This window comes from uncultured Clostridium sp. (assembly GCF_910588715.1).
Taxonomy (GTDB): Bacteria; Bacillota; Clostridia; order Clostridiales; family Clostridiaceae; genus Clostridium.
Genome location: NZ_CAJURG010000002.1, coordinates 289954 through 347624 on the forward strand (window position 1 = coordinate 289954; position 57671 = coordinate 347624).

At 26.5% G+C, this 57671-nt stretch carries 47 protein-coding genes (2 of these 47 only partly in view); 14 read left to right on the forward strand and 33 right to left on the reverse strand.

Annotated features, from left to right (window positions below; translation table 11 throughout):
• From QZ321_RS06135 to QZ321_RS06170, 8 genes are all read right to left on the reverse strand, one after another.
• Positions 1-1296 carry the 5' portion of a DNA topoisomerase IV subunit B gene (locus QZ321_RS06135; RefSeq protein WP_291746962.1) on the reverse strand. 654 nt of this gene lie to the left of the window's left edge, so the window shows 1296 of its 1950 coding nt (coding positions 1-1296); its start codon is at positions 1294-1296; its stop codon lies beyond the left edge, outside the window.
• A 400-nt stretch (positions 1297-1696) separates the two neighbouring features.
• Positions 1697-3043, reverse strand: a complete 1347-nt coding sequence (gene gdhA / locus QZ321_RS06140; RefSeq protein ID WP_291746965.1) for an NADP-specific glutamate dehydrogenase — start codon at positions 3041-3043, stop codon at positions 1697-1699.
• A gap of 233 nt (positions 3044-3276) precedes the next feature.
• A complete protein-coding gene (locus QZ321_RS06145) occupies positions 3277-4410 on the reverse strand; it encodes a glycosyltransferase (RefSeq protein ID WP_291746968.1) in 1134 nt (377 codons plus the stop codon).
• Positions 4411-4475: 65 nt separating this feature from the next.
• Positions 4476-5003: a phosphatase PAP2 family protein gene (locus QZ321_RS06150; RefSeq protein ID WP_291746971.1), complete on the reverse strand. Its 528-nt coding sequence runs from the start codon at positions 5001-5003 to the stop codon at positions 4476-4478.
• Positions 5004-5186: 183 nt separating this feature from the next.
• Positions 5187-5810, reverse strand: a complete 624-nt coding sequence (locus tag QZ321_RS06155; RefSeq protein ID WP_291746974.1) for a hypothetical protein — start codon at positions 5808-5810, stop codon at positions 5187-5189.
• Positions 5811-5828: 18 nt separating this feature from the next.
• A complete protein-coding gene (locus QZ321_RS06160) occupies positions 5829-6803 on the reverse strand; it encodes a rhomboid family intramembrane serine protease (protein WP_291746977.1) in 975 nt (324 codons plus the stop codon).
• Between the two features lie 3 nt (positions 6804-6806).
• Positions 6807-8603, reverse strand: coding sequence for an oligoendopeptidase F (gene pepF / locus QZ321_RS06165; RefSeq protein WP_291746980.1), 1797 nt, complete (start codon positions 8601-8603; stop codon positions 6807-6809).
• A gap of 42 nt (positions 8604-8645) precedes the next feature.
• Positions 8646-9044, reverse strand: a complete 399-nt coding sequence (locus tag QZ321_RS06170) for a DUF6762 family protein (RefSeq protein ID WP_291746983.1) — start codon at positions 9042-9044, stop codon at positions 8646-8648.
• Positions 9045-9269: 225 nt separating this feature from the next.
• On the opposite strand from QZ321_RS06170, the gene QZ321_RS06175 reads away from it, so the two are divergent.
• Positions 9270-9704 (forward strand): hypothetical protein, encoded by a 435-nt coding sequence (locus QZ321_RS06175; RefSeq protein WP_291746986.1) that lies wholly within the window; start codon positions 9270-9272, stop codon positions 9702-9704.
• 42 nt (positions 9705-9746) lie between these two features.
• Here QZ321_RS06175 and QZ321_RS06180 read toward each other — a convergent pair whose 3' ends face one another.
• Together QZ321_RS06180 and asnB are read right to left on the reverse strand one after the other, a co-directional pair.
• Positions 9747-10016, reverse strand: coding sequence for a hypothetical protein (locus QZ321_RS06180; protein WP_291746990.1), 270 nt, complete (start codon positions 10014-10016; stop codon positions 9747-9749).
• A gap of 90 nt (positions 10017-10106) precedes the next feature.
• Entirely contained in the window at positions 10107-11987 is a 1881-nt protein-coding gene (asnB, locus tag QZ321_RS06185) for an asparagine synthase (glutamine-hydrolyzing) (protein ID WP_291746993.1), read from the reverse strand.
• A gap of 468 nt (positions 11988-12455) precedes the next feature.
• Here asnB and QZ321_RS06190 point away from each other — a divergent pair, with 468 nt between their 5' ends.
• Entirely contained in the window at positions 12456-13049 is a 594-nt protein-coding gene (locus QZ321_RS06190) for an ATP-dependent Clp protease proteolytic subunit (RefSeq protein ID WP_291746995.1), read from the forward strand.
• 150 nt (positions 13050-13199) lie between these two features.
• On the opposite strand, the gene QZ321_RS06195 is transcribed toward QZ321_RS06190, so the two are convergent.
• Positions 13200-13757: a manganese efflux pump gene (locus QZ321_RS06195; RefSeq protein WP_291746997.1), complete on the reverse strand. Its 558-nt coding sequence runs from the start codon at positions 13755-13757 to the stop codon at positions 13200-13202.
• Positions 13758-13987: 230 nt separating this feature from the next.
• On the opposite strand from QZ321_RS06195, the gene QZ321_RS06200 reads away from it, so the two are divergent.
• Entirely contained in the window at positions 13988-15205 is a 1218-nt protein-coding gene (locus QZ321_RS06200; RefSeq protein ID WP_291747001.1) for a 6-phosphofructokinase, read from the forward strand.
• 48 nt (positions 15206-15253) lie between these two features.
• Here the strand turns inward: QZ321_RS06200 and QZ321_RS06205 are convergent, their stop codons facing one another.
• On the reverse strand, positions 15254-16549 hold the full coding sequence (locus QZ321_RS06205; RefSeq protein ID WP_291747005.1) for an aminotransferase class V-fold PLP-dependent enzyme: 1296 nt from the start codon (positions 16547-16549) through the stop codon (positions 15254-15256).
• Between the two features lie 234 nt (positions 16550-16783).
• On the opposite strand from QZ321_RS06205, the gene QZ321_RS06210 reads away from it, so the two are divergent.
• The 3 genes from QZ321_RS06210 (at position 16784) to QZ321_RS06220 (ending at position 20075) form a co-directional block, all read left to right on the forward strand.
• Positions 16784-17431 (forward strand): hypothetical protein, encoded by a 648-nt coding sequence (locus QZ321_RS06210; protein ID WP_291747007.1) that lies wholly within the window; start codon positions 16784-16786, stop codon positions 17429-17431.
• A gap of 9 nt (positions 17432-17440) precedes the next feature.
• The gene (locus QZ321_RS06215; protein WP_291747010.1) at positions 17441-18058 is read left to right on the forward strand and encodes a DUF4397 domain-containing protein; all 618 of its coding nucleotides are present in this window, start codon (positions 17441-17443) and stop codon (positions 18056-18058) included.
• 100 nt (positions 18059-18158) lie between these two features.
• A complete protein-coding gene (locus QZ321_RS06220; protein ID WP_291747013.1) occupies positions 18159-20075 on the forward strand; it encodes an ABC-F family ATP-binding cassette domain-containing protein in 1917 nt (638 codons plus the stop codon).
• 35 nt (positions 20076-20110) lie between these two features.
• Here the strand turns inward: QZ321_RS06220 and QZ321_RS06225 are convergent, their stop codons facing one another.
• The 6 genes from QZ321_RS06225 to QZ321_RS06250 all read right to left on the reverse strand — a co-directional run bounded on the left by QZ321_RS06225 (position 20111) and on the right by QZ321_RS06250 (position 27742).
• Positions 20111-22762, reverse strand: coding sequence for a calcium-translocating P-type ATPase, PMCA-type (locus QZ321_RS06225; protein WP_366512917.1), 2652 nt, complete (start codon positions 22760-22762; stop codon positions 20111-20113).
• Positions 22763-22917: 155 nt separating this feature from the next.
• Positions 22918-23550, reverse strand: a complete 633-nt coding sequence (locus QZ321_RS06230) for a TerD family protein (RefSeq protein WP_291740706.1) — start codon at positions 23548-23550, stop codon at positions 22918-22920.
• Positions 23551-23563: 13 nt separating this feature from the next.
• Positions 23564-24142, reverse strand: a complete 579-nt coding sequence (locus tag QZ321_RS06235) for a TerD family protein (protein WP_291740704.1) — start codon at positions 24140-24142, stop codon at positions 23564-23566.
• A 28-nt stretch (positions 24143-24170) separates the two neighbouring features.
• Positions 24171-24797 carry a TerD family protein gene (locus tag QZ321_RS06240; protein ID WP_291740701.1) on the reverse strand — a complete coding sequence of 209 codons (627 nt, stop codon included), beginning with the start codon at positions 24795-24797 and terminating at the stop codon, positions 24171-24173.
• A gap of 164 nt (positions 24798-24961) precedes the next feature.
• A complete protein-coding gene (locus QZ321_RS06245; RefSeq protein ID WP_291740700.1) occupies positions 24962-26179 on the reverse strand; it encodes a toxic anion resistance protein in 1218 nt (405 codons plus the stop codon).
• A gap of 18 nt (positions 26180-26197) precedes the next feature.
• Positions 26198-27742: a YceG family protein gene (locus tag QZ321_RS06250; protein ID WP_291740699.1), complete on the reverse strand. Its 1545-nt coding sequence runs from the start codon at positions 27740-27742 to the stop codon at positions 26198-26200.
• 353 nt (positions 27743-28095) lie between these two features.
• Here QZ321_RS06250 and QZ321_RS06255 point away from each other — a divergent pair, with 353 nt between their 5' ends.
• Positions 28096-30030, forward strand: a complete 1935-nt coding sequence (locus QZ321_RS06255) for a glycosyltransferase (protein WP_291740697.1) — start codon at positions 28096-28098, stop codon at positions 30028-30030.
• A 171-nt stretch (positions 30031-30201) separates the two neighbouring features.
• Here the strand turns inward: QZ321_RS06255 and QZ321_RS06260 are convergent, their stop codons facing one another.
• From QZ321_RS06260 to QZ321_RS06270, 3 genes are all read right to left on the reverse strand, one after another.
• Complete coding sequence (locus tag QZ321_RS06260) at positions 30202-31959, reverse strand: DEAD/DEAH box helicase (protein WP_291747017.1); 1758 nt, start codon at positions 31957-31959, stop codon at positions 30202-30204.
• Between the two features lie 225 nt (positions 31960-32184).
• Complete coding sequence (gene hcp, locus QZ321_RS06265) at positions 32185-33831, reverse strand: hydroxylamine reductase (RefSeq protein WP_291740694.1); 1647 nt, start codon at positions 33829-33831, stop codon at positions 32185-32187.
• Between the two features lie 89 nt (positions 33832-33920).
• Positions 33921-34601 carry a Crp/Fnr family transcriptional regulator gene (locus QZ321_RS06270; RefSeq protein ID WP_291740692.1) on the reverse strand — a complete coding sequence of 227 codons (681 nt, stop codon included), beginning with the start codon at positions 34599-34601 and terminating at the stop codon, positions 33921-33923.
• Positions 34602-34762: 161 nt separating this feature from the next.
• On the opposite strand from QZ321_RS06270, the gene QZ321_RS06275 reads away from it, so the two are divergent.
• Positions 34763-36112, forward strand: a complete 1350-nt coding sequence (locus QZ321_RS06275) for a [Fe-Fe] hydrogenase large subunit C-terminal domain-containing protein (protein WP_291747020.1) — start codon at positions 34763-34765, stop codon at positions 36110-36112.
• Between the two features lie 182 nt (positions 36113-36294).
• Here the strand turns inward: QZ321_RS06275 and QZ321_RS06280 are convergent, their stop codons facing one another.
• On the reverse strand, positions 36295-36618 hold the full coding sequence (locus QZ321_RS06280; RefSeq protein WP_291740688.1) for a hypothetical protein: 324 nt from the start codon (positions 36616-36618) through the stop codon (positions 36295-36297).
• Between the two features lie 384 nt (positions 36619-37002).
• On the opposite strand from QZ321_RS06280, the gene QZ321_RS06285 reads away from it, so the two are divergent.
• On the forward strand, positions 37003-38244 hold the full coding sequence (locus tag QZ321_RS06285; protein WP_291740686.1) for a LysM peptidoglycan-binding domain-containing protein: 1242 nt from the start codon (positions 37003-37005) through the stop codon (positions 38242-38244).
• Positions 38245-38283: 39 nt separating this feature from the next.
• Here QZ321_RS06285 and QZ321_RS06290 read toward each other — a convergent pair whose 3' ends face one another.
• Positions 38284-40134, reverse strand: a complete 1851-nt coding sequence (locus tag QZ321_RS06290; RefSeq protein ID WP_291747023.1) for an ABC transporter ATP-binding protein — start codon at positions 40132-40134, stop codon at positions 38284-38286.
• Positions 40127-42370 (reverse strand): ABC transporter ATP-binding protein, encoded by a 2244-nt coding sequence (locus QZ321_RS06295; protein WP_291747026.1) that lies wholly within the window; start codon positions 42368-42370, stop codon positions 40127-40129. Before QZ321_RS06295 ends, QZ321_RS06290 begins: the two co-directional genes overlap by 8 nt.
• 184 nt (positions 42371-42554) lie before the next feature.
• On the opposite strand from QZ321_RS06295, the gene QZ321_RS06300 reads away from it, so the two are divergent.
• Positions 42555-42995: a MarR family transcriptional regulator gene (locus tag QZ321_RS06300; RefSeq protein WP_291747029.1), complete on the forward strand. Its 441-nt coding sequence runs from the start codon at positions 42555-42557 to the stop codon at positions 42993-42995.
• A gap of 59 nt (positions 42996-43054) precedes the next feature.
• On the opposite strand, the gene QZ321_RS06305 is transcribed toward QZ321_RS06300, so the two are convergent.
• A complete protein-coding gene (locus tag QZ321_RS06305) occupies positions 43055-44362 on the reverse strand; it encodes an NCS2 family permease (RefSeq protein WP_291739824.1) in 1308 nt (435 codons plus the stop codon).
• A 295-nt stretch (positions 44363-44657) separates the two neighbouring features.
• Between QZ321_RS06305 and QZ321_RS06310 the strand changes: the two genes are divergently transcribed.
• Genes QZ321_RS06310 through QZ321_RS06325 form a run of 4 tightly spaced genes read left to right on the forward strand, consistent with a single transcriptional unit; the run spans position 44658 to position 47723 of the window.
• A complete protein-coding gene (locus QZ321_RS06310; protein WP_291747032.1) occupies positions 44658-45629 on the forward strand; it encodes a metal ABC transporter substrate-binding protein in 972 nt (323 codons plus the stop codon).
• The gene (locus QZ321_RS06315; RefSeq protein WP_291739827.1) at positions 45626-46420 is read left to right on the forward strand and encodes a metal ABC transporter ATP-binding protein; all 795 of its coding nucleotides are present in this window, start codon (positions 45626-45628) and stop codon (positions 46418-46420) included. Before QZ321_RS06310 ends, QZ321_RS06315 begins: the two co-directional genes overlap by 4 nt.
• A gap of 3 nt (positions 46421-46423) precedes the next feature.
• Positions 46424-47266, forward strand: coding sequence for a metal ABC transporter permease (locus tag QZ321_RS06320; RefSeq protein WP_291747034.1), 843 nt, complete (start codon positions 46424-46426; stop codon positions 47264-47266).
• A 25-nt stretch (positions 47267-47291) separates the two neighbouring features.
• The gene (locus tag QZ321_RS06325) at positions 47292-47723 is read left to right on the forward strand and encodes a Fur family transcriptional regulator (RefSeq protein WP_291747037.1); all 432 of its coding nucleotides are present in this window, start codon (positions 47292-47294) and stop codon (positions 47721-47723) included.
• 34 nt (positions 47724-47757) lie between these two features.
• On the opposite strand, the gene QZ321_RS06330 is transcribed toward QZ321_RS06325, so the two are convergent.
• From QZ321_RS06330 to QZ321_RS06365, 8 genes are all read right to left on the reverse strand, one after another.
• A complete protein-coding gene (locus tag QZ321_RS06330) occupies positions 47758-48819 on the reverse strand; it encodes an aldose epimerase family protein (protein WP_291747039.1) in 1062 nt (353 codons plus the stop codon).
• Positions 48820-48964: 145 nt separating this feature from the next.
• Positions 48965-49777 carry a nucleotidyltransferase domain-containing protein gene (locus QZ321_RS06335; protein ID WP_291747041.1) on the reverse strand — a complete coding sequence of 271 codons (813 nt, stop codon included), beginning with the start codon at positions 49775-49777 and terminating at the stop codon, positions 48965-48967.
• Between the two features lie 100 nt (positions 49778-49877).
• The gene (gene pulA, locus QZ321_RS06340) at positions 49878-51866 is read right to left on the reverse strand and encodes a type I pullulanase (protein WP_291747043.1); all 1989 of its coding nucleotides are present in this window, start codon (positions 51864-51866) and stop codon (positions 49878-49880) included.
• 283 nt (positions 51867-52149) lie between these two features.
• On the reverse strand, positions 52150-53304 hold the full coding sequence (locus QZ321_RS06345; RefSeq protein WP_291747046.1) for an LCP family protein: 1155 nt from the start codon (positions 53302-53304) through the stop codon (positions 52150-52152).
• A 202-nt stretch (positions 53305-53506) separates the two neighbouring features.
• A complete protein-coding gene (locus QZ321_RS06350) occupies positions 53507-53665 on the reverse strand; it encodes a zinc-ribbon domain-containing protein (RefSeq protein WP_133015639.1) in 159 nt (52 codons plus the stop codon).
• Positions 53666-53987: 322 nt separating this feature from the next.
• Positions 53988-54956 carry a polysaccharide deacetylase family protein gene (locus QZ321_RS06355; RefSeq protein WP_291747048.1) on the reverse strand — a complete coding sequence of 323 codons (969 nt, stop codon included), beginning with the start codon at positions 54954-54956 and terminating at the stop codon, positions 53988-53990.
• A gap of 306 nt (positions 54957-55262) precedes the next feature.
• Entirely contained in the window at positions 55263-56090 is an 828-nt protein-coding gene (locus QZ321_RS06360) for an energy-coupling factor transporter transmembrane protein EcfT (protein ID WP_291739837.1), read from the reverse strand.
• Positions 56087-57671: the 3' portion of an ABC transporter ATP-binding protein gene (locus tag QZ321_RS06365; protein WP_291739839.1), read on the reverse strand. 122 nt of this gene lie beyond the right edge of the window; the window shows 1585 of its 1707 coding nt (coding positions 123-1707); its start codon lies off the right edge, out of view; its stop codon occupies positions 56087-56089. The genes QZ321_RS06360 and QZ321_RS06365 overlap by 4 nt, the downstream gene beginning before the upstream one ends.

Here is a 57671-nt window from a genome sequence, read left to right on the forward strand (position 1 = left end):
TTTTAATGTACATACTGCAACCTTACCAGCAAGTGGTGCAGTTCCTTTACCTATTTTTTTCTTTTCAGCTTCATTTATCTTTTTAATTTTTTCTCTTCTTTGAGCAGCAGCAAGAGCATTATTTATTAAACTTGTTGCAACTTCCTTATTATCTTCTATCCATTCACAAAGCTTAGTATATGCTAAATCATTCATCATAGTATAAGCTTCTGTACTTCCTAATTTTGTTTTCGTTTGACCTTCAAAAACAGCATTAGTAATTTTAATTCTAACTATTGCTGTCATACCTTCTCTTAAATCATCACCTTCAAATTCCTTATCCTTTTCCTTTACAAGTCCTAGCTTTTTAGCCCACTCTTTAAAAGCTCTAGTCATTCCAGTTTTAAATCCAGACTCATGTGTTCCAGCTTCTGTTGTAGGAATATTATTAACATAACTTGCAATATACTCTGTAGTAGAGTCTGTAAACTGCATACAAACTTCTCCATACATAGAAATATTATTTATTGTTTTTTCACCTTCAAAAAGGATTGGCATTTGATGAATAGTTGTTTTACTTTCATTTAAATAATCTATAAAATCAAGAAGTCCTCTTTCAGAATAATATTCTTTTTTAATTTCTTCATCTTTTCTTTTATCTATAAGTTCAAGATGTATTCCTTTATTTTGAAAGGCAAGTTCTTGTAATCTTTCATCTATAATATCAAATTTAAAATCAGTTGTTGAAAAAATTTCTCCATCTGGTTTAAACGTAACTCTTGTTCCTGTGTCCTTAGTTTTTCCTACAATTTCTAAAGCTGTAACTGCTGTTCCTGGCATATCCTTTTTAAGTTCTTTATCAAAAGCATATTCAAATTTTTGCTTATATATATTTCCATTTTGATGAACTTCAACTTCTAACCACTTTGATAACGCATTAACTACAGCTGCACCAACTCCATGAAGTCCTCCAGATGTTTTATAATTTTTATTATTAAACTTACCACCAGTATGTAATTCAGTAAATACCATTTCCACTCCTGATTTTTTCTTAATTGGGTGGATTCCTGTTGGTATTCCTCTACCATTATCTATAACTGTTATGCTTTTATCTTTATTTATAATAATACTTGCTTTATCCCCAAAGCCATTAGAAATTTCGTCTATTGAATTATCTAGTATTTCCCATATACAATGATGTAATCCCTTAGTTCCTGTAGATCCTATGTACATTCCAGGTCTAACTCTAACGGGTTCAAGTTTTTCTAAGGATGTTAAGTCTGTTACATCATATTTATTATTAACTTCACTACTCATATAAACCTCCAAAATTATAACCTATTCACATTTAAATAATAATTTAGATATAATTTTATAATATCTAGATCAAACTAATGTTCTCTATTAACTTTTCTAATTCTATCATAATTCTATGCGTATTTAAAAGTATGTTTAAAAACTACCTTAAAGTTACAATTACTATATATTAATAAGATAGCTTATTTATATCTTATCCTCATTACTTAAATTTACAATTTATTTTATTTACAACTCTTCACCTTATTGGATATTTTAATTTCGTAATTTTGAAATTACATTCATAAATTTTATAATACAATTAAAATAAAAAATCAAATTACTTTATAATTACTTAAACTATAAAGCAATTTGATTTTTATAATAAAATCTAATTTTTTAAAATCTTTTCTTTAAATAATTATACGATTCCTTGTGCCATCATAGCATCAGCAACCTTTTTAAATCCTGCTATATTAGCTCCCATTAAGATATTTCCTTCATGGCCATATTCCTTTGCAGCAGCTGCTGAATTGTTATAAATATTAATCATAATATTTTTAAGCTTAGAATCTACTTCTTCAAAGCTCCAAGACATTCTCATACTATTTTGAGACATTTCTAATGCTGAACAAGCAACTCCACCTGCATTTGCAGCCTTAGCTGGACCAAATAATACTCCATTACCTTGGAATACTTCAATAGCTTCTAATGTACTTGGCATATTTGCACCTTCTGCAACTACCTTAGTTCCATTTTCAACTAAAATCTTAGCTGACTTTTCATCTATTTCACCTTGAGTTGCACAAGGAAGTGCCACATCACATTTTATAGTCCAAATATCTCTGCAACCTTCAAAATATTTAGCTGAAGGAACATAATCTAAATATTCTTTGATTCTTCCTCTCTTAACTTCCTTAATCTCTTTTACAACTTCAAGATTAACTCCATTTTCATCATATATATAACCATTTGAATCACTTAACGCAACAACCTTTGCTCCTAATTCTGTTGCCTTTTGTGTTGCATATATAGCAACATTTCCTGAACCTGAAATTACAACTGTCTTTCCAGATAAAGAAAGATTATTTGCTTTCATCATTTCTTCAGTAAAGTAAACTAATCCATATCCTGTTGCTTCAGTTCTTGTTAAACTTCCACCATAAGATAATCCCTTTCCTGTTAAAACACCTTGGTCATTAGCATTTCTTAATTTTTTATAATATCCATACATATATCCTATTTCTCTACCACCAACACCAATATCTCCTGCTGGTACGTCTGTATCTAATCCTATATGTTTGCATAACTCTGCCATAAAACTTTGGCAAAATCTCATTATTTCTCTATCTGATTTTCCCTTAGGATCAAAGTCTGAACCACCTTTTCCCCCACCAATAGGTAATCCTGTTAATGAATTTTTAAATATTTGCTCAAATCCTAAAAACTTAACTATACTTGCATTTACAGTTGGATGGAATCTTAATCCTCCCTTGTATGGACCTATAGCACTATTAAATTGAATTCTATATCCTCTATTAACTTGAACTCTTCCTTTATCATCTACCCAAGGAACCCTAAACATAATTTGTCTCTCAGGTTCTACAATTCTTTCTAATAATCCTTCTTCAACATATTCTGGATGTTTATCAAAGACTGGAATTAAGGAAATAGCTACTTCTTTTACAGCATCTAAAAATTCCTTTTCATTTTGATTTCTTTTTTCTACTTGTTCTAAAACACTTAAAACATATTCTTTTCCTGTCATAAGTTTTCCCCCTTAATTTTTATTATTTTTAGGATGTTTTAAAAATTTATCACTTTTATATTTTTTATCTTAAATAAATTTTTATTAAGTTATTTTTTAACATCCTAACCCTACTTACTATATTAATACTATTTTGGTAATTTTAAAAGCTAATTTTAAAAAACCAAAAAAATTATGTTAATTTTTAACTACTTTTTAGTAATTTAAAACTAACATAATCCTTATAAAACTTACTATTTATTTATAATATTATTATTTTCTATTAACTCATTTATTAGTAAAAATATATTTTTAGTAGAATCATTTTTATCAAAAGATTTACAAGCTTCCTTCATATCCTCTAATTTTTCACTATCTCTTAATAATTCTACTATGGCTTCTCTACAACTATTTCCATCACTAATTCTTACTGCCATATTATGCTTTAATAAAAAATCTGCATTTTCTTCCTCTTGTCCTGGAATTGCATCAAAAACAGCCATTGGAATATTACACGCTAATGCTTCTGTAACAGTTAATCCTCCTGGCTTAGTAATTATAATATCTGATGCTTGCATTAATTTATTAATTTCATTTGTAAAATAAATAAGCTTTGTTTTCTTACTACTCTCTTCTACTACCTTTTCAAAATGATTATATAGCTTTTGATTTTTTCCTGTTACTAATATTATTTGAAAATCTAAATCTATATCTATTATATTTTCATAAACATCAAAAACATTTGATACCCCAAAGCTTCCTGCCATCATTAATATAGTTGGTAAATTTTTATCAAGACCTAATTCATCAATTACTAATTGCTTTTCTTTTTCTTCAAAGAATACTTCATCTACGGGTATTCCATATGGATAAATACTTTTTGAATCTACTCCCTCAGTAATCATTTTAGTAACCATATCATCATTAGCAACTATATATGCATCAACATTATCACTTATCCATGCTTTATGTGGAGCATAATCAGTCATTATACAAATTAATGGTATATTTATTTCATTTTTTGATTTTAACCTTGATACCATTTCAGTTGGAAATGGATGAGTTGTTATAATTACATCTGGTTTAAAATCATCAATTAAAGGCAACAACTTGTTTGCAAATATATTATTAAGCCTAGTTACAAAATTAGCTAATTTATGCTCTTTATTAGTTAAATCATATAACTTTCCATATAGCTTTGGTGTTTTTGTAGCTAAATAAACATATCCGCTAGTTACTGTTTTGTTTAATATTGGACTTATATACAATAAACTATCTACAATTTTAACATTTATATCTTTATTATGTTGAGTCATGTAATTTTCTATTGCTTGAGATGCCCTCATATGACCACCACCTGTTGATGCCGATAAAATAAGAACTTTCATTTGATACCCCCTAACAGTATAATTTATATCAATAATTAATTTATTATATCATATAGCCTTAAATCTTAAAAAGCCATTCTTCCTAGAAAAGAAACCACACTTATTCCACAAGTAATTCCAAGAATCATTCCACATATAACATCTGTTGGATAATGTACTTTTAAATAAATTCTTGAAAATGCAATTAATGTTGCAATTGGGCTCATTATTAATCCTAACTTTCCATTCATTTGTAAAAATACTACTAAAGCTGCAAATGAAGATGCTGTATGCCCAGATGGAAATGAATATGTTATAGGTTTATTTACTAATAACTTTTCTTCATTATGTTGAAATGGTCTACTTCTTTTAACTATGTGTTTTATTATACCTTCACCAATTATTGTAGTTAATATCAATGATAAAATAACTGCAATTCCAATAATTCTATCTTCAACCTTTAATAACATTAAAATTGATATAACTATCCATACTACTCCTAAGTTTCCCATAACCGTAATGATAGGCATTATTTTATCAAATGTTCTATTTTTACACTTTTCACTTATGTATTTTAAACCTTTATTATCAATTGCTTTAAAAAACCTAATCATTTGTGCCCTCCTAACCTTTATATTACATCTTTAGTAGGTAAAATTATTTTATATTTTTCTTTTCATATATTATTATATAACAATTTTATTATATAAAGTTAATTATTTATTAACATTTATATATTATTTTTCTTAATATTTTCTAAAATAAATAGAGAGAAATAATAAAAATATTATTCCTCTCTATTTATTCTCATTCACTTGTTTATTTATATTTTCAATAAATCTTATTTTTCTTCCTTTTATATAATATAAATAAATTGGAATATTAGATATAATACCCATAACACTACCACATATTATATCCCACATTGTATCATGCAAACTATTATTTTGAGATGTAAATCCAAATAATTGGTCTGTTGAAAATTCCCATATTTCCCATACCGCTGCCCCAGCAATAGAAAATATTATAGAAAATAATATTGGCATATATCTTTTAAATGAATTATCTATATTACCATTACTTATATGTAAAAATAATATATAACCTATTAAACCCATAATAAGCCCTGATAATAAATGTAATATTTTATCATACATAGGAATTATTAAATAAAAATCAAACACATTTCCTAAATACATTGCTCCAATAATAAAAGAGTAAATTAAATAAAAACTTATTCTTGTTTTTCTTAAAAAAGTTTTTTTATAAACAAAATACATTATCCATAACGTAACTGCCATTAATCCTATTCTAAAAAGCTTTTCTCCACCTCTAAAAATAAAATCATATATTGCTGTAATAATTAATATTAACATTGATATCAAATTTAATCTTAATGCCTTATCTTTTAATAAATTCATCAAAAACTCCTTTATAATTTAATATATTTTTTTATTATTTATTAATGAAGCTGAAATACCTCCAAATATTAAACCACCCATATGAGCTCCATTATCTATATTACTTATTGTAACTCCTATAAATATATTTATAAGTAAAACTTTAAATAAGTTTAGTATATATGCTTTTCCTATTTTATTTTTATTTCTTATTCCAAAAATAATCATAGCTCCTAAAAGTCCAAATATTGCTCCTGATGCTCCCACACTTATTGAATTTGCATTAAATAAATAACTAAATATACTTCCCCCTAAAGCTGAAATTAAATATATAGCTAAATATTTAATTTTTCCATATACATATTCTACTTCTGAACCAATAATTTTAAGCGCATACATGTTAAATGCTATATGTGCTAATCCTCCATGTAAAAATGCACAGGTTATTAATCTCCAAGGCTGTCCATTATTAATTAAAACATTTACTTTAGCTCCAAAATTTATAAGAGTATATGAATCAATATTATATATATTTTTAGATGAAAATACTGTAATTATAAAAATTAGAATATTTACACATATCAATATATACGTAACAAAACATTCTTTATACTTTACTTTAAAATCATTTGATTTTTCTTTTTCTAAACTATGATTTAATATAGAAACAAGTGGTTTACAGCTGTTATCGCTGTAAACTACTTGTTTTTCTTTTTCTGAATAAATTAATTTATTATAAGGTTGTTGAATTAATTCTTCATAGTTTTCTTCTCCATATACAACAATATTAAGAGATACTTTCTTTAAATATAAATTTTCTAAAAAGTGAATTACCTCGCTATATATAAAGTTACTTTCACTACTTTTGCATACTACAACTGCATAAATAAAATCTTTATTTTCCATTATAGCTATCCATTTATTATCATTTAAAAATTTACTATGATAATCCTTTATATAAAATTCAGATTGATTTGTTAATTCACTAAATAAAAATTTTTCTAATTTATTCATATTTTAAATTTCTTTCTCTAACATATCTAATAACTCATTAAATCTATCAATAGTTGCTTCTAATGGCTTAGATGTAGTCATATCTACTCCTGCCTTCTTTAAAATTTCTATTGGATAATCACTTCCACCACTCTTTAAGAAACCAATATATTTTTCAACTGCATTAGGTTCTTTATTTAATATGCTCTTAGCAAAAGCTGATGCTGCTGCATATCCTGTTGCATATTGATATACATAAAAATCACTATAAAAATGTGGTATTCTTGACCATTCAACATCAATTTCAGAATCAACAACCATTTCTGGCCCAAAATATTTAACATTTAATTCATGCCATTTTAAGTTATAATCTTCTGCTGTTAATGGAATACCTTTTTCAAAACTTTCATGTGTATAAAGTTCAAACTCTGCAAACATTAATTGTCTAAATACAGTAGTTCTTATTTGCTCTAGCTCTTGATTAATTAAATATAGCTTTTTCTTTTTATCTGTTTCTTTATTTATTAAGTGATGAATTAATAATGCTTCATTAGTAGTTGAAGCAACTTCTGCACAAAATAGTGTATATCCTGCATAATAATAACTTTGTTCTTTTCTTGAATAGTAAGAGTGAATTGAATGACCCATCTCATGAACCAAAGTTGATACATCATTAAGTTCATAATTATAATTTAATAAAACATAAGGCTTTGTATCATATCCACCCCATGAATATGCTCCACCACGTTTTCCCTTATTAATATATTTATCTATCCAACCACCATTAATTCCTTCTTTAAATATATCTAAATATTCTTCTCCTAAAGGATTTAACCCTTCAAGTGACATTTTAATGGCATCATCAAATTCTACTCTCTCCTTAGTAATTTCAATTACAGGAACATATAAATCATACATGTGCATTTCATCAAGTCCTAATAATTTTTTCTTTAAACCTACATATCTATGAAGTGATGAAAGATTATCATCTATAGTTTTTATAGCATTAGTATATACTTCTAAAGGAATATCATTTGGTTTTAATGACGCTTCTAATGCACTTTTATAATTTCTTACTTTAGCACTAAAATTAAATACCTTTATTGAACTTGAAAGAGTTGTTGCTAATGTATTTTCAAAAGCTTTATATTCTTTAAATAATCCTTTGAATGCTTCTTTTCTAACTTCTCTATCCTTTGATTTAATAAATGAAGAATAATTTCCTTCGGTTAACTCTACTTCTTCTCCGTCTTCATCTTTAATATTTCCAAACTTCATATCTGCATTTGTCATAATATTATGAATAGATGATGGTGCATCTAAACAATCTGAAGCTGCTGCAAGAAGCTCCTCTTCTTTTTTATCTAATACATGAGGCTTTTCTTTCAAAATATTTTCTAATAAGAATTTATATGGCTCAAGTCCCTTCAACTCTTTCATTTCTTTTTCTACTTTTCCATCAGGAAGAGATAAAATTTCTGGTACAACATAAGCTGTATAAGTAGCATATTCAGCCATATAAGCATCAATTTTATTCATCATTGCTTGATACTTTGTATTGCCTGTATCTTCATCACATCTTAAATGTGCATAAACATAAATTTTTTCTGCTTTTCTTGATACTTTTTCATTTACCTCAAAATATTTTATCAAGCTTTCGCCATCACCAAGTTTTCCTTCAAATTCTTTAAGCTTTGGTGCCTCTTCTTGCAATTCCTTATATTCCTTTTCCCAAACTTCATCATTAGGGTATATTTCATTAATGCTCCATTTATCTTGATCTTGTATTTCCTCTCTTTTCTTTAAAACCTTACTTTCCATAGCCCACCTTCAGCCTAACCTTTTAGGCATCTCCTTTCTTTTTTATTGATATTCCTCTTCTTTTCCTTTAATGTCATTAAAGGCTTTTTCCATAGCTTCTTCTATTAACTCTATAGAAAGAGATAACTTTTCTTCAATGTATTCATGGTCATCTTTATATTTAAAGTTAATTAAAAATGTTGGATTATATTCGTCATCAACTTCTTCAATTTGAAATCCCTCATTTTCAAATAACTCCATATCAAATACATCATATATTGCTGAGTATTCCCATTCTTCAACATCTTTATTTGTATCAAACTTTATATAAACATTATCTCCTTTAACATAAAACCCTTTTATATGTTCTGCACCTTCTGAAACCTTATAACTTCCAAGTTCCTTTGACACAAACCCTGTTTCATTGTCTCTTTCCATTAATATTAAGCTTGAGTAATCCATTAATAATCTTCTCCTTTTTATCTTGTCTTTAATATGTATTTTTCTTTATCCATTAAATTAAAATCTTAAATTTAACTTATGGATTTAATTTAAAATAATGTTTTATTTTAATTATATTGTTAGTATTTCAAATATACAATATTTTCTTTACTTATTTACATATTATGGTAATATATAATTATAATTAAACTTATATGCTTATTATTTTGTATGGAGGTTAAAATTATGAATACTATTTCTTCTGTAAAAAAACAAAATTTAATTAAAATAAATAATAAAAAAAAGAAAATTCAAAGAAATAGAAAAATCATTACAATGTGTATTCTATTGTTAACATTATTTATTATAGGAACCTCCATAAAAAATATGTATATATCATCTAAATCTTCTAATCTCATTTATTCAGTTGATTATTATTTTACTCACTGGAAAGATAAATCCCTAAGATTAATAGAAGTTGAATCTATGTCTGTAATATCACATATTGATAATAAAATAGAAATTGAAGCATTTGGATTATCTTATGAAAAGCCATATAAGAAAACATATTTAATAGGAACATTTAGCCAAGACAATAAAGGCCGTTGGAAAATGGAATCGGTTAAATTAAAAAAAGAAAATTCCGATATTAAAAATGAAGATACCGTTATATCACCATAATAAAAAATATTCGCATCACTTTAATAGATGCGAATATTTTTATTAAGATTCTAATAAGTTATCAAAACTTCTACTAATACTCCAAGTATGATAATTATTTCCTTCCTTTGAGTGATTTTCTATAAAGTCTTCTAACTCAACTTCCACTTCATTAAATTCATCTAATTCTAAATTTACAGTATCATCTTCATTAAATTGAATTTTAGTAATTTCACCTTGTTCTATTTCTTGACTACCATAATAAAAAATTACACCTAGTTCTATTAATGTATCAAAGCTTTCCTTTAATTCCTCAACCTTATCCTTTGTCATTTTTCTACTCCTATAATTATTATTTTTAATAATATTATACTAAAATATAACAAAAGTGAAGTAGATTTATTTTTCTACTTCACCCTTATTTTATGCTAATTTAGATTTGTTATCATTTTTATTAGTACCACTATATTCCTCTAATTCTACAAGAGATTTTCTTTCAATATTTATTTGATACCATAAACAGAACATAAATACTGTCCAAACCTTTCTAGAATTATCTTTTTTACCTTGAATATGTTCATCTAATAAGTGGATTACATATTCTTTATTTATTAATTTATCAACATTTGCATCATTTATAACTTTTCTAACATATCTACCTAAATCATTTTTTAACCATACTCTTATAGGAGTTGGAAAACCTAACTTTTTCTTTTCCTTCATATAAGGTGGTACTATATCCTTAAATGCTTCTCTTAATAAAACTTTTGTATTATCCTTACTTACTTTTTGAGATAACGTTAAACCTTCAGCACACTTTAAAACTTCCTTATCTAAAAATGGTACTCTAAGTTCTAAAGAATGTGCCATAGACATTTTATCAGCCTTTAACAAAATATCTCCTTCAAGCCAAGTATTTATATCTATATACTGCATTTTTGTAACATCATCATAATTATTTTTATCACATTCTTTATATAAATCAGATAAAATATTGCTACATGTATTACCTTCATCATAATTATATACTATATTCTTTACTTCTTCATTCGTAAATATCTTAGCATTACCTATATATCTATCTTTTAACTTAGTAGTTCCTCTTAATAAGTAGCTTTTCCCCTTTATATCTGGAAGAGCTTTAGCTATCTTATTAACCCCTTTTTTAATTCCTTCTGGCAAAGATGAGAGTGGTTTAAGACTATAGTATTCTTTATAGATATTATATCCACCAAAAAGTTCATCAGAACCTTCTCCAGATAAAACTACCTTAACATGCTTTCTAGCTTCTTCTGATAATAAATAAATCCCAACACAAGACGGGTCTGCTAATGGATCATCCATATAATAAGCAACCTTTGGAAGTGCCTTTATATAATCTTGTTCAGATACATTTACAGCTATATTTTCTACACCTAAATATTCCGCTGTTTTCTTTGCAACACTTAATTCATTATATCCATCTACATCAAATCCAATAGAAAATGATTTTATTTTAGGATTAATTTTTGCTGCTAATGCAGTAACTATAGTAGAATCTATTCCCCCTGAAAGGAAAGTTCCAACTTCAACATTAGCTATCATATGATGCTTTACAGAATCATTTATAACATCATAAACATTTTGTTCTGTTACATTTTTACTATCAAACTTAACATTATGATATTTTTTAAATTCTATTTCACCATTTTTTATTACGAAATATGTTCCATTTGGAACTTCTCTAATTTCATTAATAATTGTATTGTAATTAGGTGTATATTGAAATGATAAATAATTTTGTAACGCATCTTCAGATAAGTTTACTTTATTCATTAATGGTATTAATGCCTTATATTCAGATGAAAAGGCTATAAATTCATCATTATTTATGTAATATAAAGGTTTTATTCCAAAATGGTCTCTAGCCCCAAACACTATATTTTTTACTTCATCATATATAATAAATGCAAACATCCCTCTTAACTTATCTAAACATTTTTCCCCATAATTAATATATGATGTTAAAAGAACTTCTGTATCAGAATGAGTAGAAAACTCATTATTTTTCTTTAGCTCATCTCTTAATTCTTTATGATTGTATATCTCACCATTAAATATAATAGTTCTATCTTCTTTTTGAAATGGTTGATTACCACATTCTAAATCTATTATGCTTAATCTATTAAATCCAAATGCAACATTATCCCTTACAAAATATCCCGTATCATCTGGACCTCTATGAATTATCTTTTCTGTTAATTGACGTATAAGTAGTTCATCAGCTTCTTTATTTTTATAATATATAGATATATGACCACACATTTTATATTCCCCACTTTTTATAAAATTTTTAAATATTAAATTTAATTTATTTTTTACAATATTTAAATTATTGTTACAATATTTTTACATTTTTATTATACACAAAAAATTTTTTATGTATATAATATAAATTTAAATTTAAGTATTTTTAATTTAATATTAAGAATATATTAAGAAAATTATAACATAAATTTATTCTTGTATATAACTCATTAAATAACAACCAATTATTACAATTATTGTATATTATATTATATATTTATATAAAAATAAAGATAATTTTAAACATTTTTCCCTAAATTAACAATAAAACTTTTATGAAAACATTTTAACAAACTTATAAATAAAAAATATTAAATCTTAACAATTTTTTATATGGTTTTATTTCTTCTTAAACTTGTTAAAACATTAATTTACATGTTATTATATTTATAGTAAAATTATCCATATTTTAAGGAGGAAAATTAAATGTTTATTTATAATAATCAGAAAGAAAAAAATGAAAATGCAAAAGAATTACCAGATTTAGCTTTAGAAAAATTATTAAAAACAAGAACAATAATTATCTCTGGTGAAATTAATCAAGCCTTAGCTGAAAGAGTTTCTGCTCAACTTTTAATTCTTGAAGAAATAAGCAATGAACCAATTAAAATCTTTTTAAATAGCCAAGGTGGTCATGTAGAAGCTGGAGATACAATTCATGATATGATTAAATTTGTTAAACCTAGAGTCATAATGATAGGAACAGGATGGGTTGCAAGTGCTGGAATAACTATATATCTAGCTGCTGATAAAGAAAATAGATATTCATTGCCTAATACTAGATACATGATTCATCAACCTTTAGGTGGATTTAATGGTCAAGCTACAGATATAGGCATTGAAGCTAAAGAAATATTAAGAGTTCGTAAAAGAATAAATACAATTATAAGTGAAGCTACAGGACAACCTATAGAAAAAGTTAATAAAGATACAGATAGAAATTATTGGTTAAATTCAAATGAAGCCTTAGAATATGGAATAGTTAATAAAATAATATCAAGCCATTCAGAACTAGAATAGTCATAATAAAAAATAAGAAGCTATATCATCTTAATTATCTTAAAAATGTTTTATTCAATATGATATAGCTTCCTTTATTATTTATAATTATTATGGATAATATATTAAATATTATTTTTATATTGTATCTTATTTTACATATATTAATCTTTAAAAGAAAATCATTTTTATTGAAAAAATAATTAATGTTATTCCCCCTAAAAAATCAGCGTACTTAGATATAAATTCTATCTTTTTTATATATTTGCATAAATAAAATGCACATATACATAATATAAAAGTTATGAAACCAACTATAGAACAATCTCTTATCATCATAAAAAAGTTGCTTATGTAATTAAACCCTGTAAATCCTACAACAAAGGCATCTATACTAACCGATATTCCTAATATTAATACCATGCTTTTTTTTAATAATAATGTTTGTTTTTCTTCCTTTTCTTCTAATCCTTCCTTTATCATAAGTATTCCTACAATAGCAATGGCCAATCCTCCAACAATATTAGGGATTGTTGTTATATATTTTTCAAATAAATGCCCACCTATTCCACCTAATAAAAAAAACAAAAACTGAAATATTGAAAAAGACATAATAAAAGCTACTTTATTATATCTTTTAACTTTTGGATTAACGCCAATACTAATAGCAACTCCAACAGCATCCATAGCTAAAGCAATTCCAACTATAATTATATCTCTTATATTCATACTCCACTCCATATTAAATTATTTGTATAATTTTATTATTAATTTCATAAACCTATGATTCATATTGTAAATTTTATTTTTATATCTTTTATTTAGTACCATTTTGTTGTATAGTATATATTGTATTTAATTGTAATAGAAATAGTATATCACATTATTATGTGTTTTTAGTAATTAATGTATATTTTTTATTTTATAAATTTTAGTTAATTTTAAAGGAGAGTATTTTAATGGCAAATTGTATCATAGCACAATCTGGAGGTCCAACAGCAGTTATAAATTCAAGTGTTGTTGGATTAGTTGAAGCAAATAATAATCTAAAAGTTTTTGATAAAGTCTTTGCAGGTCTAAATGGAATTGAAGGAATTTTAAATGGCAATATAATAGAACTTTCATCATTTTCCAAAGAAGATATAAATAACTTCAGATACACACCTTCATCTGGCTTAGGTTCTTGTAGATATAAAATGAAAAAACTTGAAGAGTCAACTGAAGAATATGATAAACTACTTGAAATATTAAAGGCTAATGATATAAAAGCTTTCTTTTATGTTGGTGGTAATGATTCTATGGATACTACTGCTAAGTTAAGTGCTTATGCAAAAGAAACTGGAATAGATGTTAAGTTTATAGGTATCCCGAAAACTATAGATAATGATTTAATGTATACTGACCATACACCTGGTTTTGGTAGTGCAGCTAAATTTATTGCAACAAGTGTACTTGAAACTTATCTTGACTCATCTGTGTACATAAACAATGGAATATTTATTTTAGAAACTATGGGACGTGATACTGGTTGGTTAGCAGCTTCTGCTTCACTTGCTAAATTAAACGGAAAACAAGTTGCAGATTTTATTTATTTACCTGAAACTGCTTTTGATATAGATAAATTCTTATTTGATGTTAAAAATAAATTTGAAGAGCAAAATCAAGTTTATATAGTGGTGTCTGAAGGAATAAGAAGTGCTGATGGAAAGTTTGTTGCTGAAGCCAATGCCCAAGCCCATGATAAATTTGGCCATGCTCAATTAGGTGGTGTTGGTGTTTATTTAAAGAATTTAATAATAGCTTCTGGCATAACAAATAGAGTTAAGTCTTTAGAACTTGGAGTTCTTCAAAGATGTGCTATGCACTGTGCTTCTAATATAGACTTAGAAGAAGCTTATGAGGTTGGATATGAAGCGTTAAAACAAGCTAGCCTTGGTAATTGTGGATATATGATAGGTATAAAAAGAGAAAATAACTCTCCTTACAAATCTTCTTACTTCTTAATAGAAGCTAATAAGGTTGCAAATAATGTTAAATACTTTCCAACTGAATGGATAAATGAATCTGGAAATAATGTAAATGAACATGCTTTAGAATATTTATCTCCACTTGTTTCAGAAATTCCATCGATAATTTCAACTTCACCAATGCCAAGCTTTAAAGTATTTAATAAATAATTAAAATAATTGCGTACTAAATTATAAAATATCTAGTACGCAATTTATTTATTTACTATATCTTCTACAAATATACTCTATTGTATCTAAAAATATATTCGCTTCCTTTTTGCTATTATAAACCCCCAAACTTACTCTAACTAATCCTGGAGTTCCACACTCACTCATATATTTTTGAAGGTCATCATCCTTTATACCAAGCACTCTTCTTGTATATGGATGTGAACAAAATCCTCCTTGTCTAACCCCTATTGCCCTTATATTAGAAAGATACTCTCCAACTTTTTCATAACTCATACCTTCAATATTAAATACTAAAATCCCTAATCTATCACTTATATTTTCATTATCTCCATATAAAATTACTTTTTCAAAACTCTTTAACTCTTTAATTAAATATGCAATTAATTCTCTTTCATTATTTTCAATTGTTTCAAATCCTATTTTGTCCATCTGTTTAAGTGATTCAGCTATTGATATAGCTCCAAAAAGGTTTGGAGTTCCTGCCTCATTTCTCTCTGGGGTATCTAGCAATAATTGACGATCATCAAGTACTATTTGAACTGTTCCACCACCTAATGAGGATGGCTCCTTTTCATTAAATACTTCTCTTAAACCAATAATTACTCCACTTCCAAATGGAGCATATACCTTATGACCAGAAAAAACTAAAAAATCTATATTTTCATTAACATCTTCTTGAGTCATAGAAATTTTTTTATGTGGTATTAATTGGGCACCATCAACAATTATTTTAGCTCCATATTTATGAGCTACCTTTGCTACTCTTTTTATATCATTTACATAACCAGTAACATTAGATGCACCTGTTATAGTAACATATTTAACTCTTTCCTTATATTTATCTAATAAACATTCTATTTCTTCTATTTTAACTCTACCATTTTTATCTACTTCAGCATACTTTAAGTCGCACTTATTCCTCCATGGTAAATCATTTGAATGATGCTCCATTCTAGTTGTAATTACTATATCATCTTTATTATCAATTAAAATATTAGATAACTTATTTAATCCATCAGTAGTATTTCCAACAAATATTGCTGTATATATATCTTCTGGTGCATTAAAATATTCTAATATATATTCTCTAGACTCTTCATATAAATCACTGCATAATTGAGATTTTTGTCCATCACCCCTTGCAATTGATCCATAATATTCACTAGTTTCTAATACCTTTTTCATAACTCTTTTAAAAGGTGGAGTGGTAGCTGCATTATCGAAATTTATAGGAACTAGTCTTCCTTTTCCATCTACATTAACCTTTTTATCCAACCCTATTAATAGTTTTCTTAAATCATCTATATTTTCTTTATGCATAATAATAACCATTGCAAAAAATCTATTACTATAAGATTTTACTATACTTTATAGATTTATCGCAAAACTTCACCCCCTCCACTATAATATATTCCCTTGATTTATCTATTGTGATTATCTAAACGATTATATTATCTAAGTGTAATATACATATAATTATCCTCATATTCTTTAAAGTAACATATGTATTTAAAATACATATATTATTAATAAATTATTATTTGGAGGTTAACAATGAATTCCAAAAAAGATAATACTGAAAACCATAATAATGATGATTTAAATTTTATACCTTTAGATATTGATTCATCTTTAGCACCTAATAGTACAAAATTTCCATTGCAATTTGATATAGAAGGAATTTCTATAACTAAAACTCTAGGAACTATATCATTAGGTTTTCCAAATTTAAATATTAATCCAACTCCAATGCCTTTAAATGAAAATCCAATAGTTGAATTAGCTCCACTTACACCTTACCCTAAAAATATACCAACTATTGATTCAGCTACATCTTTAAATCAAAGCAATGAAGCTACTAATATAAATGTTAAATCTAATACATCAGTAGAATATCAATCTGAAGTAGATGATAGTATTCTTTATTCATATAATGAACCAAAAGTTAATGAAAGATATATAGATGATTCTGTTAATATCATAGATATTTTAAGAAATTTCGATATTTCACTAGACTTTTCACCATCTGAATCTAGAAAAAATAATTGTACAGAAGATGAGGTTAATAAAATACTTTCTTTAATAGAAAAAGATAACCCAGGAATATTAGCTACAATGAAAGCATACAGGATTCCTTATCCCATTACTAAGTTATTAATAAAAAAAATAATAAAAATATCCCTTGATAATTGCAAAAGGTAGGTGAATTAAGTGGAACAATTTTCAAAATCACTTCCTCGAATTGAAACTAGTGTAAGAATTCTTCATGCAGTACCTAATGCCCCAAATGTTGATATTTACTTAAATGGCTCACTTATAGCAAGTAATTTAGCCTTTGGAAAGATATCCGAATACATGCAAATATCACCTGGAGAATATGAATTTCAATTATATCCAACTGGTACTTATGATAAACCATTATTAAGTCAAAATATTCAACTTATATCTAACTCTAACTATACAGTTTCAATAGTTACACTAGCTAATAATCTATTTTTATTTAGATTAAAAGATGATAATGTTCCTTCAAGTAAATCCCAATCACTTTTGAGATTTATTAATTTATCTTCAAATGCCCCTTTACTTAGCTTAGCGCTACCTAATGGAGTTACTTTATTTAATGAAGCTGAATATTTAGAAACTACAGGATATTATCAATTATCTCCAGGAATATATAATTTTGAAATACTTTTAGGTTCTTCTCAAATAACTACAAAATACATTAATAACATTACTTTAGATGGTGGTAAATTCTATACTATATATATTATTGGATTATTTAAAGATAAACCACCACTTGGCTATCTATTTGTAGATGATGCCATATAGAAAAAGGAGCTGTTGAAAAACATCTCCTTTTTTTAATTTGATATAGATTTCCTATAATAGTATAATTATAAAGAAAACTTCGTCTAAATGGAGGAAAATTATGATTATATTAAGTTGTAAAGATATATGTAAAAGTTATGGTATACGTGATGTACTTAAAGATATTACTTTTTCAATAAACGAAGGTGATAAAGTTGGAATTATTGGTGCTAATGGTGAAGGAAAATCAACCCTTTTTAAAATAATAGCTAAAGAAATATCACAAGATTCTGGTGAAATATTTATAGATAAAAATAAAACTTTAGGTTATCTATCACAAAACTTATCACTAGATTCGGACAAGAATATATATGAAGAAACTCTTTCAGTATTTGAAGAAATTTTAAATATCGAAGAAAGACTTTCTTCTTTAGAAATAAAAATGAATGAACCTTATGATGAAAATAATGCTTCATATCATGATAAGCTAATAAAAGATTATACTACTCTTCAAGATTTATATTCTCATAAAGGTGGTTATGTTTATAAAGGTGAAATATCTAGAGTACTAAAAGGGCTTGGATTTACAGAAGAAGATTTTTATAAACCTATCTCTACCTTAAGTGGTGGACAAAAAACAAGAGTTTCACTATGTAAATTATTATTAAGAAAGCCTGATATTATTCTTTTAGATGAGCCTACTAACCATTTAGATTTAGAAGCAATAAGTTGGCTTGAAGATTACATGAAAAGCTATAAAGGAACTGTTTTAATTATATCTCATGATAGATTCTTCTTAGACTCTGTAACTAATAATACTTTTGAAGTTATAAATGGTAAAATTGAATGTTATAATGTTCCTTATTCTAAATTTATAGACCTTAGAAAAAAGAATTATGAAGCTAAACTTAAAGCTTATAACCTTCAACAAGCAGAAATCAAAAGACAAGAAGCAATTATTGAAAAGTTTCGTTCTTTTAATCGTGAAAAAAGTATTCGTGCTGCTGAAAGTAGAGAAAAAGCCTTAGATAAAATGAAAAAAATCGAAGCTCCTACACATGAAAAAGAAGGCTCTAAAATTAAATTTGAAGCTTCTATAAAAAGTGGATATGACGTTTTACATATAGAAAATATGGCAAAATCTTATGGTGAAAAAACACTATTTATTAACTTAAATATAGATTTAAAACGTGGTGAAAAAGTTGCCTTAATTGGTGAAAATGGTAGAGGTAAAACTACTCTTTTTAAAATAATAATGGATAAGGTTTCAGCTGATAAAGGCATTAAAGTTTTAGGAACTAATGTTAATGTTGGATATTATGATCAAGAGCAATCCGATTTAAATTTAGATAAAACTATATTAGACGAAGTATGGGACGTGTTCCCTGATTTACCAACATCAAAACTTAGAAGCTATCTTGCTTCTTTCCTATTTACTGGCGATGATGTATTTAAAATTATAAATACATTAAGCGGTGGGGAAAAGTGTAGAATTAATTTATTAAAACTTATGCTTTCAAAATCTAATTTACTTTTATTAGACGAACCTACTAATCACCTTGATATTATATCTAGAGAAGCACTTGAAGATGCTATCTTAGAATATGATGGAACATTAATGGTTATATCTCATGATAGATACTTCTTAAATAAAGTAATTGGTCGTATACTTGAACTTAAGGAAGATGGTGTTTCTGAATATCTTGGAAATTATAGTTATTATAAAGAAAAAAAGCTAAACCCAACACGCTTTGAAAGCTATGAAGAATTAGCTAATGGTAAAACTAAAACTCAAATTAAAGATGAAAAAAAGAAAAAAAGAGAAGCAGAAAAAGAAGCAAAAGCTATGCAGCTTAAAATTAAAACTATTGAAAAAACAATTTCAGAAAAAGAAGATGAACTTACTTCCCTTCAAGAACAACTTTGTTTAGAGTCTGTATACTCTAATCCAAGTGAAAGTCAAAGAGTTAACAACGAAATAAAAAATATAGAAAATGAAATTGCTAATCTATATGATGAGTGGGAAAACTTGGTTTAAAAAAATAAAAAGTCGGAAATCCGACTTTTTATTTTTTATGCAGCTTCTACTATATTTTGATTAACTGTTTCCTTATTTAAAGCATTAACTATTAATTTTCTTATCATATCAACTGGAATAATTGTAATTGCCATAAGAATTATAACACCCCAATGATTTATTGAAATTGGAGTACAACTAAATACTTCTCCTCCAATTATAGTTAATACAACTTGAACTACAACTATAATCCCCATAACTTTTATAAAGCTCATATTTTCTCTTATATGTTCAAGTACATTAGTATTTGTACTTCTTACATTAAATCCATTAAATACTGCACAAAGTACAAACATTGAAAAATATGCTGTCATGTGCTCTTCAGAACTACTGAACATATTTACAAAGAATGGAGCTTTTAAAAATACAAAACTTAATATAGTTACCCAAACACCTGAAAAAATAATTTGATTCATCATATTTTTAGAAACTATACTTTGAGTTCTTGATTTAGGTTTTTCAAGCATATATTTTTTAAGAGCAGGTTCTGAACCTAATGCTAATGCACCAAGACCATCCATAACTAAGTTAATCCAAAGAATATGAGTAATTTTAAGAGGTTCCTCAATTCCAAAGAAAGGTGAAATAGCACAAACTGCAACTGCTGCAACATTTATAGTTAACTGGAATTTTATAAACTTTAATATATTATTATAAATTGTTCTACCATATAAAATAGCACTTTCAATTGATTTAAAGTTATCATCTAAAATTACTATTGCTCCAGCTTCCTTAGCTACATCTGTACCGCTACCCATGGCAAACCCTACGTCTGCTCTCTTTAATGCAGGAGCATCATTAACACCATCACCAGTCATACCACATACAAGATTTAATTCTTGTGCAAGTCTTACCATTCTAGATTTATCAGTTGGTAACGCCCTAGCAATAACCCTTAAATTCTTCATAATTGCTTTAACTTCTTCATCAGACATTTTATTTAACTCTTCTGAAGTTAAAGCTATATCTGAATCACTTCTTAATAGACCTGCTTCTTTTGCAATAGCAACTGCTGTTTCTTTTCTATCACCCGTTATCATTACAACTTGAACACCTGCATTTTGAACTTCTTCAATAGCTTGTTTCGCTTCAGGTCTTACATCATCACGTATTCCAACAAATCCAACAATAACTAAGTCATCTGGAAGACTATCTTCAACTAACTCACTTTCACTATATGCAAATGATAAAACCCTCATTGCTCTTATAGCCAATTCATCTATCTTAGAATTAATTTTATTTTTATTTATATCAACTACATTTCCATTTTCATCTAACATCTTTGTAGCCTTAGCAAGTAACCTTTCAGGAGCTCCCTTATAGACTGTTTTTCCATTTAACTGACTTGCGGAATATTTATTAGATGAATTAAATCCTTGTGATTTTTCAACTTCAATATGTGTTAATTTGTCCATTTCTTCTTGTGTTAAGAAGTTAAGTAAAGCCTTATCTGTAGCATTTCCCCCTACTACCTTACCATTTGCATCAAACATTGCTCCTGTATTTTTACCAATACAGATCTTCATCATTTCCTTTACTTTAGAACCTTGTTTATAAGTATCTTTTAAATTTCCATCAAAAAATTCAACAACTTCTAATTGCCCCTTAGTTATTGTTCCTGTTTTATCTGAAAATAAAATATTTAATGAACCAGCTGTCTCAATACCTATAGGTTTTCTAACAAGTACATTATTTTGTAACATCTTAGAAGTATTTCTCATAAGAACAATTGCAATCATAAGTGGTAAGCCTTCTGGAACTGCCATAACAACAATAACAACCGCAAGCATTATAGCTTCTAATACATCTTTAAATATTAATACTCCACCAATTGAAAAATACTCAGCAAATCCACCAGCTACTATTACTTTATGTCCAAGCAATGCTAATGCAATAACAACTGAACCAATATATCCAAACATAGAAATTTGTTCTGCAAGTTTAGTAAGCTTAACTTTTAATGGGCTTTCTACTTCATCATCAGCCATATCATTAGCCATTGCACCCATCATAGTTTTCATACCAACCTTAGTAACTTCCATAACTCCTTCGCCGTTAAAAACTACTGCGCCTCTAAACAAAGAATATAAATCTACAAAAGTATCACCAGTAACATCAGCTGTCATAGCAACTTCCTTATAAGTTTTAGAATCTTCTACAGCAACCTTTTTACATTCTTCTGCTTCACCATTAAGAGCTGAATTGTCCACTCTTAACTCTCCTTGATAAAGGTAACCATCAGCTGGAATTTTATCTCCACTTTGAAGAATTACCATATCACCTACAACAAGTTCCGTTATTTCAATTTCAACAACCTTACTATCCCTATATACCTTACACACATCTTTTTTAGTTGAGTCTTTTAATTTTCTATATTCATTATCACTTGCAATTTCTGTTTTTGCAGAAATTCCAGTTACTAATAATACAGATACAGCTATACCTATCAATTCTCCAAATTCAGCATATCCCAAAAACGCCATTACTGCCATAATCGCTGCAATTGCTAATAATAATTTAATCATTGGGTCATCAAATGCACCCTTAAATTTGTCCCAAAATGTTTCTGGCTTTGCTTCATGGATTATATTATCTCCATGGAGGTTTCTACTTTCATCTACTTGCTTTTTATTAAGCCCTTTAATCATTATTTTTTCTCCTTCAATAAAATTTACATATTATAAAAATAATGTATAAATAATATATTATCATTTATTTAAATAATTTTAAAATAATACAGTATTAATTTTTTTAAAAAATATAAATGCAAAATAAATTTATCTTTTGCATGTATACTTTAAAATTATTGATATAAAGCTAATACTCCATTTAAGTCAGCAATTTTACCTTCTCCAACAGCTTTAAATTGCCATTCTGCTCCTGTTCTAATAAGCTCTGCAAAGATTATAGACGTTGCTGTAGATCCATTTTCTTTTAAATTAAATCTACAAATTTCTTTTCCATTTTGCTCTAAATCAACTAATCTAACATAGGAATTATTTATCATTCCAAATGTTTGTCTCTTTGCCATAGCTTCATGAATTGTAACAACAAAAACTATTTTTGCTATGTTTAAATCAATTTTATCTAACTCAATATTTATTGTTTCATCATCACCATCTCCAGCTCCAGTTCTATTGTCACCAGATAAAGCAATTCCTTGACCTTGTTTGTTATTAAAAAATATTACATTTGAAACTGTATTAAATTTATTATTAGCATCTAATAAAAAAGCTGCTATATCTAAATCAAAATCAGAGCCATTATTAGAAATATCCCACCCTGCACCAAGCATTACTCTCTTCAATCCTGGATTTTTCTTTGTTAAATCTAATATATCATTTTTATTTAAATTTAAAATTCCACCATTTTGAGCATTATTATTTGTACTTCCCATAGAGTTTCCAAAAAAACCTGAACCTAAATTAATTCCCATAATACTTCCTCCTTTATTTATACATGTCCGCTAAAGATTTAACTGTAGCTTGTAATAATTCACCCTTAGCTTTAAATTGCCAACTTCCGTTTACTCTTTGTAATTCTGCAAAAAGTAATGCTGTATTATTTCCACCATCTTCTGATAGATTATATCTACAAATTTCTTTATTTCCATTATCCTCATTTAATATTCTAATATAAGCATTTTTTACTTTAGAAAAGTTTTGCTTTCTTGATACTGCATCATAAATATTTAAAGCAAATATAACTTTCTCACATCTTGATGGTAATTTATCTAAGTCTACTGATATTTTTTCATCATCACCATCTCCAGCACCTGTTCTATTATCTCCATGTAAGTATATTCCTTCACCCCTTAAGTTTCCAAAATATATTACTCCTCTATTTATTAGCCTATCATTACTATCTAATAATAATGCTATCAAGTCCAAATCATAATCTGCACCTAAATTAAAAAATCCCTTTTTTGCAACATCCCAACCAGCACCTAACATAACATGTTTTAGTCCTGGTTCTGCTTTTCTTAAATCTAAAATATCATTTTTTTGTAAGTTTAAAACCCCTGCCATATTACTTCTCCTTCAAATTAAATATTCTTTACATGTATAATCCTAAAATTCCATTTAAATCAGCAATCTTACCTTCTCCAATTGCCTTAAACTGCCACTCTCCATTTATCTTATATAACTCTGCAAAAATTACTGAAGTAACTGTTGATCCATTTTCTTTTAAATTAAATTTACAAATTTCTCTTTCATTACGTTCTTCATCTAAAATTCTAACATATGAATTTTCTACCATTCCAAATGTTTGTCTTTTTGCTTGTGCTTCATGAATTGTAACAACAAAAACTATTTTTTGAACATGAGGTGAAATTGCTTCTAAGTCTAATCTTATTCTTTCATCGTCACCCTCTCCAGCTCCAGTTCTATTGTCACCTTCTAAATAAATTCCTTGACCTTGCATGTTATTAAAGAATATTACATCATCTGGTATATTTTGAACTTTATTATTAGAATTTAATAAAAATGCTGCTATATCTAAATCAAAATCTTGACCTATACTAGCCACATCCCAACCAGCTCCTAATATTACTTTTTTAAGTCCTGGGTTTTTCTTAGTTAAATTTAAAACATCATTCTTTTTTAAATTTAAAGCATTTACTTCATTGTTACTCACATTAGATTTCATATTTCCAATCATTGATCCTAAATTAATTCCCAATCCTGTACCCCCTAATTATTAAATATTATTTTTAATTATTTTATGTGATAAATTATACCACTTAACAAATTAAATTTCAACTCTTTTTAAGGTATTTATTTTTTATTTATATCTTAATTATGTCCACTTTTAGATTTTTATTCATATATTTTCATATATTTTTTTTAAGATTGCGCTATATTTTTCTTCATAGTATGTTTTATTTGTTCAAGTTTAGCTGTATTTTCCACTCTTTGTACTCTATTAGCTTCTTGAATTGCTTTAGTATCTTCTATTCCTTTCATTATTGTTTCAAAAGATTTTTCTAATGTAGAAATAGCCACAGAACTTCCTGATGCCATTTTTGCAATTTCAACTGACTGTCTAGCTGTATTTTGAGCATTTCTCATAATAAGTTCATTAGTTTTATCATCTAATTGTTTAATTGATTTAGCTTGAATTTCTTGTCTTTTTAATATAACAGCTTGTGCTAAACATTGTTTAAATATTGGTAGTGTAACTATAAATGAAGAATTTATTTTTCTCATTAAATTAAAGTTAGACATTTGAATTGTTTGAATCATTGGAGCTGCTTGTATTGCAACATTTTCTGCAACTTGAAGGTCGTAAACACGTTGAGATAACATTTCTTTACTTATCTCAAGCTTTTGCATTAACATATGTTTTTCCTCTTCATTCATTGCAGGATACATAGGTATTTGATTAATATATAAATCTATTTCTTCTAATGCTAATTCCCCAGCAACAATATACTTTTCTAATAATTGATAATAATGAAGGTTTGCATCATATAATTTTTTTAAATTTGCATTTGATTCTTTAATATCATTTTCATATTTCTTTAGCAATACATAAATTTTCTCTACTTCATATCCCATAGTATCGTATTTTTGAAATAATTTAGCTACACTATTTCCAACACCCTTTATAAGCTTAGAAAACATAGATGGCTTTTGTACATCTTCAAGTTCTTTAACATCAAATTTGTCCATTATTTTAGTTAAATTAACCAGCATTTCACTAGCTTCTTCTGATTTTACAGCTTTCATTGATTTTAATAACTCATCTGAAACCTTAGATATATTTTCACTTGCCTTTTGTCCAAACATAACTATAGAATTAGGATTTTGTATTTCTACTTCACCAGTAAGATCTTGAACTTCCTTTAGCCCTCTTAATCTTTGCTTGTATTCTGATATAGTTGATGTATCAAAACTATTATTTGAAATTTGCATATTATCATTTTGATACATTCCCATTTCTCCTTGATAACCCATTTGATTATTTAAAAAATCACTTTGATTACCTTGATACATCGGTTGATTTCCATAGGTATCATTATTTAAAGATTGTCCAAACATATTGTTATAATTATTATTCATTTTAAAACTTCTCCTTTTTTATCTTTTTAAAAATCTTGAAAAAACACCTTGCTTTAAATTCATAAGATTTTTATATTTTGAATTATACTTCATTACATCTAATCTAAAATCATTTAAAGCAGAAGCTTTTATAACATTATTAATATTAAATAACCCTGATGGATTAAATATAACTATATCAATTCCTACAATATGAAGATATCCTAAAAGCATTTGCATAGATTCTGGCATTGTATTTTCATCTTCAAGATAAATTACTAATTTAGGTATATTAGATGTAAAATCAAAATTATCTATAAGCCTCACAATACTTTCATTTAATCCTAAAACTAATATTAATAATTTTAATATTTCTTCTTTAGTAAATACTTTATTGAATAACTCCTTACTTTTTATAGTTTCATTAAATTTATTTAGTAAAAAATTTTGAACATCTTCACTATATTTTTTAAACTTATATATTGATAACTTTTTAAGTTCATCTATATCAAAAGAACCATCACTTAATTGACAAAACATAAGTTGATACATATCATCTGTAAATTGTACATCCTCTGAAAAATATTTACCTGTAAAAAGTAAAGTATTGGGCGATGTTGTACAATATTTAACTAACCTTTGATATTCAAACTCATCACTATATATTCCATCTATCTTTTTAAAAAAACATGGAACTTGAACAACATCACCTTCAACTTTAAAGCCACTTCTTAATTTACAAGGCTCATTCCAATAGATATAAATATCTTCTAAGATTGTGTCTAATAAAACGCTTTTTGTATATCCTTTCCTAAATTGCCATGGTTTAAACATTCCAGTATTAGAAAAAAGCTCTTCCTCTACTTCTCGTTGAATTTGTTTAGTTATTGTTTCAAAGTTATCAATTATTTTTCCCTTACTAGCTCTTTCTTTAAATGATTCTACACTTAAAATTTCCATATATTTTATACATTTACTTAATCCATTGTCTTCAATTTCATTCCATAACTCTTCTTTTAGTGGATTTATATAAATAACATCAAATCCCATTTTATATAGCATAATTAAAAAATATATTTCATGTCTTTGAATATTTCCATAATAAACACACTTTGGATTAATACTTGAATCAAACTTTATATCTTTAGCATAGGTATATGCCCACACAATTAATTTTGTTATAAAATTATTTCTTACATTATCATTAAAGAAATTCTCCTTATTACATGCAATTTGTATAACATACTCTAAAGAAGTTAAAAACTTTAAATTAACTTCAAAATCATCAAATATGGTTATATCTTGTGTAGAAATCTTATAAACATCCATTGATTGAAGTTCATTAAAAATATATTGAATTAATTCCATTTCTCCACTTAATGGAATACTATTATCAAATATAATACACTTATCTTTTTCTTCTATAAATTTACTTTCAATTGTTTTAATATAATCATTATATTTAGAACTATCATTTACACCTATAAATCTATAAAAATATGGATTAAATTTATTATATGTATCTTCTCTTTCATAGATAGTTTTAAACATATAACTTATTATGTTTTTTAAGTCTATAGCCATTTTATAAATAAACTCCTTATCTTTTTAGAATAGAACTCGTATTAAAACTATTTAATAATATTTTTTTATTAAATTAATCTTACTTTTTTACACAATCATCCTTTTTATATAATTATAACAAAATAATTTATATTTTGCGAAAATGTTAATTTGATATATTTTATTAATTTTATTTAAATAAATTTTATATTTTTAGATAATAAAAAATATTTCTTAATAAATTTATATTTAAAGCCTTCATATTTACCAAATTTTAACTGTTATTAATTTGATTTACTATATTATGATTATATGTTAAAATAAATTGTAGAATTTACACATAAATTAAATTTTTTTAAAAAGGGAGAGAGAATATGTATTTAATAATTTCCATTTTGGCTTTATTAATTGCATTTTTAATTGCAGTTATAAAGCCTGAATACCGAAAACTCTTAATAATAGTAAATGTAATTATATGTGTTATATATACTATTTGGCGCTTTACTGTAATACCTATTCATCATGGTATTGTAAGCTTTATACTAGGTGTTTCTTTATACAGTGCTGAAATATTAGGATTAATTTCATTTTTAAATTTTCAATACTTATTTAGTAAAAATTATAAGCTTGAAAATAAATCTTTAGATGATTACACTTCAGAAAATATTCCTTCCATTGATGTACTAATTTGCACATATAACGAACCATTAGATTTACTTCAAAAAACTATTATAGCTAGCAAAAAATTATATTATCCTAAAGATAAAATTAAAATTTATGTTTGCGATGATGGGCATAGAGATGAATTAAAGAAGTTATGTAAAAATTATAAAGTTAACTATATTACTAGAGAAGATAATGAAGGTGCAAAGGCTGGAAACATAAATAATGCATTAAATATAATAAATGGTGATTTATTTGCTGTTTTAGATGCAGATATGATTCCAAAAAAGAATTTCTTATCAAAAACTGTAGGATATTTTTCAAATGAAAATACAGCTTTTGTACAAACTCCTCAAGTTTATTATAATCAAGATATGTATCAATATAATCTAAATAAAAAAATTCCTAATGAACAAGATTTTTTCATGCGTGATATAGAAGTTGCTAGAGCTGCAAGTAATGCTGTTTTACATGTTGGAACAAATGCAATATTTAGAAAAAAATATGTTATGGAAATTGGTGGCTATCCTACTTGTTCAATAACTGAAGATATGGCAGTTGGAATGTTACTACAAGCTAAAGGTTATGATTCAGAATTTATAAATGAGGAATTAGTTTTAGGTTTAAGTGCTACTACCTTTACTGAACTTGTTAAACAAAGAGATAGATGGTGTAGGGGAAACCTACAAGTAATGAAAAAATTTAATATATTATTTAATAAAGGTTTAACACTTGGTCAAAAAATAGCATATTTTGATGGCTTAATATATTGGCTTTCTAGTATTCAAAAAATTGTATACATACTTTCACCATTGATTTTTTTATTAAGCCGTAAGTTGATAATAGATTCTACTGTTGGTGATTTATTATCTTTATTTGTTCCATTTTTATTAGGACAAGTATTGATATTTAATATACTTTCTCCTAGAACTAGAAGTTTAAAATGGTCTCATTATTATGAAATTGCCATGGCCCCTCATATAACTCTTTCTATACTAAGAGAGCTATTTTGTTTAAAAACAAAGTTTAATGTTACATCAAAAGATTTAACTACTGATAAAAAGCAATTTCATTTTAAAATGGCATTACCTCACATTTTAATAGCAATTGCTAGTATATTAGCTTGGGTATTTGGAAGTATATTCTTATTAAATAATAAACTTGACTTTGGAGCTTATTTAATTAATATTATTTGGAGTATATATAATTTTTTTGGTACATTAATTTGTATTAAAGTTGCATACCAAAATCCAATATACAGACAAAGTGAAAGAATTCCAGTAGAAGAGAATATACCTGTATTTATTAAGACCTCTCAAGGTGACTTAGATGGATTATTATTGGATATTTCAGAAAAAGGACTTGCTATAAAATTAAAAAATCATTTAAATTTGAACTTAAATAACAAAATAGATATATGTATTAATAATCAAGTTATTCCTTGTATAATTGCAAGAAATATTAATAATATTTTAGGATTAAAATTTGATTCTTTAAATGATAATCAACTTTACTTTATAATGGATATATATATAAATAATATGCAAGCTTATTATGACCCAAAAAAATCACCAAAATATATAAAAGATAATTCTTCTAAAAAGAGATTTTTTAAATTTAATAAATCAAAAGTTCAATCTACTTAAAAAAGAGCTATTCGATAATTGTAAATTATCGAATAGCTTATTTCTATATAAGGTACCTTTAAGTCTATAAAAAACTTTAAATTTATCTGTCTTTATAAGTTCATTATGTTTATTTCATATCCACAATTGTGTGTTAGCTACTATTCTTTAATGCTTATTGAACTTTTTATTTTAAATTTTCACTAAAATTTCATTTATATCTTCACTAACCTTACGCCTTTCAGTATAAACCCAATCAACATCAAATTTTAACTTAAATATTTTAGAAAATGAATAATACATATTTATTTTTTGATAATAAATTTCTAAATCATCAAGATTACCTGTAAAACATGTTGGTTTTGTTATTTCCTCTAATTTAGCAACAAAAACTTCATCAACATATTCTAGAAATTTATCCATTAGTTCTTCACTTGAAACATCAAAAGGAACCTTTAATAAATCCCATTGATCTTCTTCTTTAAGTTTATATCTTTTAATTTTTTCTAATATTAATAAATACTCACTTATATCCATTTTAGTATAATAATCTATTTTTGACTCTCTAGTTTTCCACAATACTAATTTTTCATTTAAAGGTAAACTTTTTATAGTTAAAATAGCTTCTGAAGGTCCTATTACAGCATGCTTTATAATATCATCTTTCACTTCTAACTTTCTGCTTATTAAATTATGAGTATCTGAAACACCTGCTACATATCCTGTATCATATATTCCTTTTCTTCCTGCTCTTCCTGCAATTTGTTTAACTTCTTGAGAAGTAAGCTCCCTTACTTCTTCACCATCAAATTTTCTTATAGCCATAAATATTATTCTTCTTATTGGCAAATTAACTCCCATTCCGATTGCATCTGTTGTTACTAAAACCTTATTTTCCTTATTTATAAATTGTTCATACTGCATTTTTCTAACTTCTGGAGGTAAATCTCCATAAATAATACTTGTTTTAATATTTTTATTTGAATAATCTTGTGCAATTTCTAATACTCTCTTTTTTGAAAAAACTACGATAGCATCTCCTTCTTGAACATCATTATAACTAAAGTTTTTTGTTTCAACTATTAAAGGTATGCTTCTATGATATTCCTTAATTTCATAATCATCTTCACAATCTTCTAATATTTTAATTAATAATTCCTTAGCATTCATTGCTCCACAAATATGAATTTCATTACATCTTAATCCTAAAACAGCCCTACTCCATGCTATTCCTCTTTGAGTATCATTAATCATTTGAATTTCATCAATTACGGCAATATCATAATTTTGCTTTAAATTAACCTTTTCAATAGTACATGAAATATGTGTAGAATTTTCTTTTATTATTTCCTCTTCACCAGTCATTAAATCACATACTATTCCTTCATTATTTAGCTTATCATAATTTTCTAATGCAAGAATTCTAAGCGGAGATAAGTATACTCCCTTTTTAGCTTTCTTAAGTCTTTCTACTGCATTATAAGTCTTTCCTGTATTTGTATCACCAAGATGAATATATATTTTTCTTTTCATTCTTCTTGTTATCATATATTCATCCTTAGGATTATCAGGAAAGGCTTCTTCAAATGCTTCTCCAATAAGCTTTGGTATATGATTTTTAGTAAGAACTGTCATAATCCCTGAATTCAAAAATCCATTATAATTCCCTCTAACTACTTCATAAAAATCAAAATCAGTATTATTTTTCTTATTATAATCTTCAAGCATTCTCTTAGAAATTTCCTCTAAAAGCTCTTCATACCTCTCACATACAGCATCATATTCCTTAAAACCTTCGTTTTCCATTTCTTTAAGTAACCTAATCTTCTTTCTAATAGAAGTTTCCTGCTCTGTTAATGCTCCAATTTTAGAATTATGTGCTATTTCTTCTATTTGATTTATTTGACTTTTTAATTTTTTAAATTCTCTTAGTGCTGCATTTTTTTTCATATAAATCCTCCACTACATTATTAGTTCTTTTATCCATGTTGCTTCTTTTTTCCTTATTTTCTTTACTATTTATTAATATAAAATTATTATAAATCACTTTACATTATTACCAAAGTAAAAATATTATATTAATAAAAAAGCTCCTAGAAAAATACCATTATACTTTAGGTAAATTTTCTAAGAGCTTTTTACTTAAAAATTATATAAATTAAATATTAATTTTAATTATTCTAAAAACATCTTAATATCATCTTCAACATTAGTTATTCCACCAATTCCAAAGTTTTCAACTAATACCTTAGCTACATTAGGTGAAAGGAATGCTGGAAGTGTTGGTCCTAAGTGAATATTTTTAACTCCAAGATATAATAATGATAACAATACTATTACGGCCTTTTGTTCATACCATGCAATATTAAATGCTATTGGTAATTCATTAATATCTTCTAATTCAAATACTTCCTTTAATTTTAAAGCTATTAATGCCAATGAATATGAATCATTACATTGCCCTGCATCTAAAACTCTTGGAATTCCATTTATATGCCCAAGTTCTAATTTATTATATTTATATTTAGCACATCCAGCTGTTAATATTACTGTATCATTTGGTAGAGCCTTTGCAAAATCTGTATAATAATTTCTTGATTTAGCCCTTCCATCGCACCCTGCCATAACAAAGAATTTTTTAATAGCTCCGGTTTTAACAGCTTCAACAACCTTATCTGCTAATGCTAATACTTGTGCATGAGCAAATCCACCTATAATTTCACCTTGTTCAATTTCTGTTGGAGCTTTGCACTTCTTAGCATGTTCTATAATTTCAGTAAAATCTTTAACTCCATTTTCATCAGCTTCTATATGAATACAACCTTCAAACCCAGCAGCTCCTGTTGTATACATTCTTGTTTTATAACTTTCGTTTTTTGGTGGTACTATACAGTTAGTAGTCATAAGAATTGGTCCATTAAAACTTTCAAATTCTTCTCTTTGTTTCCACCAAGCATTACCATAGTTTCCAACTAAATGTTTATATTTCTTTAAGTTTGGATAATAATGAGCTGGTAACATTTCTGAATGAGTATATACATCTATTCCTGTTCCTTCAGTTTGAATTAATAATTGTTCAATATCTTTTAAATCATGTCCTGATACTAATATCCCTGGATTTTTACCTACTCCTATATTAACTTTTGTTATTTCAGGATTTCCATAAGTTTCAGTATTAGCAGTATCTAATAGTGCCATACCGCTAACCCCTACTTTTCCCGTTTCTAATGTTAATGTAATTAATTCTTCAATGCTTAATGAATCATCTAAAAGCTTAGCTAAAGTTTCTTGCATAAATGCATCAATTTCTTGATTGTCATAACCTAAAGCATTAGCATGCTTTGAATATGCTGATAATCCCTTTAGTCCATAAGTTATAAGCTCTCTTAAAGATCTTATATCCTCATTCTTAGTAGCAAGAACTCCAACTTCATCACTCTTTGATTTTTTATCCATTTCTTCATTTGAAAATGCTTCCCATAAAGCAACCTTTGATAAATTTTCTTTATTATCTAATTTTAAAATTAATTCTTTCTTTATTCTTAAAGTTTCTTTCACTCTAGTATAAAATACTTCATTATCAAAATTAGCATTTGTAATAGTCATAAAAAGATTTAATGTTATAAAGTGATTTATTTCTTTATCAATTTTCTTTCCTTCTTTTCTTAAATTTGTTGTTACCTCTGATAATCCTTTAGTAACATATATTAATAAATCTTGCATATTTGCAAGTTCTGGGCTTTTTCCACATACTCCAAACTTAGTACATCCCGTGCATCCTGCTGTTTCTTGACATTGAAAGCAAAACATTTTATTTTCCATAAGTAAAATCTCCTTTTAAAATCCAATCTATGCACTTATTTTATATTTAATTTAAAAAATAGTCTGTAACGTTTGTTACAAACTATTTTTTAATTAAATAATTCTTCTTCTAATCCCACAATATCTAGTACAGTAATATTTTTCCTATCAAATTTAATATAACTTTTATCTCTTAAATTAATTAACTCTCTTGATAAAGAAGGTCTTGGTATACCTAATAATGAAGCTATTTCCTCTTTTGAATTATTTAATATTATTAAATTACTTTTCTGTTCCTTGACTTCATTTAAAATATAATTTATAACTTTTTGCCTTAAAGTTTTAAATGATATACTTTTTATTTTTGAATTTAAAATTAAAACTTTATTACTTAATAATGACATAAAGTTTTCTAATATCTTTTCTTCACTAGAACATAACTTTAAAACATCACTTTTATTTATAAAAAGAACTTTACTTTCGCTTAAAGATACAACTGTTGCAGGGTATGTTTTTGACTTTGAAAATATTAATGCTTCTCCAAAGACATCTCCTTGAATAAATCTACTTAATACTATATATTTTCCATTAGAATATACTCTTTGTATCTCTAATGTTCCAGATAGAACTAAAGCTAAACTTGTACACTCATCATCTTCATGCGCTATTATCTCCCCCTTACTATAATCCTTTATATAATATTTAATTTTATTTAAAATATCTTTTATTTCTTCATCAGTTACTCCAATAAACAATTTATTTTTCTTTATTATTTTAATTATTTCATTCATAAAATACTTCCTTATTTTTTTCATCATATTATAGCAAAGTTAAATGTAATAATCATTAACTTTATTTAATTAAATTTATTTTTTTAGTATTTTCATATTACAATAGAGAAATACTAAATTATAGAAAATTATTTAGTATTTCTATTTTAGGAGGTAGATTGATGAATAGTAAATATACCGATTTATTTGATATATTAATAAAATCTTACTATGATGGTAATTTTGATGAAACACTTAATAAAATAATTACTTGTCATGAAACATCCCCGCAAGAAACTTTTGAAATAATAACTTCTCTTTGTGGAGTAAAAGTTGATTTCGATAATAATTATGTTTATAACTTAAAAAAAGCAATAACTAATTATAATGTAAATAAAAAAATAGTTGAAAAGCTTGAATGCTCTGGTGCAAATTGCAATCCTGATACAGATAATACCTATGGGTGCCAAAGAGCTTGTCCATTTGATGCTATAAAGTTTGACTCTGATAAAAATTCAACCTTTATTGATAATGATGTATGCATTGATTGTGGTATTTGTGTTGATTCCTGTGCAAATGGTCGTATATTAGATAAGATAGAATTCTTGCCTGTTTTAGATTTATTAAAAAACAATAAAACTGTAATAGCTGCTGTTGCTCCTGCAATTATAGGACAATTTGGTAGTGATGTTACTATGGATCAACTTAGAGCGGCATTTATTAAAGTTGGATTTACAGATATGATTGAAGTTGCATTTGCTGCTGATATGCTAACTATAAAAGAAGCTGTAGAGTTTAATAAACATGTAAAAGATTCAAATGACTTAATGATAACTTCTTGTTGTTGTCCAATGTGGGTAGGAATGCTAAAAAAAGTTTATAAGGAGCTTGTTCCTAATCTTTCTCCATCAGTTTCTCCTATGATTGCCGCCGGTAGAGTAATTAAATCTCTTAATAAAGATGCAAAAGTTGTATTTGTTGGTCCTTGCATTGCAAAAAAAGCAGAAGCCAAAGAAAAAGATGTCGCTGGAGCAATTGATTTTGTTTTAACCTTCGAAGAACTAAATGATATATTTGAATCACTTGAAATTCATCCTAGAGATTTAAAAGGAATTCCTTCTATAGAATATACATCTAGAGGTGGAAGATTATACGCTCGTACTGGTGGTGTATCAATAGCTGTGGAAGAAGCTGTGGAAGAACTTTATCCTGAAAAAATTAAAAACTTTAAAGCTAGAAAAGCAGAAGGAGTTAAAGAATGTAAAGCAGTTCTTGAGGAAGCTTTAGCTGGCAATGCAAATGCAAGCTTTATTGAAGGTATGGGATGTGTTGGTGGATGTGTTGGTGGTCCTAAAATTTTAGTTCCTCCAGAAGAAGGTAAAAAAGCTGTTGATAACTTTGCATATGATGCATCAATAAAAGTACCTGTTCACAATAAAATTCTTGATGATGTTTTAGATAAATTAGGAATAAATTCATTAAGTGACTTTGAAGATCCTAAAAAAATAAGTATTTTAGAAAGAGATTTCTAAATTTTTATTAATGTAATTCATTTTCAAAGCAAAGTAAGAAAAGTTCAATCAAATAATAATTACTAGTAAATAAAAGGCTAAATATTCAATATTAACATTTAGCCTTTTAACTTATATTAACTAAATTAATATCTTAACTTAAATTAAATTTGTATTTTATAAAAATAAAAAGAGTAGCTAGGCTACTCTGTAATATAACATACTTTATTCTTAAAAGTAAAAACTGAAGCAATTATGTATAATACCATTGCTGGAATTGCTAATAATCCAGTTAACATATGTAAAGCTGAAGCTATTACCCCTAAAATATTTCCTACTGTTTTTGACTTTGCCTTTTTCATTTTTACTAATCCAATAATATTAGTAACTAGCATTACTACACCAAAACCATAGTATAATCCTACTGTAGCATCTGTAAACATCCATAATAACATTGTACCAGTAAGAACAGCTCCTAGTATGTCTCCAATAAAATTAAATGTGTTAATTGATAGTCTTTTATCCATTATCTATTTCCCCTTACACTATATACAATTTAGATTGTTAATTATTTAACTTGTACACTCTTAATATTATATATATCAATAAGTATTAAATCAATACTTAATTTAACTTTTTATTCAAAAGCTTATATTGTTTGTTTATTAACCCATTTTTTCCTTATATATTTATTTTATAACTAATTTTTAAATATAAATAAAAACACCATAAAAAGTTAAATATATCACAAAAAATCTAACATTTTTCAAATTAAATTTAAAAATTAATTCACTTAAAAGGCCATTTTTTACAAATCCCTATATTAATATTAAACAAAGTTTTAATTTTATTCATATATTATAATATCAATCAAATAAATTACCACACGAATGATTATGAGGTGAGTTACTATGAGTATAAAATCCAAAGAATATTTTCCACCTACTTCAAACTCAATATATATTTACAGAGGCCTTAATAATAGTTTGCTCAATTTTCAAAGTTCAGTAGATTATTTTGATAATAATAAGCTTCAAGTAAGATTTGATAATGGCATAAATAATGTAGTAAATATTTATGAATATGTTGATGATGGTGTTAAACTTTCCTTTCAAATTGACAATACTTATCCCCATCAAAATTTCTTAAACGAATCTAATAATATAGATAACTATTTAATAAAAGAACCAATTGTTCAAAATAATATTTGGCTTTTACCTGATGGAAGTAAGCGTTGTATTACCAATGTAGATATAAAAGTTAAAACACAACTAAACTTATTTTCTTCTGCTATAGAAATTGTTACTATATTTAAAAACAAATCTGATTTTTCTGTTGATTACTATGTAAAAGGCATAGGACTCGTTAAAAGCTTATATTATATAAAAAAAATAGGTTTTTTATATTGTGAACTTGAAGATATATTAGAAAATACTCCTTGCTTTAAAAATATTAAAATTTACTATCCTGATAAAAACTTAAATACTATTTGGTATTCCAATAGAAATTTAAATTACAATACTAATGAAGATATAACTTTAGGCTTATCTGAACTATTTAAAACCCCACCTAACGGACTACTTCCACTACTGAATCGCAACACAAAAATAAATAAACTATATTATAACCACCAACACAACTTTGCTCAAATAGATTTTAATAGTAATATAATAGAAAGTTTAAATACAAATTTAATAAATTATAAAATATTTTTTGATTGTATTTATAATACCCTAAAAGATTATTATAAAAACGAAAAAATATATATAACAATAGACAATCATTCTTATACAGACTATTTTTCTCCAATTATACCAACAGATAAAAATAAAATAATTGAATGGACAGTTCAAGATTGTAAATATCCTTTTACCTATTCAGTAAAAGAAAATGAATCATTAGTTGATATATCTAATAAATTTGATATTGACTATATTAAAATTTCTAAATTAAATAATATAAAAAATCCAAATAAAATTTCAAAAGGTCAAATACTTCAACTTTATTCATCTGGCATATATAAAGTAAAAGAAGGTGATTCTTTGGAATCTATATGTGAAATGTTTAATTTAAGTATTGATAAATTAATTAAATTTAATAATATATCAAATTTAAACCTTATTAAGACTGGCCAAAAAATTAAATTATGTTAAAAACAAGGTGGATATCACAATCCACCTTGTTTTTTTATTTTATGCTTCTGCACCTTCAAATTGGCTATTATAAAGATTAGCATAGAATCCATTCTTAGATAATAATTCTTCATGATTTCCTTGTTCTACTATATCTCCATCCTTCATAACAAGAATAAGATCAGCATCTCTAATAGTTGATAATCTATGTGCAATTATAAAACTTGTTCTTCCATGCATTAAATTATCCATAGCCCTTTGAATTAAAACTTCAGTTCTTGTATCAACAGAACTAGTTGCTTCATCTAATATTAATATCTTAGGATCGGCTAATATTGCACGAGCAATAGTTAATAATTGTTTTTGTCCTTGAGATACGTTGCTTGCTTCTTCATTAAGTTCCATATCATAACCATGTGGTAATGTTTTTATAAAGCTATGAACATGAGCTGCTTTTGCTGCTTCTTTAACTTCTTCATCTGTAGCATCTAATCTACCATAACGTAAGTTTTCCATTATAGTTCCATTAAATAGCCATGTATCTTGAAGAACCATACCAAACATTTTTCTTAAATCATTTCTTCTAAAATCCTTGATGTTATGTCCATCAATTAATATAGCACCATCATTAACATCATAAAATCTCATAAGAAGCTTAACCATTGTTGTCTTACCTGCCCCAGTCGGCCCTACTATAGCAACTCTTTGTCCTGGTTTTATATGAGCTGTAAAATCATTGATAATAGTTCTTTCTGGATTATATCCAAAATGAACATCCTTAAAATCAACTTTACCTTGAATAGTTTCAGTACTTACTGGATGCTCAACATCTAAAGTTTCTTCCTCTTCATCTAAGAATTCAAAAACCCTTTCAGCAGCAGCTGCTGTTGATTGAAGTACATTTGCTATTTGTGCAGTTTGAGCAATTGGTTGCATAAATGATCTTATATATTGAACAAAAGATAAAATATCTCCAACCTCAATTACTTTTTTAATAGTCAACCATCCACCAAGAATAGATACTATTACATAACCTAAGTTACCTACAAAAGTCATTATAGGCATCATCATCCCTGATAAAAATTGTGACTTCCATGCACTATTATAAAGGGTATCATTAAGCTCATTAAACTTATTAATTTCTCTTTCTTCTGCATTAAAAGCCTTCATTACATTATGCCCAGAGTAAACTTCTTCAACTTGACCATTAACATAACCTAAATATTCTTGTTGAGTTTTAAAATACTTTTGAGACTTTTTAATAACAAAAGCTATTAATCCTGCTGATACTGGCACTACGATTAATGAAGCTAAAGTCATTATCCAGTTTATTGAAAACATCATTATAAGAACACCAATAAGTGTAGTAGCTGACGTTAACATTTGAGATAAACTTTGATTTAAAGTTTGACTCACAGTATCAACATCATTAGTTACCCTTGATAATACTTCACCATGAGTTTTAGTATCAAAATATTTAAGAGGCATTCTATTAATCTTTTCTGATATTTGTTTTCTCATATTATAAGATACCTTTTGTGCAACTCCTGCCATTACCCAACCTTGTATTAATGAGAAAATTACACTAATTAAATACAATCCTACTAAAAATAAAATTATTTCCCCTATACGAGTAAAATTAATTCCCTCAGCATTAGTAGTTGTAACTTTTTTAACTAAACCATTAAATATTTCTGTAGTTGCTTCTCCTAATATTTTAGGTCCTACAATTGAAAATGCAGCTGAACCAATAGCAAATAATATAACTAATATTATTGATAATCTATAAGGCCTTAAATATTTCGTAAGAGTTTTCATAGTCTTTTTGAAATCCTTAGCCTTTTCGCCACCTCTTCTCATTCCACCCATTGGACCGCCACCCATAGGGCCTCTCATTTTATGCTTACTCATTTGAAAGCTCCTCCTTTGAAAGTTGTGATAGAGCTATTTGTTGATAAACTTCACAATTTTTCATAAGTTCTTTGTGAGTTCCTTTACCAACAACCTTACCTTCATCAAGAACTATAATTTGATTTGCATTCATTATAGTACTTATTCTTTGAGCAACAATTAAAAGTGTACTTTCTTTTAATTCAGTATTTATTGCTTTTCTAAGTTTAGCATCTGTTTTAAAATCTAGTGCAGAAAAACTATCATCAAATATAAATACTTCTGGTTTTTTAGCTATAGCACGAGCAATTGCTAATCTTTGTTTTTGTCCACCAGAAACATTTGTACCACCTTGAGCAATTTCTGTATTAAATCTTTCTTCCTTACTATTTATAAATTCCATTGCTTGAGCAATTTCAGATGCCTTTATCATATCCTCATCTGTTATATGTTCTCCACCATATTTTAAGTTACTTTCAATTGTTCCTGAGAATAATAATCCTTTTTGAGGAATAAATCCTATCTTTTCTCTTAAATCATGTTGAGATACATTTTTTATATTAACTCCATCAATTAATATTTCACCTTCTGTTGCGTCATAAAAACGAGGTATTAAATTAATTAATGTAGATTTACCACTACCTGTACTACCAATAAAAGCTGTAGTTTCTCCTGGGAAGGCTTTAAAACTAACATTAGTTATTACATCTTCATCTGCCCCTGGATATTTAAATGAAACATTTTTAAATTCAATAGTTCCCTTTTCTTCGTGATTGAACATTTCTAATTTATCTGCATCTTTAATTGCAACATCAACATTTAAAACTTCAGATACACGTTGAGCAGAAACCATTGCTCTTGGTAATATTACAGAAACCATTGATATCATTAAAAAGGCCATAATTATTTGCATAGTATATTGCATGAAAGCCATCATTGTTCCAACCTGCATTACACCTTCATCAATTCTATGAGAACCAACCCATACAATCAATAAAGTTATTGCATTCATGATAAACATCATTAGTGGCATCATTATTGTCATAATTCTATTAACAAAAAGATTTGTTTTAGTTAAATTCCTGTTAGCAATTTCAAACTTTTCTTCCTCATACTTTTGAGTACTAAAAGCACGAATAACAAGCATACCAGTTAAACTTTCTCTTGTAACAAGATTTAATCTATCAACAAGCTTTTGTACACTCTTAAACTTTGGCATAGCAAAACTAAATAAAATAACTACTAAAAGTAATATAGATATTACCGCAACACCAATTATCCATCCCATTGATGCTCCTGTATTAATAACCTTAACCACACCACCAATACCTAAAATAGGTGCATAAAATACAATTCTTAATCCCATTACAACAAGCATAATAATTTGTTGTATATCATTTGTTGTTCTTGTAATAAGTGATGCTGTTGAAAATTCATCAAATTCAGTATTTGAAAATCCTACAACTTTATTAAATACATCTTTTCTTAAATTTCTACCAAGTGCAGCTCCAACTCTTGCAGCAATAAAACTTACAACAACTGTAGCTATCATACTAATTAAAGCAATACCAATCATCTTTATTCCGGCAATAATTACATAATTAGATTGAAGCCTATTAGTATTAATTCCAACATCCTTATATTGTTCTTTTACAAAAGTAGTGGCCGCTTGAGTAATCATACTCTCTGGCATCTCTGCTAATTTTTCGTCTACAGTTGATACTAAAGCATCAATTTTTTCTTGTGGCATCATTCTTAGCATTTCAAAAGAATCTTTATCAGTTGGAATTTCACTTGGAGCAACTGGCATATCCATACCTGGAATAGAAGTTAATCCATTTGCTTCTACCATTGAAACAATAATCATTGGCTTTCCAAATATATCATTCAACTTGTCTAAGTTTTCTTCTTTCTTAGTATTTAATTTATAAATATTTTCATTTTTTAATTCTGGATAACTTTTTAAGTACTTACTATATTCATCATTAGTCAAATTATCTTTATTCAATAAAATATAATTATCCTTAACAAAATTAATTTCATCACTCTTCATGAAAATAAATAACTTTTCCATCTCAGATAATTTAATAACCTTTGGCACAGCATTTTCCACTCCACCTTGTTGTATTCCAACATTAACTATATTAGACATATAGTCAGGTAATGATAAATCACAGATAGCTTGAACAAATAAAAGAGCTATTGCAATTATCATTGAACCAATAAAGGGCTTTAAATGTTTTAATAAATTAAGCATGGGTTCTTCCCTCCTTATTTTAATCTCATATATTTATATTTTTAAAATAATTATATTTTTATAACTATTCTCTGTCAATATAATTTGTTACTTTTTTATAATAATTATATTTTTATAACTAAATATTGTAAACTATTTTTTAATAGATTATAATATTATCGATTAATATTAAATGGAGGTTAATATGACTACTTTAAACTTAAGCGACATATCAGATAATTTATATTTATTATTATTTTCTCTCAATAAACATATTTTTAATCCTAGTGTTCTTACAAAAAAATTTAATATTCCACATTCACATATAAAAGTACTTTTTTACCTAATTCATAATGATACAATTTCTATTTCTAAGATGGCAAAAGAACTTTGCATATCTAAACCTAATATGACACCTATTATTGATAAATTAGTAGAGGAAGGTCTTGTTAGTAGAGATTATGATAGTACTGATAGAAGAGTTATTTTAATAAAAACTACTCCTAAAGCTTTAGAAATTTTAAAAGAAGGTCAGGAATATATTAAAGAAGTAATAAAAGAAAAACTTGAGCCTTTAAATAAAGAAGATATAATTACGCTATCAACTTCTTTAGACTCATTATTAACAATAATAAAGAAATTTTAAAATTAAATAATAAAAAATAAAAGCTCACCTTGATATTTATCAAAGTGAACTTTTTTAAATTATATAAATATAAATTTTAATACAAATACTAATCCAACTACTACTGTAGCTAAACTAATTTCTTTTGCTCTAGCTGAGAATAATTTTAATAATATATATGATACAACACCAAATACTATACCATCAGATATTGAATATGAAAATGGCATCATTATTATTGTTAAAAACGCTGGAATTGCCTCTGTATAATCTTCTAAATTTAATTCTTTTATATTTTCAATCATAAATAATCCAACAATAACTAAAACTGAAGCTGTAACTGCTGAAGTAATTACACCAAATATAGGTGATAAGAATAAAGCTAAGAAGAACATAAATGCTGTAGATACTGCTGTTAATCCAGTTCTTCCCCCTTCTGCTACACCTGATGCACTTTCAACAAAAGTACTAACTGTGCTTGTTCCAAGACATGCACCAACTGTTGTTCCAACAGCATCTGCAAAAAGAGCCTTTTTAATATTTGGAACCTTTCCATTTTTATCTAACATATTTGCTTTAGTTGCTACACCAACTAAAGTTCCTATAGTATCAAACATATCCATAAATAGTAATGTAAATAATACTATTACCATATCCCATGAGAATATATTATGCCATTCAAATTGCATAAATGTTGAGCTTATTGATGGTGGCATACTAAATATTTTATTTGGAAGATCTATTACTCCCATTGGTATTCCTATAGCTGCTGTTATTATCATACCTAAAAATAATGCGCCTTTAACTTTTCTTGCTACTAATATTCCTGTAATAACTATCCCTATAATTGCTAAAAGTCCTGCACCTGAAGTGATATTTCCTAAAGCAACTATAGTTCCTCCATCTTCTGGATGAACAACTATTCCTGCCCCTTCAAGACCAAGTAATGCTATAAATAATCCTATTCCAACTGATATTGCTCTTTTAATATTTACTGGAATTGAATCAACAATAGCTTCTCTTACATTAAATACTGTTAATAATATGAATATTAATCCTTCTAATAAAACTGCTGTTAATGCAAATTGATATGAATATCCCATTGATAAAACTACTGTATATGCAAAGAAAGCATTTAATCCCATACCAGGAGCTTGAGCAAAAGGTAATTTTGCATATAATCCCATTACTAAAGTTGCAATTATTGATGATAATGCAGTTGCTGTAAATACTGCTCCTGAATCCATACCTGCTGCCGATAAAATCGAAGGATTTACTATTAATATATATGCCATGGTCATAAATGTAGTAATTCCCGCTATAAATTCTGTCCTAACATCGGTATTATTTTCTTTAAGCTTAAAGAAATTATTTAAAAAATTATTCATAAAATATAATCTCCTTTTATCTTTCGTTACTTAAACTTCTAATTATGTAACGAGGTTACTTTTATATAATAACAGAAATTTTTAAAATGCCAATAGTTTTTACGAACATTTTTTTCATTTTTTTATATTTCGTTCATGAATATTTTCTTTTATATTTATTTTTATATTTTGTTGTCGATAAATATAATATTCACCAAAAATAAGAAAAAATTTTTTAATTTACTTTTTTTCAAAAAGTAGTATAATATCTATATTAATTGCAAATTATTATCATTTGATTTTAGGAGGTCAAGCTATGAAATTTAAATTTCCAAAACTGATAACGTTACTTATTTCAACATCACTATTATTTGTTGGATGTAATAAACCAAGTTCAAATACAGCTAATATAAATAATAATGATGATTCTTTAAATATAGTAACTTCTTTTTATCCATTGTACATATCAACAATAAATATTACAAAAGATGTTCCAAATGTTAATGTTATAAATATGACTAAGTCTCAAACAGGATGTTTACACGATTATCAACTTACTCCACAAGATTTAAAAACTTTAGAAAAAGCAGATATTCTTGTTATAAACGGTGCTGGAATGGAATCTTTCCTAGATAGTATTATTTCACAATATCCTAATCTTCAAATAATTGATGCTACTAAAGGACTTAATTTATTAGAAGATGATAGTCATAGCCATCATGAACATAATCACGATGAAGATCATGAACATTTAGACCATGATACTTATGAACATAATGCACATGTTTGGGTAAGCGTAAGCGGTAATATAGAAGAAGTTGAAAATATTTCTTCTCAACTTGAAATATTAAATCCTGAAAATAAAGCTTCTTATGAAGCAAATACTAATGCTTACGTTTCTAAGTTAGAAGACTTAAAAAATGAGATGCATACAGAACTAGATAATTTACCAAATAGGGATATAATCACATTCCATGAAGCATTTCCTTACTTTGCAAAAGAATTTAACTTAAATATTGCAGGTGTTATAGAAATAGAGCCTGACTCTGAACCATCAGCAAAAGAAATTGAAGAAATAATAAATACTGTAAAAACAAAAAATATAAAATCTTTATTTACAGAACCTCAATACTCTTCAAAAGTTGCTAAAACTATAGCTGATGAAACTGGTTCTACAGTTTATGAATTAGACCCTATAGTAACTGGAGATTCTATTCCTAATGCTTATGACGATTATATAAATAAAATGAAAAAAAATCTTGAAATATTAAAAGAGGCGTTGAAATGATAAAAAAAGCTAACTTTAATAAAAATAATAATTGCAATAATTTTTGTTGCACAAAAATAGAAAACTTTTCTGTTACTATTGGTAACAATGAAATCCTTAAAGACGTAAATCTCCATATTCATTGTGGAGAACTTACGTCTATAATTGGACCAAACGGTGCTGGTAAAAGTACATTGCTTAAAGCCTTACTTGGAGAAATTAAACATTCGGGAAGCCTAAATTTTATGGGACAAAATGATAATAAATATAATCAACCTATAATTGGCTATGTTCCTCAGTACTTAACCTTTGATAAGGACACTCCTATCAGTGTACTTGATTTATTTGTTTGCTGTAAGACTTCTATCCCTGCATGGCTTAAACCAAGCAAAAAAATTAGAGAAAATGTATTAGAAAGTTTAAAAAGAGTAAAAGTTCCTCACTTAATAGATAGACGCCTTGGAGCCTTATCTGGTGGAGAACTCCAAAGAGTTTTACTTGCTCTTGCACTTGATCCAATTCCTAACATATTACTATTAGACGAACCTGTATCAGGTGTAGATCAAAATGGATTAGAATTATTTTATGAAATACTTATGGATATAAAAAATAATTATGATTTATCAATTATCTTAGTTTCTCATGATTTAGATTTAGTTTATAAATATTCTGACCGTGTAGCACTTGTAAATGGTACAATAGTTTGCTCTGGAACTCCAAAACAAGTTTTTAATAATCCTGCTACACAAAAAATATTTGGATTATCATTAAATCATTCTAAGGAAGACTCATCTAAAACAGGAGGCATTTAAGATATGTTTGATTATATATACAACTTTATTGATTTAATATTACCATTTAAATGGTTATCCTTTGATTTTATGAAAAATGCTTTTTTAGCAATTTTAATAGTTACTCCTCTTTTTGGAATTTTAAGCACAATGGTTGTTAGTAATAAAATGTCCTTCTTTGCTGATTCATTAGGACATGGAGCTTTTACTGGAATAGCTATTGGAATTCTTTTAGGTGGACTTGACCCAATGTGGGGAGCAACACTTTTTTCAGTTTGCTTTGCAATATCAATTACAATAATAAAAAATAAAGGAACCTCCTCTACTGATACAATAATTGGAGTTTTTTCTTCAACTGCAATAGCGTTGGGGTTAGTCCTTATGAGCTTTTCTAGTAGCTTGAGCAAATTCTCATCTTACTTAGTTGGAGATTTACTTAGCATAAATAAAAATGAAATTATTTTATTACTTATTGTCTTTATTGTAGTTATGATACTTTGGACATTAATATTTAATAAATTAATCATAACAAGCTTAAATATATCCCTTGCAAATAGCCGTGGAATGAATACTTTATTAATAGAAATTATATTTACTTGCACTATAGCTGTTATAGTTACTTTAACTGTAAGATGGGTTGGTTTACTTATAATAAACTCACTTTTAGTTTTACCAGCAGCTGCATCTCGTAACATTTCTAAAAATGTTCGTCAATACCACTTATTTTCTGTTTTGATTGCTATATTTTCAGGTATTACAGGATTAATAATTTCTTATTACTTAAATACTGTTACAGGTGCAACAATTGTTATTATATCATCTATAATATTCTTTATAACTTTAATTGCTAGACGTAAATTTGTATAATTTAAACAGTTATGGAGGCATTACATTGGATAATGAAATTAACTTTAATGATATACTTAAATCAAAGAGATTAAAAGTAACTAAACATAGAACTTCAGTACTTCAGATATTATCTAAAAGTAAACAGCCACTTAGTGCTGAAGAAATTTATTTAAAGCTAAAAGAAAATTCAATTTCTATAAATTTATCATCAATTTATAAAATTTTAGATTCCTTTTCTAATAAGAATGTAATTTCTAAATGTATCTTAGGTGATGATAATAAAACTTCATATGAAATTAATACATCTTCTCATAAACATCATTTAATTTGCAAACAATGCAAGGAGGTTTTCCCACTAAACGATTGCCCTCTATGTGTTTATGAAAAACATTTGAAAAGAGATATGGATTTTGATGTAACTGAACACCGCCTTGAAATTTACGGCTATTGTAAAAACTGCAAAAAAAATGACTAATGTGAATAAATCTCCATTAGTCATTTTTTATTTGTTATTTATTTAATAGCCCCATTTTATAAATAGTTGTGTGATTATACTCTTGTCCTGCTTCTAATATAACATTAGGAAAGCCTGTATGATGTAAACTGTCTGGAAAATATTGAGTTTCTAAACATAAACCTTGTCTTTTTCTATATCTTGCTCCACCCTTTCCAACTTCATTTTCATCTAAAAAGTTACCTGTATAAAATTGTACTCCTGGCTTTGTAGTAAATACTTCTAAAGTTCTTCCACTCTTTTCTTCAATAACTTCTGCAATCTTTTTTAATTCACCTGTATAATCGTCAATAATCCAATTATGATCATATCCATTTCCAATAATTAATTGATCATATTCTTTATCTATATCTAATCCGATATACTTTAATTCACTAAAGTCCATTGGTGTTTCTAATATATTTCTTATTTCACCAGTTGGTATGCTTTCACTATCTACCTCAGTTATATTTTTTGAATAAATTCTAAGCTTATGATCTAAAATATCGCCAGAAGCATGTCCATTTAAATTAAAATATGAATGGTTAGTTAAATTTAAAACTGTATCCTTATCAGACTTACCATAATAATTAATAACTAACTCATTTTCTTTTGTTAATTTATATTCAACTATAACTTGTAAATTGCCAGGATAATTTTCTTCTCCATCTTTACTTAAATAGGATAATTTTAAATATTCTCCATCTTCATCACTTACAATTTCAGAATCCCATACTGCTTTATTAAATCCATTAATTCCACCATGAAGATGATTATTACCATTATTTTTTGCAAGATTATATTTTACTCCACCTAATTCAATTTCAGCTCTTCCAATTCTATTAGCATAACGTCCAACAACAGAACCAAAATATGTTGTAGTAGTTTTATAATCTTCAAAATTATCATAACCTAAAACAATATCGTCAATATTTCCAAATCTATCCTTTGCAAATATTGATAATATGATGCACCCATAGTTTGTAACTTTTACGGTTGTATCATCATTATTTAATGTATAAACATAAATTTCTTTATTATCAATTTTACCTAATAGTTCTTCTCTTTTTACTCTCATAGTTAATCCATTGCTAATAATCTATAAATATATATGAATGTTATTTAATCTTATAGATTTATAACAACAGTCACCTCCCTCTATTAATATAATTTATACCATATTAATTATATCAATGATACTAACCTCAGTAAACATTACCATACTACTTTATTAACTCATCTGCTTTAAGAATTTTATCTAATTGATTAACAATTTCATCAATATCTTCTAATATTGTATTATCACATTTTGATATATCATTAATTAGCTTTTCAACATTTTGAAGTAAATTCTTAGGTTTTTTCTTACATGTGTTATTAACTATATTTAAAATTCTTTTTTCTCCTGGATGCGGAATTTCATTTATAGCAAATATAATATCAAAATAACTATCTAAAAATGCAGATATTCTATTATTTAGATTTACTATATCTTTTCTATTTACAGCTTTTTCTATTTGTTTATAGTATGAAGAAAAATTATTTTTTAATATAGGATAATTTTTATTAACTATATTTCTTTTAAGTTTATTTGGATAATCTATTGTATATTTTTTCTTAAAATCATTAAATTCACTATTTTTATCAAAAACTACTGATGAATTAATTACATTATGCCAAAAACAAGTTGTATATCCAATAGATGCATTATTATATTCTAAAACATTTTTTAATTGGATTTTTAACCAGCTAAAATCAAAATAAGTTATATCAACTTGTATTGATGAATTTCTTAATATAAATTCATCAGAATCACCCCAAAAAGTATTATTTATCTCCATTATATCAGAAAATTTATTTGCAATAGATTTTCTTTTTTCAACTGGTATATTTCTTTTAGTAATTACATTTATATCAATATCTGAATAGGTATCCTTTCTTCCACTAGCACATGAACCAGCCAGTGTTATTGCAACTACTTCATCTAACCTTTTAAATTCATTAACTATTTGATAAACAGTCATATTCATTCCCATAAGCTTACCCCCTTTTTATTAGCCTGAATATAATATAGAATGTAACCATTTAGATAAGTTACATTCTACATTAATTTATTCTACTATTTATAAATTTAGTCTACTTCTTTATTAATACCTTTATAGACTTTGCAGCAACATTTACTGTATTACCATTAATCTTTTCAATTGACTTTATTCCTGCATTTTTATCATCAACAAAAACTTCCCACTCTTCTTCATTAAGTTTTACCTTTTGTTCTGTATCATTTGCATTTATTATAACTGCTATTTTAGAACACTTGTCATCTATATTCTTAGAATCTATTATATATGCAACTAAATTGTCAGCTTCAAAGTCCTTTTCATTTTTTAAGAAATGAATATTTTTTTGTATATCTTTATTTGTATTCATTCTAAATGCCTTATACTCTTTTCTTAATGCAATTAATCCCTTATAATATTCAACTAATTCTTTATATTCAACTTTTCTATCCCAACAAATTTTATTTACTTTATCAGATGAATTAAAGCTATTTTCAACAAACTCTCCATTTTCATCAACCTTAGTTCTTGCCATTTCTTCTCCAGCATGTACAAAGCTCATTCCTTGAGATGTAAGTATTATTCCTGCTATTAATTTATTCATTTTTATTAATTCACTCTTACTAGCTTCTGGTGATACTACTTGAAGCTTATCCCACAAAGTATAATTATCATGTGCAGATGCATAATTTACTGTTTGATAAGGTTCATTAGCCCAAAAATAATTTGAATATAAAATATCATTTTTATCTACTTCATCATGCATTGTTGATGCAACAATAGCAAATTTTATTGTTTCTTCCAATCCATCCTTACCATTAGCAAATCCTGCTTCTTCTTCGTAGAAAACATGCCCCCTTACTCCATCTCTACAATCATCACTAAATGCTGCTATTTGTAAATCTCCAAATTTATAAGTATTTTTCTTTACAGCAGAATTGCTTTCATTTAAAGGACTTGGTCCACCCATCCATCCTTCACCATAAATAATTATAGTTGGATCTATTTTATTTAACTCTTCCCTTATTAACTTCATAGTTTCAATATCATGTATTCCCATTAAATCAAATCTAAATCCATCAATATGATATTCCTTAGCCCAATATACTACTGAATCTACCATATATCTTCTAAACATATATCTATCTGATGCTGTTTCATTACCACAAGCTGATGCATCACTATAGCTTCCATCTTCATTTTGTCTATAATAATATTTAGGAACAGCCTTATTTAAACAAGATTCTAAGTTAAATGTATGATTATAAACAACATCCATTACTACTCTTATTCCAGAATCATGTAAAGCCTTTACCATTTCCTTAAATTCTCTTATTCTAACATCTGCTAAATAAGGATTTGTTGAGTAAGAACCTTCAGGTACATTATAATTTTCAGGATCATATCCCCAGTTAAATTGAGGTTCATCAAGCTTTGTTTCATCTACTGATCCATAATCAAATGCTGGTAACAAATGAACATGTGTAAATCCCATATCTTTTATATGATTTAATGCTGTTTTAACTTTAGTTCCAGTAATATTGGTATTAATTTCAGTAAGCCCCTTAAATTTCCCCCTAAACTCTTCTTTTACACCTGAAGTTTCATCTATAGTTAAATCTCTTATATGCGCTTCATATATTATAGAATCTGTAGGCGACTTTAATTCTGGTTTTTTATCTTCTTCCCATCCCTTTGGATTAGTAGTAGATAAATCAATTACCATTCCACGTTTACCATTAACACATACTGCCTTAGCATATGGATCAACAACTTCACTTACTTTTCCATCTATAGTAACTAAATAATTATAATATTGTCCATTTAAGTCTCCATCAATTTCTATTTCCCAAGTTCCATTTATTCCTTTATGCATATTATAACTTTGAATTGGTTTACAATCATACTCGTATCCATTATTACCATATAACACTAAATCAACATTATCTGCTACTGGTGTCCATAAAATAAATTTACTTTTATCTTTAAAATAAACTACTCCTAGTTCTCCATCATAATTATATAATTTGTCAAATTCATCATTAAATATTAGTTTCTCAGTCATTTTTTTCATCTCCCCTTAATTAATACCATATATATTAAACACACCTACGGAATCGTTACCATTAATGTTTTTAATATAATTATTTTATACTAAATTTCATTTTATATCTATAAAAATAATTATATTTAATAAAATTTTAATCTTATAGAAAATTAATAAAGTCAAAATTTAATGATATTAACAAAAGGATAGCCTTATATAACTTAACTCTCCTTAAGTTATATCATTAATTCTTTTATATAAAAATAATTTTTATATATTTATTTAATTGAATAATAATTTCTTAATTTAAATCATAATAGTTATATTCGTAATCATCTTCATAATCATTACTAATATCATCTATTTCATCAGTAAGTCCACATTTTGGAGTTGAATTCTTAAAATTATTTCTCCACTCACCAGTTCTATATTCATAAAGTGATTCCTCTAAAGAATTATAGTCAAATTTACTTTCATCAGGCTCTACGGCATTAAATATAAAATCATGTAAAACTTCCGTATTTTGCTCTTTATCCATTATAAACACCCAACCAATATCTCCACCATAGTTCATATCATCTGATAATTCTGTAAGTGGTATATGAATTTGTTTTGTTTCTAGATTATTAAACTTATAAATCGTATATGCCATATTTAAAGCATCAAAAATATCTATATTAGTATTTATATAATCAAGCATACTATTTACTATACCAAAATATTTTGTTGGCTTAGTCTCTCTTAATTTTTCAGCTACTTTAAATAATACTTCCCTTTGTCTTTCAGTTCTTTCAAATTCATCTCCAACACCTTTTCTTATCCTTGCATAAGATAATGCTTGTTTTCCGTTCAATAATTGCAATCCTGACTCATTAACCGGACAATCATTTCCCCCTGTAGATTCACCTATATATTTATTTAACTCATCTAGTTGATAATCCTTAATATCAATTTCTAAGCCACCCATTTTATCAATTATAGCTTCAAATCCCCAAAAATTTATTATTATATACTTATCTATATTTATATCATAAGTTCTTTGAATTGTATCTTTTAATAACTCTATTCCACCTAAAGCCATTGCTGCATTTAACTTATATGGTCCATAACCTTCAATATCAACTAACGTATCTCTAAATAATGATGTTAACCTTATTTCTTTATTATTATTATCTAAAGTTGCAATTATAATAGAATCCGCTCTTGCACTTTCCTTTAAATCTCTAGCATCCGTTCCTACTAACAATACATTTGTAATTCCTTCTACCTCTTTATATTTTACATCATCTTCATTTTCAATAGCTTTTGCTTCTATTTTATTTGGTTTAGTATATATTTTACTTTTTACATAGCTATAATAACCTATAGCTGTTCCTAAAATAATAGCAAACACAATTAATATAACAGAGACTATTATTCTGTTTCTTAAGAAATTTATTTTTTTCTTTTTTCTCACCCTTGTTGACCTCCCTATGTCATTAACCTACCCCCATTTTCTTATTTTAACATATTTATTACAATTTATGTATATTTTTTATTATATAGTTATAAATTTACAATAAGCTACAGTTATAATTCAAATTCATATATAGCTTAAATAATAAATTCTCAAATAAAAAAAGATTGTAAGAAAAATTCTTACAATCTTATAATTTCAATTACTTTCTGTTGTTTTGTTGAGCTTTTCTTGCTCTTCTACAATCAACGCATCTTACTGGTTCGTTATCGAATCCTTTTTCTTTGTAGAAAGCTTGCTCTCCTTCAGTGAATAAAAATTCTTTTCCGCAGTCTCTGCATACAATAGTCTTATCTGCCATTATAAATTCCTCCATTTTCTTAAGATTTATCATGGTTAATAACATATCTCTTGAATAGGAGAAATTTTATTAATCTACTTTAAATCTTTTAAATAGTCAAACAACTTGACTTATGTTCTCATTATAACACATATATTTTATTTTACAACACTTTTATAAAGTTTATTCTTTTTTTACATTTTTTTATTTTAGTAAGTAGATTCTATCAAAATTATAATATTTATTTTTTATATAAACACTTCTTAAATTAAATTTTATTATTTAAATATTTACAAAAAAATACTGGATAAATTCATCCCTTATCCAGTATCAATAAGATTATTTATTTTAATGTTCTAAACTCATATCCTAATGAATCTAAATAATCTATAATTTGCTGTAATGATTGTGCTGTTGCTTTTTTTGAGTTTGTATCATGCATTAATATAACTAATACATCATCATTTCCAGCTAAATCATTTATAGTTCCTTTTAATCTGCTTACCAATTGTTCAGCTGTTCTATCATTACATTCAGCATCTCCGTTAACAACATTCCAATCTACATAGCAATACCCATTCTCTTCTAAAATAGGATCTAACGCCTTAGTATTCCATGACATATGACCACCTGGCAATCTAATAACTTTAGTAGAAAAATCATTTCCTAAAACTGACTTCATTACATTTTCTGATCTTTCCATATCATTTATTAAAGCTACTGGATTTGCAACTCTTCCAGGATACAATATACTATAATTATGACAATATCCATGATTTCCTATAGCGTGTCCTTCAATAACCATTTCTTTTAGCAATTCCTTTTGTATATCGCCTTTTTCCACGTTACTTCCTAATATAAAAAAAGTAGCTTTTATATCATTAGTTTTAAGTGTTTCTAATATTTGATGTGTTACTTCTGTAGAAGGTCCATCATCAAACGTTAAGTATGCAACCTTTTTACCATCTTCCCTTAAATAATTCCACTTATTAAGCATTTTTTCTATATCCTTAGCATTATCAGCATATAAATCATTTTTATAAGAATTATATAATAACCCTTCTTTGTTTGTAACAGTATTAATATTTTCTTTTTGCTTTGTTTCTTCCTTATTTATATCATCATTATAATTATTAATATTTATTCTTGTCTTATTGTTATTTATATCTATAATAGTTTTAGCTGTGGCCTCCTTATTATTTACAGCTCCTACACTAAGCATAGCTACTAATAATAAGCTTGCTATCTTAGAATTACTTTTTATAACACTTATTTTTTGACCATTATATTTATCTTCAGCTAATTTATTCATTTTAAAAATTCCCCTAACTACAATTTTATAACATCTCATATATTTCTTTCTATACTTCTATTATGCCTATATATAACAAAAATTAATTTACAAAAAGATTACAACACGATTGTAATTTATGGAATTAATCCACTTTTTTCCTCAATATAATTAATTATCTATAATATAAACAATAAATAATAAGATAGCATAGCAAAATTCTCATTTAAATAATTTCTTAATAAAAATTTTATATAATAAAAAAGAGCTGGATCATATTAATTAAAATTTCAATATGATATAGCTCTCTTTATTTATAGTATATAATTATATAAACGGATTATAGAATCTACCACCATTTACTATGCTTGCAATTATAGCAATTATTAATACAAAACTAACTATAGCTATAGAAATATAATCACCTTTTTTAAATGACCTTCCATTATACCAAGTACGTTTTTTATTGCTTCCAAAGGCTCTTAATTCCATGGCTGAACTTATAGTTTCTATTCTATCTAAGCTTGAAAATATTAATGGCATTAATATAGATGCCGAATTTTTAATTCTCTTTGTTAACTTTTCCTTTTTAGACATATCTATTCCTCTAGCTTGTTGAGCAAAAGCTATATCTTGATAGTCACGTTGAACATCTGGTATATATCTTAAAGCTATAGAAACTGAATATGCAATTTTATAATTTACACCTATTTTATTTAATGATGCTGCAAATTCACTTGGATTAGTGGCAACCATAAATAATAATGCCATAGGTATTATAGAAAAATACTTTAAAGTTATATTAAATTGATAAAACAATTGTTGAGCTGTTAGAGTATATGGTCCAGCAATCTTAAATAAATTTGTTCTACTTCCATATATTTGGACACCTTCATAAGGTGAAAATATAAATATGGCTATATTATTTATCAGTAAAAAAACTAATATAAAATAAAGCACAAATGAAATTTGTTTAAACTCTACTTTTGAAATTTTAAATGCAATTATACTTAAAATAAACATTCCCAAAAGTACACGAGTATCATATGTAATCATTGAAGCTAAAGACCAAATAATTAAAACTATTAACTTTGATGCTCCTGTTAGTCTATGTATAGGCGAATCTATATTTGAATATCCAAGCATTGTACTCATATTTTTCTAATCCTCCTATCATAATCAATAAACTTCTTAACAAATCCTCTAGGATTATCTAGTCTAGCTTTTATTGCTAATTCATATAAAGATGTTTCCTTTAAATTTGCTTTTTCTATTACCTCTTTATCAGTAAGAACATTAGAAGCTATATCATCAGCTAACTTTATTCCATTTGATAACACAATTGCTCTATTAGTATATTCAAGCATTAAGTGCATATCATGAGTTATCATTATTATTGTTACACCCCTTTGATTTAGTTCCTTTAAAAACTCCATAATCTCAGTATAGTGTTTAAAATCTTGCCCTGCCGTAGGTTCATCTAAAATAATAATCTCAGGATTTAAAACTAATATTGATGCAATTGTTACACGCTTTTTTTGCCCAAAGCTTAAAGCTGAAATTGGCCAATTACGGAATTCATATAATCCACAAACCTTAAGCGTTTCAAAAACCCTATTTTTAATTTTCTCTTCAGAAATACCCCTAGCTTTAAGACCTAAAGCTACTTCATCAAAAATCATAGTTTTTGATATCATTTGGTTTGGATTTTGCATTACCATTCCAATTTTTTCTGCACGCTCTTTAATAGTATCATTAACTAAGTCTCTATTATTAAATAATATCTGACCGTCAGTTGGTTTATAAAATCCACATACTAACTTAGAAATTGTTGATTTACCTGCACCATTTCTTCCAACAATACTAACCATTTCACCTTTATTAACTTTAAAAGAAATTCCGTGTAATATTTCCTTTCCTGATTCATAAGAAAATTTTACATTTCTCATTTCAAGAATAGTTTCATTATGTACTTTTTGTTTATCTTCTATAGCACCTTCATACCAAGTCTTTAATTTCTCCTTACAAGTATCTATATTTAATGTATCAATATGCTCTGGTCTCATCTCTGGTTTTATATCACATCCTGCATATTTTAGTGCAGTAATATATAACGGTTCACGTATTCCAGTTTCCTTTAATAAATTTGAACTCAATAATTCTGCTGGTTTTATATCTGCTGCTATTTTCCCATCATCAATAACTATTATTCTATCTACTGGTAAGTGTAGTACATCCTCTAATCTATGTTCTATTATTAATATAGTTTTATTTGTTTCCTTTTGAATTTTATCTATTAATTCAATAGCACTTTTTCCCGTTGCAGGATCTAAGCTTGCTAAAGGTTCATCAAATAAAAGTATATCCACTTCTCCAACCATAACCCCCGCTAGTGTTACACGTTGCTTTTGACCTCCTGATAAACTATAGGGAGCAGAATCTAAATGAGTATCTATCCCTACAATTTCAGAGACAATTTTAACCTTTTCTTTCATTTTCTCTTGTGATACACAATCATTTTCTAATTTAAAAGCTATATCTTCAGCAACTGTTAATCCTATAAATTGACCATCTGGATCCTGAAGAACCGTTCCTACTGAATTTGATAATTCAAATACACTCATTTTTTTAGTTTCTTTTCCATTAACTTTTAAGCTTCCAGAAATTTCACCTTCATTAGAAAATGGTACTATTCCATTTATACAATTTGAAAGAGTACTTTTTCCTGAACCTGAT

Excerpts from the sequence above, each read along its gene's own strand:
- QZ321_RS06230 (WP_291740706.1), bottom strand. The coding sequence starts at position 23,550 with ATGGGAATTAATTTAGGTTCAGGTTTTTTTGGAAACTCTATGGGAAGT.
- QZ321_RS06335 (WP_291747041.1), bottom strand. The coding sequence starts at position 49,777 with ATGGGAATGAATATGACTGTTTATCAAATAGTTAATGAATTTAAAAGG.
- gdhA (WP_291746965.1), bottom strand. The coding sequence starts at position 3,043 with ATGACAGGAAAAGAATATGTTTTAAGTGTTTTAGAACAAGTAGAAAAA.
- QZ321_RS06225 (WP_366512917.1), bottom strand. The coding sequence starts at position 22,762 with ATGATTAAAGGGCTTAATAAAAAGCAAGTAGATGAAAGTAGAAACCTC.
- QZ321_RS06195 (WP_291746997.1), bottom strand. The coding sequence starts at position 13,757 with ATGAATATAAGAGATATAATTATAGTTGGAATTGCTTTAGCTATGGAT.
- QZ321_RS06360 (WP_291739837.1), bottom strand. The coding sequence starts at position 56,090 with ATGAGTACAATGCTTGGATATTCAAATATAGATTCGCCTATACATAGA.
- QZ321_RS06145 (WP_291746968.1), bottom strand. The coding sequence starts at position 4,410 with ATGAAAGTTCTTATTTTATCGGCATCAACAGGTGGTGGTCATATGAGG.
- QZ321_RS06285 (WP_291740686.1), top strand. The coding sequence starts at position 37,003 with ATGAGTATAAAATCCAAAGAATATTTTCCACCTACTTCAAACTCAATA.
- QZ321_RS06350 (WP_133015639.1), bottom strand. The coding sequence starts at position 53,665 with ATGGCAGATAAGACTATTGTATGCAGAGACTGCGGAAAAGAATTTTTA.
- QZ321_RS06320 (WP_291747034.1), top strand. The coding sequence starts at position 46,424 with ATGTTTGATTATATATACAACTTTATTGATTTAATATTACCATTTAAA.
- QZ321_RS06220 (WP_291747013.1), top strand. The coding sequence starts at position 18,159 with ATGATTATATTAAGTTGTAAAGATATATGTAAAAGTTATGGTATACGT.
- QZ321_RS06190 (WP_291746995.1), top strand. The coding sequence starts at position 12,456 with ATGTTTATTTATAATAATCAGAAAGAAAAAAATGAAAATGCAAAAGAA.
- QZ321_RS06155 (WP_291746974.1), bottom strand. The coding sequence starts at position 5,810 with ATGAATTTATTAAAAGATAAGGCATTAAGATTAAATTTGATATCAATG.
- QZ321_RS06330 (WP_291747039.1), bottom strand. The coding sequence starts at position 48,819 with ATGAGAGTAAAAAGAGAAGAACTATTAGGTAAAATTGATAATAAAGAA.
- QZ321_RS06175 (WP_291746986.1), top strand. The coding sequence starts at position 9,270 with ATGAATACTATTTCTTCTGTAAAAAAACAAAATTTAATTAAAATAAAT.
- QZ321_RS06300 (WP_291747029.1), top strand. The coding sequence starts at position 42,555 with ATGACTACTTTAAACTTAAGCGACATATCAGATAATTTATATTTATTA.
- QZ321_RS06315 (WP_291739827.1), top strand. The coding sequence starts at position 45,626 with ATGATAAAAAAAGCTAACTTTAATAAAAATAATAATTGCAATAATTTT.
- QZ321_RS06160 (WP_291746977.1), bottom strand. The coding sequence starts at position 6,803 with ATGAATAAATTAGAAAAATTTTTATTTAGTGAATTAACAAATCAATCT.
- QZ321_RS06205 (WP_291747005.1), bottom strand. The coding sequence starts at position 16,549 with ATGCATAAAGAAAATATAGATGATTTAAGAAAACTATTAATAGGGTTG.
- QZ321_RS06355 (WP_291747048.1), bottom strand. The coding sequence starts at position 54,956 with ATGAATAAATTAGCTGAAGATAAATATAATGGTCAAAAAATAAGTGTT.
- QZ321_RS06290 (WP_291747023.1), bottom strand. The coding sequence starts at position 40,134 with ATGAGTAAGCATAAAATGAGAGGCCCTATGGGTGGCGGTCCAATGGGT.
- asnB (WP_291746993.1), bottom strand. The coding sequence starts at position 11,987 with ATGTGTGGTCATATATCTATATATTATAAAAATAAAGAAGCTGATGAA.
- QZ321_RS06180 (WP_291746990.1), bottom strand. The coding sequence starts at position 10,016 with ATGACAAAGGATAAGGTTGAGGAATTAAAGGAAAGCTTTGATACATTA.
- QZ321_RS06150 (WP_291746971.1), bottom strand. The coding sequence starts at position 5,003 with ATGATTAGGTTTTTTAAAGCAATTGATAATAAAGGTTTAAAATACATA.
- QZ321_RS06235 (WP_291740704.1), bottom strand. The coding sequence starts at position 24,142 with ATGGCAGGGGTTTTAAACTTACAAAAAAATGATATTTTAGATTTAAGA.
- pepF (WP_291746980.1), bottom strand. The coding sequence starts at position 8,603 with ATGGAAAGTAAGGTTTTAAAGAAAAGAGAGGAAATACAAGATCAAGAT.
- QZ321_RS06250 (WP_291740699.1), bottom strand. The coding sequence starts at position 27,742 with ATGGCTATAGACTTAAAAAACATAATAAGTTATATGTTTAAAACTATC.
- hcp (WP_291740694.1), bottom strand. The coding sequence starts at position 33,831 with ATGGAAAATAAAATGTTTTGCTTTCAATGTCAAGAAACAGCAGGATGC.
- QZ321_RS06305 (WP_291739824.1), bottom strand. The coding sequence starts at position 44,362 with ATGAATAATTTTTTAAATAATTTCTTTAAGCTTAAAGAAAATAATACC.
- QZ321_RS06200 (WP_291747001.1), top strand. The coding sequence starts at position 13,988 with ATGGCAAATTGTATCATAGCACAATCTGGAGGTCCAACAGCAGTTATA.
- QZ321_RS06260 (WP_291747017.1), bottom strand. The coding sequence starts at position 31,959 with ATGAAAAAAAATGCAGCACTAAGAGAATTTAAAAAATTAAAAAGTCAA.
- QZ321_RS06170 (WP_291746983.1), bottom strand. The coding sequence starts at position 9,044 with ATGGATTACTCAAGCTTAATATTAATGGAAAGAGACAATGAAACAGGG.
- QZ321_RS06295 (WP_291747026.1), bottom strand. The coding sequence starts at position 42,370 with ATGCTTAATTTATTAAAACATTTAAAGCCCTTTATTGGTTCAATGATA.
- pulA (WP_291747043.1), bottom strand. The coding sequence starts at position 51,866 with ATGACTGAGAAACTAATATTTAATGATGAATTTGACAAATTATATAAT.
- QZ321_RS06210 (WP_291747007.1), top strand. The coding sequence starts at position 16,784 with ATGAATTCCAAAAAAGATAATACTGAAAACCATAATAATGATGATTTA.
- QZ321_RS06245 (WP_291740700.1), bottom strand. The coding sequence starts at position 26,179 with ATGAATAATAATTATAACAATATGTTTGGACAATCTTTAAATAATGAT.
- QZ321_RS06310 (WP_291747032.1), top strand. The coding sequence starts at position 44,658 with ATGAAATTTAAATTTCCAAAACTGATAACGTTACTTATTTCAACATCA.
- QZ321_RS06270 (WP_291740692.1), bottom strand. The coding sequence starts at position 34,601 with ATGAATGAAATAATTAAAATAATAAAGAAAAATAAATTGTTTATTGGA.
- QZ321_RS06255 (WP_291740697.1), top strand. The coding sequence starts at position 28,096 with ATGTATTTAATAATTTCCATTTTGGCTTTATTAATTGCATTTTTAATT.
- QZ321_RS06280 (WP_291740688.1), bottom strand. The coding sequence starts at position 36,618 with ATGGATAAAAGACTATCAATTAACACATTTAATTTTATTGGAGACATA.
- QZ321_RS06275 (WP_291747020.1), top strand. The coding sequence starts at position 34,763 with ATGAATAGTAAATATACCGATTTATTTGATATATTAATAAAATCTTAC.